This window comes from Filibacter tadaridae (genome assembly GCF_900609045.1).
Lineage (GTDB): Bacteria > Bacillota > Bacilli > Bacillales_A > Planococcaceae > Sporosarcina > Sporosarcina tadaridae.
Genome location: NZ_UXAV01000036.1, coordinates 115,343 through 156,734, shown reverse-complemented (window position 1 = coordinate 156,734; position 41,392 = coordinate 115,343). Strand labels below are relative to the sequence as shown.

39 protein-coding genes (1 of these 39 only partly in view) are annotated in these 41,392 nt (G+C 38.9%); 5 read left to right on the top strand and 34 right to left on the bottom strand.

Annotated elements, in window-relative coordinates:
- Positions 1-273: 273 nt before the first annotated feature.
- The 19 genes from FILTAD_RS07310 to FILTAD_RS07225 form a co-directional block, all read right to left on the bottom strand.
- Complete coding sequence (locus FILTAD_RS07310; RefSeq protein ID WP_124069819.1) at positions 274-849, bottom strand: GNAT family N-acetyltransferase; 576 nt, start codon at positions 847-849, stop codon at positions 274-276.
- A 468-nt stretch (positions 850-1,317) separates the two neighbouring features.
- Positions 1,318-2,040, bottom strand: a complete 723-nt coding sequence (locus FILTAD_RS07305) for a DUF2812 domain-containing protein (RefSeq protein WP_124069818.1) — start codon at positions 2,038-2,040, stop codon at positions 1,318-1,320.
- The gene (locus tag FILTAD_RS07300) at positions 2,037-2,354 is read right to left on the bottom strand and encodes a PadR family transcriptional regulator (RefSeq protein WP_124069817.1); all 318 of its coding nucleotides are present in this window, start codon (positions 2,352-2,354) and stop codon (positions 2,037-2,039) included. Before FILTAD_RS07300 ends, FILTAD_RS07305 begins: the two co-directional genes overlap by 4 nt.
- Positions 2,355-2,749: 395 nt before the next feature.
- Positions 2,750-3,082, bottom strand: coding sequence for a hypothetical protein (locus FILTAD_RS07295; protein ID WP_124069816.1), 333 nt, complete (start codon positions 3,080-3,082; stop codon positions 2,750-2,752).
- Positions 3,083-3,178: 96 nt separating this feature from the next.
- The gene (locus tag FILTAD_RS07290) at positions 3,179-3,451 is read right to left on the bottom strand and encodes a YesK-like family protein (RefSeq protein WP_124069815.1); all 273 of its coding nucleotides are present in this window, start codon (positions 3,449-3,451) and stop codon (positions 3,179-3,181) included.
- A 409-nt stretch (positions 3,452-3,860) separates the two neighbouring features.
- Positions 3,861-4,322 carry a hypothetical protein gene (locus FILTAD_RS07285; protein ID WP_124069814.1) on the bottom strand — a complete coding sequence of 154 codons (462 nt, stop codon included), beginning with the start codon at positions 4,320-4,322 and terminating at the stop codon, positions 3,861-3,863.
- Between the two features lie 111 nt (positions 4,323-4,433).
- On the bottom strand, positions 4,434-5,690 hold the full coding sequence (locus FILTAD_RS07280) for a replicative DNA helicase (protein WP_124069813.1): 1,257 nt from the start codon (positions 5,688-5,690) through the stop codon (positions 4,434-4,436).
- A gap of 3 nt (positions 5,691-5,693) precedes the next feature.
- Positions 5,694-6,515 carry a conserved phage C-terminal domain-containing protein gene (locus tag FILTAD_RS07275; RefSeq protein ID WP_160117582.1) on the bottom strand — a complete coding sequence of 274 codons (822 nt, stop codon included), beginning with the start codon at positions 6,513-6,515 and terminating at the stop codon, positions 5,694-5,696.
- 352 nt (positions 6,516-6,867) lie between these two features.
- The gene (locus FILTAD_RS07270) at positions 6,868-7,320 is read right to left on the bottom strand and encodes an SRPBCC family protein (protein WP_124069828.1); all 453 of its coding nucleotides are present in this window, start codon (positions 7,318-7,320) and stop codon (positions 6,868-6,870) included.
- A gap of 407 nt (positions 7,321-7,727) precedes the next feature.
- The gene (locus FILTAD_RS07265) at positions 7,728-8,603 is read right to left on the bottom strand and encodes a glycine betaine ABC transporter substrate-binding protein (protein ID WP_124069811.1); all 876 of its coding nucleotides are present in this window, start codon (positions 8,601-8,603) and stop codon (positions 7,728-7,730) included.
- 21 nt (positions 8,604-8,624) lie between these two features.
- Entirely contained in the window at positions 8,625-9,455 is an 831-nt protein-coding gene (locus tag FILTAD_RS07260; protein WP_124069810.1) for an ABC transporter permease, read from the bottom strand.
- Positions 9,452-10,669, bottom strand: coding sequence for a quaternary amine ABC transporter ATP-binding protein (locus FILTAD_RS07255; RefSeq protein WP_124069809.1), 1,218 nt, complete (start codon positions 10,667-10,669; stop codon positions 9,452-9,454). Before FILTAD_RS07255 ends, FILTAD_RS07260 begins: the two co-directional genes overlap by 4 nt.
- Before the next feature lie 68 nt (positions 10,670-10,737).
- Positions 10,738-11,208: a thioesterase family protein gene (locus FILTAD_RS07250; protein ID WP_238988179.1), complete on the bottom strand. Its 471-nt coding sequence runs from the start codon at positions 11,206-11,208 to the stop codon at positions 10,738-10,740.
- Between the two features lie 24 nt (positions 11,209-11,232).
- Positions 11,233-12,198: a 3-hydroxyacyl-CoA dehydrogenase NAD-binding domain-containing protein gene (locus tag FILTAD_RS07245; protein ID WP_124069808.1), complete on the bottom strand. Its 966-nt coding sequence runs from the start codon at positions 12,196-12,198 to the stop codon at positions 11,233-11,235.
- Entirely contained in the window at positions 12,195-13,091 is an 897-nt protein-coding gene (locus tag FILTAD_RS07240; RefSeq protein ID WP_124069807.1) for a beta-keto acid cleavage family enzyme, read from the bottom strand. The genes FILTAD_RS07245 and FILTAD_RS07240 overlap by 4 nt, the downstream gene beginning before the upstream one ends.
- A gap of 166 nt (positions 13,092-13,257) precedes the next feature.
- On the bottom strand, positions 13,258-13,794 hold the full coding sequence (locus tag FILTAD_RS07235; protein WP_124069806.1) for a TetR/AcrR family transcriptional regulator: 537 nt from the start codon (positions 13,792-13,794) through the stop codon (positions 13,258-13,260).
- 167 nt (positions 13,795-13,961) lie between these two features.
- Positions 13,962-15,005, bottom strand: a complete 1,044-nt coding sequence (locus tag FILTAD_RS07230) for a serine hydrolase domain-containing protein (protein ID WP_124069805.1) — start codon at positions 15,003-15,005, stop codon at positions 13,962-13,964.
- A 116-nt stretch (positions 15,006-15,121) separates the two neighbouring features.
- The gene (locus FILTAD_RS15885; RefSeq protein WP_162497510.1) at positions 15,122-15,265 is read right to left on the bottom strand and encodes a hypothetical protein; all 144 of its coding nucleotides are present in this window, start codon (positions 15,263-15,265) and stop codon (positions 15,122-15,124) included.
- Positions 15,266-15,499: 234 nt separating this feature from the next.
- Positions 15,500-15,685, bottom strand: coding sequence for an antitoxin VbhA family protein (locus FILTAD_RS07225; protein WP_124069804.1), 186 nt, complete (start codon positions 15,683-15,685; stop codon positions 15,500-15,502).
- Between the two features lie 337 nt (positions 15,686-16,022).
- On the opposite strand from FILTAD_RS07225, the gene FILTAD_RS07220 reads away from it, so the two are divergent.
- Positions 16,023-17,495, top strand: a complete 1,473-nt coding sequence (locus tag FILTAD_RS07220) for a BCCT family transporter (protein ID WP_124069803.1) — start codon at positions 16,023-16,025, stop codon at positions 17,493-17,495.
- Between the two features lie 44 nt (positions 17,496-17,539).
- Positions 17,540-18,205 (top strand): hypothetical protein, encoded by a 666-nt coding sequence (locus FILTAD_RS07215; protein ID WP_124069802.1) that lies wholly within the window; start codon positions 17,540-17,542, stop codon positions 18,203-18,205.
- Positions 18,206-18,535: 330 nt separating this feature from the next.
- Here FILTAD_RS07215 and FILTAD_RS07210 read toward each other — a convergent pair whose 3' ends face one another.
- On the bottom strand, positions 18,536-18,934 hold the full coding sequence (locus tag FILTAD_RS07210; protein WP_124069801.1) for a hypothetical protein: 399 nt from the start codon (positions 18,932-18,934) through the stop codon (positions 18,536-18,538).
- Positions 18,935-19,466: 532 nt separating this feature from the next.
- Here FILTAD_RS07210 and FILTAD_RS16180 point away from each other — a divergent pair.
- Positions 19,467-19,601 (top strand): hypothetical protein, encoded by a 135-nt coding sequence (locus tag FILTAD_RS16180; protein ID WP_282432574.1) that lies wholly within the window; start codon positions 19,467-19,469, stop codon positions 19,599-19,601.
- A gap of 151 nt (positions 19,602-19,752) precedes the next feature.
- Here the strand turns inward: FILTAD_RS16180 and FILTAD_RS07205 are convergent, their stop codons facing one another.
- The 6 genes from FILTAD_RS07205 to FILTAD_RS07180 form a co-directional block, all read right to left on the bottom strand.
- Positions 19,753-20,382: an Rpn family recombination-promoting nuclease/putative transposase gene (locus FILTAD_RS07205; RefSeq protein WP_282432572.1), complete on the bottom strand. Its 630-nt coding sequence runs from the start codon at positions 20,380-20,382 to the stop codon at positions 19,753-19,755.
- Positions 20,383-20,574: 192 nt separating this feature from the next.
- Complete coding sequence (locus FILTAD_RS07200) at positions 20,575-20,952, bottom strand: aspartyl protease family protein (RefSeq protein WP_124069799.1); 378 nt, start codon at positions 20,950-20,952, stop codon at positions 20,575-20,577.
- Positions 20,949-21,197, bottom strand: coding sequence for a hypothetical protein (locus FILTAD_RS07195; protein WP_124069798.1), 249 nt, complete (start codon positions 21,195-21,197; stop codon positions 20,949-20,951). The genes FILTAD_RS07200 and FILTAD_RS07195 overlap by 4 nt, the downstream gene beginning before the upstream one ends.
- Positions 21,198-21,245: 48 nt before the next feature.
- Positions 21,246-24,404, bottom strand: coding sequence for a type I restriction endonuclease subunit R (locus FILTAD_RS07190; protein WP_124069797.1), 3,159 nt, complete (start codon positions 24,402-24,404; stop codon positions 21,246-21,248).
- A gap of 23 nt (positions 24,405-24,427) precedes the next feature.
- Positions 24,428-25,663: a restriction endonuclease subunit S gene (locus FILTAD_RS07185; protein ID WP_124069796.1), complete on the bottom strand. Its 1,236-nt coding sequence runs from the start codon at positions 25,661-25,663 to the stop codon at positions 24,428-24,430.
- Positions 25,653-27,245, bottom strand: coding sequence for a type I restriction-modification system subunit M (locus FILTAD_RS07180; protein WP_124069795.1), 1,593 nt, complete (start codon positions 27,243-27,245; stop codon positions 25,653-25,655). Before FILTAD_RS07180 ends, FILTAD_RS07185 begins: the two co-directional genes overlap by 11 nt.
- A gap of 456 nt (positions 27,246-27,701) precedes the next feature.
- On the opposite strand from FILTAD_RS07180, the gene FILTAD_RS07175 reads away from it, so the two are divergent.
- Positions 27,702-28,169, top strand: a complete 468-nt coding sequence (locus tag FILTAD_RS07175; RefSeq protein ID WP_124069794.1) for a hypothetical protein — start codon at positions 27,702-27,704, stop codon at positions 28,167-28,169.
- Between the two features lie 299 nt (positions 28,170-28,468).
- Here FILTAD_RS07175 and FILTAD_RS07170 read toward each other — a convergent pair whose 3' ends face one another.
- Both FILTAD_RS07170 and FILTAD_RS15965 read right to left on the bottom strand, forming a co-directional pair.
- Positions 28,469-29,269 carry a GGDEF domain-containing protein gene (locus tag FILTAD_RS07170; protein WP_124069793.1) on the bottom strand — a complete coding sequence of 267 codons (801 nt, stop codon included), beginning with the start codon at positions 29,267-29,269 and terminating at the stop codon, positions 28,469-28,471.
- 433 nt (positions 29,270-29,702) lie between these two features.
- Entirely contained in the window at positions 29,703-29,852 is a 150-nt protein-coding gene (locus tag FILTAD_RS15965; protein WP_203229672.1) for a hypothetical protein, read from the bottom strand.
- Between the two features lie 914 nt (positions 29,853-30,766).
- Between FILTAD_RS15965 and FILTAD_RS07165 the strand changes: the two genes are divergently transcribed.
- Positions 30,767-31,087: a hypothetical protein gene (locus tag FILTAD_RS07165; protein ID WP_124069792.1), complete on the top strand. Its 321-nt coding sequence runs from the start codon at positions 30,767-30,769 to the stop codon at positions 31,085-31,087.
- Positions 31,088-31,395: 308 nt separating this feature from the next.
- Here FILTAD_RS07165 and FILTAD_RS07160 read toward each other — a convergent pair whose 3' ends face one another.
- The 6 genes from FILTAD_RS07160 to FILTAD_RS07140 form a co-directional block, all read right to left on the bottom strand.
- Positions 31,396-32,550, bottom strand: a complete 1,155-nt coding sequence (locus FILTAD_RS07160; RefSeq protein WP_124069791.1) for a GIY-YIG nuclease family protein — start codon at positions 32,548-32,550, stop codon at positions 31,396-31,398.
- Positions 32,537-34,468: a DEAD/DEAH box helicase gene (locus tag FILTAD_RS07155; protein ID WP_124069790.1), complete on the bottom strand. Its 1,932-nt coding sequence runs from the start codon at positions 34,466-34,468 to the stop codon at positions 32,537-32,539. Before FILTAD_RS07155 ends, FILTAD_RS07160 begins: the two co-directional genes overlap by 14 nt.
- Positions 34,465-37,227, bottom strand: coding sequence for a DNA methyltransferase (locus tag FILTAD_RS07150; RefSeq protein WP_124069789.1), 2,763 nt, complete (start codon positions 37,225-37,227; stop codon positions 34,465-34,467). Before FILTAD_RS07150 ends, FILTAD_RS07155 begins: the two co-directional genes overlap by 4 nt.
- 670 nt (positions 37,228-37,897) lie before the next feature.
- Complete coding sequence (locus FILTAD_RS15800) at positions 37,898-38,044, bottom strand: hypothetical protein (protein WP_160117581.1); 147 nt, start codon at positions 38,042-38,044, stop codon at positions 37,898-37,900.
- 552 nt (positions 38,045-38,596) lie between these two features.
- Positions 38,597-39,013, bottom strand: a complete 417-nt coding sequence (locus tag FILTAD_RS07145; RefSeq protein WP_124069788.1) for a hypothetical protein — start codon at positions 39,011-39,013, stop codon at positions 38,597-38,599.
- A gap of 438 nt (positions 39,014-39,451) precedes the next feature.
- Positions 39,452-41,392, bottom strand: partial view of a hypothetical protein gene (locus tag FILTAD_RS07140; protein ID WP_124069787.1) — the 3' portion only. 999 nt of this gene lie beyond the right edge of the window; 1,941 of the gene's 2,940 nt are visible here — the last part of the coding sequence; the start codon falls outside the window, past its right edge; the stop codon is at positions 39,452-39,454.

The window sequence follows — 41,392 nt, the reverse complement described above, 5'->3', positions numbered from 1 at the left end:
AATGTTTATAGTGGCGAATACCGCAAATAGACTTTTTGATTTTCCTATTCGATTATAGAACTCTTCTCCTAACAAGCGATTTCCTCCAATGTCTTCAGGTTTTCATAGTGAACAAACCGATTACAGCCTCTTTAACAAACGTTTAAGTGCTATTCCGTTAAGGGCCAGTTTGATGAATGGGTGCAAATCTTTGTGCTAGAAATGCGCCCGATTGTCGCAAGATTATTAAAAGAGAGCAAACCAACTTACTGATTTGCTCTCTCCTTTATTAGTTTAAACTAATGTCTCTTCCCAGTCTTTTCTTAGCAAACCCATAACAAGAATATCATGGTATTTGCCAAATCTAAAGAGCTCTTCTCTAAAAGTGCCTTCCAACTGAAATCCACATTTTTCATATGAGCCAATAGCTCTTTGATTATAACCAAACACTTGAAGTTTTACCTTATTTACATTCATATAATTAAAAATAAAATCAAGTAAAACCTTCATTGCATCTGTTCCATAACCTTTTTCTTGAAAATCAGGACCAATAGAAACTCCGACATGACAGGTGCCATTTTTCCAATTAACTAAGTAAACAGCTATCGTTCCGATGAATACTTTTTCATCTTTAAGTTCAATAGCAAACATGTAGTCATCTTTCTCAGAGCTAATTTCTCCAAGAAACTTTTCATGGTCTGCTTCAGTTGGTGGAAATGGAATACCATCATTCATTAACAGACGACTTTCCATTACGTCCTCAACATTAGAAAAGCTCTCGTAATCCTCTTTTGTAATTTTACGTAGAATTACTTTTTCTCCTGTTAAAAAACTCTTTACATACTTCTTGATCAATTTAGATTCCCCCATTTTTTCAGGGGTCGCAGTAAAGGGGTTATTTTTACTGTACCCCTGTGACGTTTTGTTCAATTATATCTGTGAAAACGTCTACTACAATGCTCGATAACATAGGCTAATCTCCCTTTTTGTGATAATTCAAATATACATCAAATTAGCACTATTAATCAACTTCTATCAGTTTCTTTACACTACAATATGGCCCGATTGAAGCACAAACCTTATACCGTTAAAGCGCCCGTTAGGCGAAGATATCTCTACAACATCAATGATATAGCAATATTTCGAATACACCGGCCAAAATACCATAAGCAATTTACTAACACATTAACTAGATGATGCTAGGTAACCGAACGAACCATACTTTAAGCGTACCTTTGTATAAATGCAAAATGCAATCATTTCTTAAATCACCAGACGGATCGATAAAGTTATTTATAAATTTTGCTTCCAAGCCCAATCCAGTAACCAATTTCTATTCTACTCTCGCTTTCCCCCGACTTTATGATAAAGGGACATGATGACCCAAATAGCAGTTGGAAATGCGACCGCCCCAATCATCATGGCTGTAAGGATGTTAACTGTAATACCTGTACCATCAACAAAGAACAAAATGATAATCGCAATTAGTAATAGAATAAATGGTATAATCTTCACTAACATAACTAATCCTTTTCTTCCTTCTACCTTCCACTTGTTATTATATATTGCGATTACAGTCCAAGCTGTTGGGATGGCAATTACACTGAGAATAGCAGCTACTACAATAAGTAATGATTTTAAGATACCAGAACTTATCATAGCTCCAAACCATACGAGTACTGTTATTAAAACAAATGGAATTGCCATGCTTTTCATTGAGGACCTTGAGTTTTCATACTTTTCAACCGTTGTGTCACGGTCTGTATAAATCGGTTTTGTACCAGGATGTGCCCGAAATAAATGAATATCTGCTTCTGAGGAAACATGCGACCAACCGGAAGATGAAAAAAGATCAAAATATTCCTCTTCATCATCCGATTTTAGTGAATGATAATCTACATTATAGATATAATCTGATCCTTCTCCTTTTTCAAGCGTATACCCCATAAACTTAAAATCACTGACATGCCAACCTTTCAAAGAAAATCGGCGTAATTTTTCCATATCCTTCTCCTCAGAAAAGGCTAACCCACCTGACATAATATACTTTGTTTGTCTCATTCTTGGACCTCCTTCAATCCAGTATCAGCTAATTGAATCATCAGTTTCCTCACCTTTAAATCTTCTTCAAATACTTCTCTGCCCTTTTCAGTAAGCAGATATGTCTTACGTCTTGAATCCGATCCATCATACAAATAAATCCACTCTTGTTTTAACAACTTTTTAATAATCGTGTACATTGAGGCTGGACCTATAGTAATTATTCCATTTGTTGTTTCTTCAATTAAGTTCATAATAGCGTAACCATGCCTCGGTTTGGTTAGAGCAGCCATAATATAAAATGTTGAATCTGTTAATTGATCCGTTTTCTTCAACCAATCACCAACTTTCTATATTTTTTTAGGATATATCGTAAAATGATACATGTATCTAATAACAATATATCATGATGTGATACATATGTCTACAGCTATATCATAACTTGATACATTAATATGTGAAATCTTTCTTTTAGAATTAAAAAAGAGCCCATAGAATAGGCTTTTTGCTAAATCTACAGAATCTTCTTGTTCATTATCCTTCTACACTGCACTTTGATTCAAACCATAGGTGTAGCCAATTTTGGTACTTCTTTTTATAAACCAAAAATTGAGTAGTTGCTTCTTAAATATGTGATTACTTTCCTCAGCAATATGGCCCGATAATGAAATTTGGACGCTTTTCAATTCTATTAAAGTACCTGATTTCCGTATATTATTAAACCCGTTTATTAACCAAAAGGAAGGCGAGGTTTTTCGTCTGTATATCTGTAGTATGTCCATTCACCATTTTCCATTGTCTCGCATCGCTTACTGCTACAAGAGAATATGAAGGTTTGTTTATCAGTACGGACACTGACACCGAAATAATAAGGAAACACTCCCCCTCTGCTCCTGTCCATACTCGCTTCAATGGCCACTATATTCTCATCTTCATCAATCTTTTTATAGTCCTCGCTCTCGACTGTTTTTGGAATCATTTCGCTTAATATAATCTTTTCCTCTGAGGAAGGTGTATACCATTGCTCAATTAGTAACCAATTCCCCAAAACAAACAAATTCACGGCTAATGCGCCCGTTTAAATAAGATCATTTTGAAGAAAACATTCGTCGGTTAAGTGAGGACTCTTACAAGGCATTAACGCCCGATAAGATGCATCCTAGTTGCTACTTCTTAAGAGAGCCCCAATAATAGTACCTATCCATATTCCTAGTAAAATAGTGATCGAAACAACTCCTAATCCCATACCTTCCCAACCCCCAACGCCAATCACGCTATAAATAATTACCGCGAGACAGATCAGGCTTAATACAGCAGAGGTTGAAAATAAAGCTTGTCTTGAAACTTTACGGGACATAATAAACATCCCAACTGCAAACACAATTCCGAAAAGCAGTATGGGAGTCCATCCTTCTAACATCAACGCATCCATTTTATTCCCCCCTTGCTATGTTATTATTCGAAGAAGGATCTGCCACAATCTTGGTCCTTATTGTTGAAGGCAGTTCCTATTCAAGACTAATCAAACTAGTACAACAAGTATATCATTTATAATTCCTCATACTTATAGCTTTTCACTTTATTCATCAGAATTCCCCTACTTCCATAAGTAGCGGGATGAATGCTGGATACGCCATTCAATTCAGTGGCAGGGCACCCCCCGGCTGAATTAAGTTAAATACCTTTTGCTTGATAAACAACTGTCTCATGCAACCCCTCCTCGTACTAGAAAACCCTTTTCAGTAAAACCCGTTATCTCTACTACGAATTGGATAACATAACGATTCACTTTCTTCAGAGTAAAAGAACAAAACATTCAGTCTCGTTACTCTCACTCAAGCCTACATCCGCGCCAACACCCGCTCCCCCGCGCTGGCATGTCCTAAATAATAAGGATACGCAACAACTTTGTTGCGGTGGAAGTATAATATATTCGAAGCATCCGTTTCATCGAAATGAAAAAGCTTCTGCATTAAATGAGAGCCATTCGTCAATCGTTTTGGCGTCTCTCGGAACATGTCCTGGTGGAGTGCATGCGCTTCTAAAACATTTCCACTATAATAAAATGCGAATCGACCTGGCTCTCTAGTTTCAACGACGTACAGCTTAATCTTGCCAATACTTAACTGATTTCGTGCAACCATTTTCGAAATCGCCTGATCGTCATAGTCGATGGCATCCAGTCGCTCGGAGTCTTCCTCCACTTTTACTTTCCCCTCGGCAATTGCCCAAAACATCCGATGTGCCAAGTGCACCATGTCCATTTCAATCGCCAACTGAAACACTTCTTGTACAGATACCATATTCACGCCATCCTTTCTCTTTGCCTAGGTAATTGTAAAATCTCGTACTGTGAGTAAGTTTGTACAAAGCGATTTTTCGTCTAGCCTCCAGGCGCCCCTCGCTTTTGTTGTTTACCATTCAATATTATGGAGAATGCCTGTTTCTTTCACATAACGGACAGTTGTTGTTCCTGTGGGGCCATTGCGATTTTTCGCGATATGAATTTCTAATAGAGCTGGCATGTCTGTTTCTTTGTTGTAGTAGTCGTCGCGGTATAAAAAACCGATCACATCCGCATCTTGTTCAATATTACCCGAGTCGCGCAAATCGCTCATGACGGGGCGTTTGTTATCACGGATTTCGACACCGCGATTTAGCTGGGATAGACAAACGACAGGACAGTCAAATTCTTTTGCCATTTGCTTCAAATCATTGCTAATTTGCCCGACGACTTCAGTGCGGTTATAGCTCTGGGAGTCGCCACGGATAATTTGCAAATAATCGACGAAAATAATCGGTTTTTGCTTCGGCTCCGTATGTATCATTTTTCTCGCTGCAGCACGCATTTGGGACACTGTAAGCCCGGCGCGGTCATCAATATGAATATTCGCTTCATCCAATCTAGCGAGAGTCGGGAGCCAGTTCGATTTTTGCTTGTCGGTGAAATGCGTGTATGGATTTCGCATACGCAGTCGGTTATAACCGCCCGTTATAGCGATGAACCGGTCAATCATCGACGTTCTGCTCATCTCTAGCGAAAAAATAATTGGCTTATACCCCGCTAATCCTGCATGGAGCGCGAAATGATTCAACGTATCAGTCTTTCCCATCGATGGTCTTGCAGCAATGACGATTAATTCGGCAGGTTGGAAACCGTCGAGCAATTTGTCCATATCATGCAATCCAGTCGGTACGCCAGGTACATGCTGTTTTTCTTCGTAAGGTCTTTCACCCATCCGCACCAAATCCATTTTAATGCCCGCATCGAGTCCTGCACTGCCTTCCTTTTCTAAATCCTCAAACGCTTGTTGGATTGACCCAATTTCCCAATCCCCCTCTTTCGCCTGTATGAGAATCTTGTTTTTTTCACGGTTTTTCCATGCCTCGCGCATCATGTCAACATACCGGTCAAACTTCGTCGGGCTTGCAAAATTCGCCAGTTCGGCCAAGTAATTTGCACCGCCAAGTAGCACGGGCTCCATCATCGTCAGTAGGGTTACATAGTCGACGGGACGTTTTTTTGCCAGTAACGCCTGCATGCACCCAAAAATGTTTTTGTGAATTTGACTGATGAAAAAGTCTTGAAACACATCACTATCGACAATTAAATAATTCTCCGAAAGCATCGTTCCTAACACACCTTTTTCAATCTGCTCATGACACGTCATCCGTTACGCCTCCCCTTTGCTAAAGTCTAATTCGAGTGGCTTTGGCGGACTGCTTGCCGGCAAGTCACTGACCCTCGATTCTTCCAAATAGTTTTCAAAATTCGTCGCATTGAATAACGTGGAAGGGCGTAAATACTTCTGCCAATGTGGATCATTCAGCCAGTTCCCAGCTTTTTTATCGATAACTTTCTTAAAATCCGTTAATTTGTACCCTTCACGTAAACGCCCTTTCACCAATCGCGCTGTTGATTTCGAAGACGCTTTGAATTGCGTACTTGCTTTGTCATTCAAATAATCAATGACAGACACAACGTCGAGATCGTTCTCGACAATATCTTTTTTAATACTCTTAACCTCTTTGGTTATTGCTAGGGGCATTTTGCCTTCTGTAGTGGGCGCAATTTGCACTTCCTCTTGGGCCGATTGTGCTCTCGTCGATGATGCATCTTGCACTTCCTCTTGAGCTGATTGTGCCGTCGTCGATGGCGCATCTTGCATCACCGGACAATGCAGTTTTTCATAATTGATGCGGTACCATTTTGTCTTGTCCATTTTCATCCGATTGTACGAAGAAGTCGCAATGATATACCCTTTGTCTTCCAGTCTACGAATCGCTCTTTTAATCGTATCGACAGACCAGAATGGGAATTCTTCGTTTTTCCACTCGTCATATGTTTTGTAAACCCACTTATGCCCATCCCGCACGTTCGTCGAGATGAGCGATCTAAAATGCAGTTGTTGAAGTAAAATAGCCTCATTCAATCCTACTTGCATAGCAAGCGAGGGAAGCACTTGAAGCGGCGACTCTTCGATTAATAAATTCATCATGAATCCTCCTCTGGTGAATGAAAAACAAAAGCGCTGGAGCCTGGTAGCTAGTGTTTTTTGACGACAGTACGACGTCTTTTGCCTAGACGAACGATGCCTTCACACTTTATATAGACAATCCATTCGAAAAAGGATACAACGTAGTGAAATTTATTTTTTCAATTTAATCATGAAGATCTTTTTTACGCCAATAAAAAAAGTAACCACTCTCCGCTTCCGACCAAGAAGCTGAGTGGTTACTTTCTATGACATCTTTTGACTAACAGCACTTCATGCAAATGTCAGCCAGATTATTTAAAAGTTATAAAATTGACAGGAATTCCAGTCACCTCAATAAGCAAAACCTTCGTTACAAAACCGGGAACTTTTCGCGTTTAACTTGGCGTGCAATTTTCTCTGTTAAGCGTGTTGTCACTTTCGGCAACACCATTTTAATAACAGGTGTCAACACAGCGCCAGTTAAGCCGCCTGCATTTACTTCAATTGTCCCCGTCATCATTGTTTGCCCTGCCGTTTCTTCAGCAGTAAACTTGCCACTACCTGTAAAGTTGTCCGTTAACCCTTTTAACTCGAACCGAATCATCGATGGCTCTTGAAATTCAGTAACGTTCAACTCCATTTTCACAGCCTTTTTAAATCCTTTTATATTCCCTTCGAATATCCACACTGACTTTTGTTCATCAATTTGTTCATGTTCCTTATAGGCAGGAACCATTACTGCCCAGTTTTCAATTTGACTAACGTATTCCCATACGTTCTCTACAGATGTTGGAATGATTACAGAATGCGATGCAATTGCCATACGTTTCACTACTTCCTTCTTGATGTATTTATAATGTGAATCTACCACTAACATAGTAGCATTTTAACTGTACAGATTCACATTTAATACCTTCCGAAAGAAGTTAAAAAAGTGATAGACACTCCAATATTTCCTTTTCTTCCTGATTCGTCCGGCCTTGCATCACAACAAAGTGTCGAGTATTAGCGTTCTAAACTAATTTTGAATCCAATGAGAACCTCGCACACGAACCGGAAGTTTCCGAAAGAGACTTATAAGCAACCAAAAAAGAACCGTCCTATGCCATATAGCAAGCGGAACGGTTCTTTTTTGGTTGGTCTGTCCTCTATCACTTATTCGGATTCACTTCAGCTTTTATAGATAAAAGCCCTGTGTGGAACTTTTGCACACCACACAGAACCTTATGATTATTTCCCTAGCATTGCATCCACTTTGTCCTGGTTGTTGTCAATCCATTCTTGAGCAACGACTTCAGGATCCGTTCCTTCTTCTTCGATTTGTACAATCATTTGTTCTACATCATCAATCGGAATGCTCCAGTTGCTCAGAAATTCGTAAACATCCGGTGAATTGTCTTTCAAGTCCTTGTTTGTAATGACTTTCACGGCTGCCTTTTCGAAGTAATTTTTGTCGTCTTCCAACACTTTCAGATCGAATTTGTTGAACATCGTGTGAGGACGCCATCCGAAAAATAGGACAGGCTCTTCACTTTTCGTGTAGCGCTTTACTTGTGCCAGCATCCCGCCTTCGGAAGAGTTCACTTGTTTTAAGTCAAGGCCATGACCTTCGATCATGTTGTTAAAAATCCCTGTAGCACTTGCCCCTTCTTCAATCCCATACATTTCGTTGTTGAACAAGTCTTCTTTTCCTTTAAGGTCGCTGACGTTGTTAATGTCTTTCATGTAACTGGGAACTACCATACCCATTTGGACGCCATCGTAACTGATTGCGGTTACGTCCAGGTCGTCTTCATATTTCTTAAGATGATTTTCATGCGCAGGCAGCCATGCATCCATGAATGCGTCAATATCTCCGCGTGACATGCCGATAAACACATTTCCTGCATCCGCCTTAATTTCTTTCACAGTATAGCCCATGTCTTCCACAATCAATTTCGCGATTTTTGTAGGAGGGACGGTGCTTGTCCAAGGCGTTACACCGAATGTTATCGTTTTGTCGTTACTATCCTCTGAGCCGGAATCATCTTTTCCACTTGCTGAAGAACAAGCGGCAAGTGCTAAGATCAGCACAGCTGCGAAACTTCCTAGTAAAAATTTTTTCAAGTTATTCTCTCCTTTTTAATGTTATGATTTGGTGCCAATACTTTGTGTGATTCGGTCCAAAATAATAGCGAGTACTACAATGGCCAATCCACCTGTCAGTCCAAGTCCTACGTTGACAGTGGAAATACCCGTCAGTACGGTATCTCCGAGTCCAGGCGCGCCAATCATAGAAGCGATGACAGCCATGGATAGTGCCAACATCATTGTCTGATTGACACCTGCCATAATCGTAGGAACTGCAAGCGGAAACTGCACTTTCGCAAGCAATTGCCACTTCGTGGATCCGAAAGCTCTTGAAGCTTCGATCACATCTTCAGGAGCCTGCTTGATACCCAAACTTGTCATGCGGACAACTGGAGGAGTTGCAAATACGAACGTTGCGATGACTGCGGGTACGCTGCCGAGACCGAATAATAAAATCGCCGGAATGAGATATACAAAACTCGGCAACGTCTGCATAAAGTCCAAAATAGGTCGGACAATACGTTCCGCTGTTTTATTGAGCGCTGTTAAAATACCAACTGGAATCCCGATTGCAACCGAAATCAGTGTAGAAACGATTACAATAGCAACTGTTTGCATAGATTCCGCCCATAATTCGACAGCTCCTAAGTAAAACCCACCGAGTAATGCAAATAAGGCAAGTCCTTTCCCGGAAGCCTTCCAAGAGACTAAAATGACCGCAATAACAATGACCTCAGGAGGGATAAAAAGTAAAAACGACGTGACCATATCTATGAACGAACGTAATATATCGCTAATTCGATCGAAAAAACCGGCTGTATTCGGCAAGAGCCAATTATCCACAAAGTCATTCGTGAAATCCTCTAGGGGCAAGTCGAAATAATTCATACTGGGATCACCTCGCTTGTTTCAATCTCGACATCCTTTTCTCTGCCGAGTACGAGACCGGATAGGATGGAAACACGCGATATAATCCCCAATAACTTGCTATTTTCCACCACTGTGATTGGATACTTGGAGTCTACGGCAATTTCAATGAGATCACTTAATGGTGTTGAAGGAGGCACAGAGATGACATCCTCGATCAAGATATCGTTCAATGGGATATCTTCTTTGAATGCTTTGATTGCGTCGTCAATTGTAAGAAGACCTTTTAATTCATTGTCCTTTCCGACTACAAAAATACTCGATGCGCCAACTTCCTCCATTTTCCGGATTGCCATACGATGACCATCTTTATGACTCATCACGACTTCCGGCCGTTTCATCACGTGGGAAGCTTCCAATATTTTCGAGCGGTCAACATCTTTGACGAACTCCGCAACATATTCATCAGCTGGATCTTCTAATATTTGTTCAGCTGTCCCTACTTGGACAATTTGACCGTCTTTCATAATGGCGATCCGGTCTCCAAGTTTTAGTGCTTCGTCCAGATCATGTGTGATGAATAGAATCGTTTTCCCGAGTTTACTTTGTAAATTCATCAATTCATTTTGCATTTCTTTACGTATGATTGGATCCAATGCACTAAAGGATTCGTCCATTAGCAGAATATCCGCATCATTCGTCAGCGCTCTTGCAATTCCCACACGCTGCTGCATACCACCACTCAGTTCTCCAGGATAACTTGCTTCATATCCTTTCAAACCGACGTCTTCGAGCGTTTTAATAGCTTTTGCTTCTCGTTCTTGCTTTTTCATCCCTTGAAGTTCCAGCCCATACGCGACATTGCTTAAGACTGTACGATGCGGCAGTAGTCCAAAGTTCTGAAACACCATAGCTAGTTTTTTTCTTCGCGTATTCAATAGCTCCGCTGTATCCATGGTTTTTAAACTTTCACCATCGATCAAAACTTCTCCGCTCGTCGGTTCTATCAAGCGATTCACTAAACGGATCAGCGTTGACTTTCCGCTTCCCGACAATCCCATGATGACAAAAACTTCACCTTCTTCAACGTGAAAGCTCGCTTTGTTTACACCGACTGTCATTCCCGTTTTCTTTAAAATTTCCGATTTCTTTTGACCGTCTTCTAATAATCTCATTCCTTGTGCTGGATTTGAACCAAATATTTTCGTTAAGTTTTTCACTTCGATTTTACTCATTTCGTTTCCCCTTTGTTAATAGCCAGTGGCAAGGTGAATGGCCATAGAACGCTAAGCGAAGCTGTTGCTTAGCGTCTAATGCCGATTCTACGACCCGCTTGTTTCGGGGTTTCCAACTGACTATCTGCTAGTGCGATTTTTTCTACAACTTCTGCTACATCGTTTGGAAAGGGAGCTGCCTTTCCCGAATTCGTATCTATGCCCATTAGCATTTGTTCACTCGTTGCAACAAGTTCACGATTCTCGTTCCACATAGTGAAAAAGATGTGTATTCGTTTTTCGTCTGTATCCAATAGCTGAGTGGTGATCGTTAACCTCTCACCTTCATGCGCTTCTAGTAAGTAACAAATATGTGTTTCCAGCGTGAACATCGTATAGCCATACGAACTTCGGGCTTCTTCATCTAATCCGATATGCTCCATAAATGAATCCACTGCTAAACTGAATACCTTCGAATAGGCGGAGTCATTCATATGGCCGTTGTAATCTACCCACTCATGCAGTACGTCGCTAGAATAGCTGAAAATTGTCTGTTCCACTTGAGAGACCCCCTTTGTTTGAAATCACTTTGCCGTTTCCATCGGTTCATGCCAATACTCTTCCACTAAATCGAGAAGCTTGACAAGGAATTCATTGCGCTTCACTTCCAGTTCATATACGGAACTTTCACCTGCATGCGTTTCGCAGCCTTCAATCACTTTTTCTTTCAATTCATCCGTCAATTCAGGTGCTTCCAGTTTCGTCCATGGCAGTTTCAACGCAGGGCCGAATTGCTCTAGCATATGACGCATCCCTTTTTCGCCACCCGCCAGATGGAATGTCAAGAAAGGTCCCATTTGTGCCCAACGCAATCCAGCTCCATAAATAATGGAAGCATCGATTTCTTCAGTCGTTGCAATTCCGTCATTGACTAAATGCAACGCTTCGCGCCAGAGGGCTTCCATCAATCGATCCGCTACATGGCCTTCAATTTCTTTTTGTACAATCAGCGGCTTCATGTTAATGGAGCTGTAAAAAGCATTTGCCCGCTCGATGGTTACCTGGTCCGTTTTTTGCCCGCCTACGAGTTCAACGAGAGGTAAAATGTAGACCGGATTGAATGGATGTGCGACGATCATGCGTCCAGGATTTTGCAGGTCCTCTTGTAACTGACTCGGCATAATGCCCGAAGTGCTCGAAGCAATGATTGCTTCCGGCTTTGCGAACCGGTCTATTTCAGCCAGCACGCTTTTTTTCAAGTCTTCTCTTTCCGGTACATTCTCTTGAATCACATCTGCATCTTTGACTGCTTCTTCAATCGTTTCAACAAATGTGATGTGGTCTGCTGATGCATTTTCAGCGAGCCCTATATGTACGAGTGATGGCCATGCTTGTTGAATCGCAGCATGTGTACGCTGTTCTGCACCTTCACCTGGGTCAAATGCAATCACTTCAAGACCTTGCGCCAGAAAGCGTGAAATCCACCCATTCCCAATCACGCCTGTTCCGATAACAGCAACTTTTCTTACTTCGAAAGCATTTTCATTCATCTTACTGCACCTCCCTGTGGAACTCTCAATTTGTAATATGCTCTTGCCTCTTGGGGCGTCATCGTCTCAATCCCATTGCTTTGCAGCATTTTAACTGCCTTGTCGACGAGTTGCTCATTAGTTGCCGGTACCCCTTTAGATAGGTACAAGTTATCTTCCAATCCGACACGTACATTTCCGCCTAGCATGGCAGTTTGCATTGCGATCGGCAACTGCATACGTCCAATTCCAAATGCGGACCAGTGTGCATTTTCAGGAAGTCGATTTTTGAAGTACATGATTGTTTCAGCGTCCGCTTCGGCTCCCCATGGAATCCCTAAACAAAATTGAAACATCGGATCCCCGTCAATCAGCCCTTCGTCAATCAGCTGTTTCGCAAATCGCAAATGTCCCGTGTCGAAACATTCCAGTTCAGGCTTCACACCACTTTGTTGAATGAGTTTGGCCTGCTTTCTCAACCACTCCGTCGGGCTCATGTAGATCATGTCTCCGAAGTTGACACTGCCACAATCCAATGTACACATTTCAGGAAGCAGTTCCCCGATTGGGCGATGTCTTTCTTCCGGAGTTTGGATGAACGTACCCGTTCCGCCAGCTGCAGGAGTGTCTAGATTCGGGATGAAATCGCCGCCTCCACCTGCAGTAATATTAACGATTACATCGACTTCTGAATCACGGATGCGATCCATTATTTCCCGGTAATGCTCGATATCATGACTGATTCCGCCAGTTTTCGGGTCCCGCGCATGGATATGTGCAACTGTTGCACCTGCTTTTGCAGACTCAATCGCAGATTCTGCAATCTCCTTTGGCGTCACAGGTACATATTGGCTGATGCCTGTTGTCTCTCCAGCTCCTGTTACAGCAGCGGTAAGTAAAACTTTGTTTTTCATGTTGTAGTCTCCAATCTATTCTGCAGATAAAAACTATACCGTCTGGACGGTTACTTTCTCTGGTACTACTATACATATAAGAATGAGAGCTTTCAACCCGTCCGAGCGGGTTGGCGTTTCTGCACACGATGGAAAAACGTCCATAAATGCGACTGTCATGGGATTTTTAACTATCGGTCCATTCTCTCAATTTAGCATAAACTAGTTCTTTGTGCTCATCGCTTATTGGGTTGATATCGAAAAGATCTACGAGCCAAATCCCATCGGAAGCTAATCGGATGATTGTAGCCATCACAGGATCGATTCCATCCGTCTCAATATCAGCTTGCCATTCAGAATAGGCCTCTCGGATTGGGCTAATTAATGCAGGGTTAATGGCTTTTGCTGCTAGTAAACCAGAATGCATGTCTTTGTTTGGATATCCTCTTTTAAAGGTTACATCCAAATATGCGCGGGTCCACTTCCCTTTTTCCTGCTGATCTTCTTCCGCTTGAGATGCAATCTTGCTTTTATAATTAGCGGCTAAATGTTCTACCATTTTCTCGACTAACACTTCTTTTGATCGATAATGATAGAGCAAGCCCCCTTTACTTATGCCCGCTTCTGCCGCTACAGCTTCTATTGTTAAATGGAAAATCCCCTTATTTGCAACAATTCTAGAAGCCGCATCTAGAATATCTATCTTGCGTGTTGTCCCAGTCATTTCATATCTACCTCGTTTCTGCATCCTACCTTTACTGTACCATCCAGACGGTTTACTTTCAATTGTCAAAGAAGTCAATTACCTTAATCCAAAAAGAGCTGTTGCAGAAATCAGTGACCACTGATTTCTGCAACAGCTCTTTTTTTTTACTAATTGTGTGTGTACCTCTATGAGCCTGTAGACATAGCAAGTCGCATCGCCAATCGTACAGGGAGTGCAGGATTTGCTATTTGATTGACATCTCCTACAAAAAACAGGTCAGATACAGGATGATAAAATGCAAATGAACCAGTTGAGCCTGAATGACCCAATAATTCACCTTTTCCCATAAATAGTGTCGCAAGTCCACCCAACGGAATTCTCATATATCCAGCACCGTAATGAATGGGGGACATGGTGGCTTGCAATTTGTTATTGATGTCCAATCCTCGAAAAACAGCTTTATTAAACAATCTCCCGCCAAAAAAAGCCTTGATAAATATCATTAAATCACGAGCTGTAGAAATACAACCACCACTGGCGCGAATACTTCTAACCATTTTCGGGCGATATAAGGAGGTGTCCTTATAATAAACAAACGGAACAAAGTCATTTTCATCTATCGGAAGGTATGTATTTTTGAGTCCCAATGGGTCGTAGATATACTGCTTATAAACATCTTCTAATGTCGAATCAGTAACTATTTCAATTACTTTTCCTAGTATGTCAAAGTTTATATTTGCATAATGGGCCTTTTTCCCATTATCTGGAGCGAAATGTGGTTTCAATTGCTTCGTTTTTATGATGATTTCATCAATACCAATTTTCCTGTCTTTATCAATAACACGTTTTTTTGCCTTACTACTCCCTTCTTCTATCACATCCGGCAATCCACTTGTATGAAATAATAAATTGGAGAGTGTGAGATCCATGGAATACTCTTGCCCCTTGTATACATGAAGGTCACGCAACGTATCTTCTTGAAAGTATTTTGCTATTTTATCGTCTAGTGACAGTTTTCCTTGCTCCCTTAAAATAAGAATACAAGTACTTGTGAATAGCTTTGTAATGCTTGCTAGTAGGAAAGGGGTATCTGTCTTCTTACCTCCGTACCCGTTATGGTATGAAAAGTCCCCGTTAGAGTTTTCTATAAGTAGCACAGATTCATGTATTAAGTTGTTTTTCGTGGTTTTTTCGAATATCTTTTTGAGTTTTTGTTTTTGAATCTTCATATATAGCCCCCTATTATTTTTATTATGGAAAAGTATTTGACTTTAGAACAATTCCATTAAATGGCCCGATTCTGGAACAATGTTGTACTGCGAATTTGCCCGATAATTAAATGTGATTACTGAAATAAACCAAATATCCAAGTTATCAAATACATTGGAACTGCAACAATTATTGCCCCTGCAAGTAAGTAGCTAATTGACCTTATAATAAATTTTAAAATATCATATATAGCACCTGCCAAGTCATCAACAAATCCCAACACTAGACCACCTCTTACCAGCGACATTAAGCTTGATGATTTTACTTTAACAGTATTCCCCTCTAGAAAAACAATATATATAGTCCATTCAGCGATGCTATATTAAATTGCGTGTCCCCTCCGATATCTAGGTGTAATATCTTTATTTGTCGGGTAAATTAATTCTTGTTCATCTCGAATGTTTAATTTGTTATTTAAGGTGTTTGTATCAGGACAAATACATGGATCCATAAATTACTGTGAAGCCCTTGTATATTTTTCAACAATCGCTTGTTTCAATTCGCTGGATGAAACTTGACCATTTGCATATTGGTTTAAGAGGTTTTGTGTAAATGCACTTGGTTTTCCACCGTCAATTGCAGCTATTCCAACTGCAAATTCTACTAGCTTTTGGCGTACTAGGCGTAAATTTTCATTCATAAATACCACCCCTTGTTTGCTGGTACGTCTATTATATCAATTTTCACGTAACAGAAGATAGTTCGTTCACTTTACGACTTCCTTTAAATTTCCTATGTAGAATCTTAAAAACGTACCTGCACACCAAACAATAGCGTTAGTTTAAACGTTCACGATTATCCCAACAAACATGAATGTTTAAATTGTCATGACTGTTTCTTGCGCAGGCACTACACACAATTGACTAATACGTGGAAGATTAATGTTTGTGAAAAGTGGATAAGCCCATTTAAATCTAAATGAATGGCATTCGAAAAAATTGCCCATCCTATTAACGGTAAGGAATGGGGGAATCTCGTTGCGTATTACAAAAGTATTCTGGTATGCTGTCATCATATGTATTGCAATAGTACTTTGGGGATCTTTTGCCCCTGACCATTTAAATGAATTAACCGAATCCGTGACTAATTTTATTTACAATCAATTTGGTTGGTTTTATATGGTTGTCATCATGGCAATGATTAGTTTTTGTATTTATATGATGTTCTCACGCTTTGGTAAAATCAAGCTAGGAAAAGATGATGATGAACCAGATTTCAGTTTGCCTGCTTGGTTTGCGATGTTATTTAGTGCCGGTATGGGAATTGGGCTCATGTTCTTTACGACAGCAGAAACCATTTCACACGCTTTCATTAAATCACCAAATGCTGTGCCAGGTTCAGAGCAGGCAATTTTGGAATCCCTTCAATACACTTCCTTACATTGGGGATTCCACGGTTGGGGATTATACGCTGTTGTCGGACTTATCTTCGCCTATTTTAAATTTCGTGTCGGTGCCCCTGGGTTAATAAGCGCAACACTTGAACCGTTATTCGGCAAAAAAATAATGCGTGGTCCAATCGGACAATTAGTCGATACACTTGCTATCTTTGCAACAGTAGTTGGCGTTGCATCCACACTTGGATTTGGCTCGGCCCAAATCAATAGCGGGTTAACATTTTTATTTAACGCTCCAAAAGCTTTTTGGTTTCAACTCATTATTTTAGTAATAGCCACCGTCATTTTCATAATATCCGCATGGTCAGGTATTGGAAACGGCATTAAATACTTAAGTTCGATTAACATGTGGCTCGCAGTCTTACTACTGTGCACACTGTTTATCGTTGGACCATCGATGTATATTATAAATATGTTTACAACGACAATCGGTAATTATATAAGCAACTTTATTCAAATGAGTTTCGAATTAAAACCAGTAAACAGAGATCAGCGGGAATGGATTAACGACTGGACAATATTTTATTGGGCATGGTGGATATCTTGGGCACCATTTGTTGGAATGTTTATCGCGCGTGTATCAAAAGGGCGTACAATCAAACAATTTATTGTTGGTGTATTAATCGCCCCTACACTCGTGACATTTATCTTTTTCGCTGTTTTTGGTGGATCAGCATTGAATCTAGAACAACACGGCATTGCCAAGCTATCTAAATTAGCTACAGAAACAGTGACATTTGGCATGTATGAATATTATCCAATAGGTATGATACTATCTTTCTTGACGGTAATTGTGATTGCGATATTTTTCATTACATCCGCCGATTCAGCCACATTTGTACTAGGCATGTTTAGTACAGGTGGACAACTAAATCCATCAAACGTAGTGAAAATTGTTTGGGGATTGATACTTTCAGCGATGGCTGCAATTGTCATGTACTCCGGTGGGCTTGAGGGCTTTCAAAACATGCTCATTATTGCAGCACTTCCCTTTTCCATTATTCTTATTTTAATGGCAATATCGTTTTACAAAACAATCAAGCAGACCGAGTGATTAAGAATAGGTAAAAAAATACTTTTAGCGAGGTTGGATTATAAATGAAGCTAATAAACGTTCGTAAAGGTCAATTTGTTTACTTTCAAAATAAATTGCATAAAGTATATTCTATAAAAACATTTTTCAAACAGTCTATTCACCTCATTCGCCTGGAGGATTTTGAACAACAACTCGCTACAGCGAAGGATATTGATTTTTATAAACCTAAGCATTTAGATAGTTTTATTTACATTCAAAAACGTTATACACTGAATAAGGACGTTAAGGCTAAAGTTGGTGATTACATTTTAGTAATCAATCCAAAGCCTGACTCGCTTGACCATCACCATCTCCATGCAATAGAAATGGTATCATCGATTGAAAAAAACGGTGTGATTAGTAATAAGTCAAACGGCATCAAACATAATGAATACTGGGTGATGGTGCCTGGGCTTGAGGATGGTGCAACGATTATTGACTTACAACATCCAGATGAAAAAACGGCTGAGAACCAAGAATCACTACGGGGAGAAACCGATTTACCAAACACATATATACCTAAAATTGGCGATGTGTATCAAAGAAATGATAGTGATCCTATCATGCAAGCAATGGTCGTTGCCATACAAGGACAGAATGTTTATCTAGGTGGCGATTTGGAAGTGAAAATGAACATATTAGCCGACAAAGAAAAGTGGAGTTATGTGCAAAATGTGTTGGACTATTAATGCTAGGCGAACAGCGTAACTGTTGCTCTAAAGAACAGAAAAAACCTCTAAACAAGTTTAGAGGTTTTTTCCCTATCCAATCGGGTACCTGTGCACGAAGCTATTCCGACAATACACTACAATTACATATTTATGAGATAAAAGTCTTGATGTCCAATATTTATCGAGCATTTATACAATTGGTTGAATTGTTTGTTATTTTTTGTTGCACAGGTACCGACACAATTCAGCGATTGAATCGATTGTTTATGGGTGGTAAACATTACACAAATCTAAAAAATTACTTTTATTAACATAATCAGGTAGCTTTTCGTCTTATTGCATTTTATTTTAATTTACTTTTTCTCTATCCGTATTTAATACAATAATATCAAACGTTTCTTTTTTCTGAATCAATGATTTAGCCTTTTCTGATTGGAGTACCTCACGAACTGATTTCTCAATATCATTTATCTCATTTGTTCTGTTGGGTATCAAATTTACATAGATTACACGATTCGGAGAATTTTCTAAATCAACTTTAATGTTGTTTAATGAAAAATTCTCACTCTGCTTCAATAGTTTTGCTAATTTAAGAGTCCTTTCCGATAAGTCATTGATATATGCTTGTTCAACTTGCTTATTATCAACACTAACTTTGTGACTTGTTTGGTCAATAAAGAGGAATGCCACTACAACTACCATTATAATTAAACTAGCAAAGATTGTACCCTTTTTCCATTCATTCAACAATTCTCCCCCTTTTTTATAATCTACAAAGAAACGTCTTTTATTAACTAAATAAAGGTATATCTCCTTCGTTACAGACCCGCAGTCCCTCTCTGTTAGGATAGAAGTCGTACGAGGCTAACGTCTCTGCCAAAAAAAGTGTGATTATGAGATGGAATAGAACTTTGAAAGTTTAATACAGTTTCCAACCCGTGAATGTGTCTTTAATACCTATGTCTATTTTTATATAATATTCTTATGGCACCCTAGTTTATTCATCAAAATAATTCAAATTCACTCGAATCTATCTAATGATCAGGTACCTGCGCGTAATATTACTCTGACGATTCACTACAACTGTATATTTAGGAGTTGGAAATCAGATAAATGCGTACGTGTCTAAGCTCTGTTGTTTTTTTATACAATTGAATGAATTTCATAACTCCAAGCCCTTGTCCCCCAATGGTTTCAAGGCATAAAAAAAGAAGTACCTCCCCAAGTCTTGTATACTGGTAGTCGACGAAAACATCCCAAAAGACTGGAGGTACTCCATTTGACTAGTATACGACAACAGAGCCTATTTGGCATCCAAGAATTATATGACATGGAACCTACCCAAAAATATGAAGAGATCATGGCTGCCATTGATCTAGATGCCATTTTCTTTGAGATCAATAAAATAAGGTGACAGGTTCTAATACAATTCCCAATTGTTTTAGAACCTGTCACCTATCATTTATTTCTTTCCAGCAAAATGGCCCGTAGCAAAAATACCAGGTCATAAAACAATTTAGAGTTGTTTTATAACCTGGTATACAAAATGAACGTAATTTACTTACTTATTGAATATATTTCCGAACATCCTCAACGCTTTCATATCGAAAAATATTAAACAACACAAGTTTCAAGGTGGCTGTGTCGGAATTCATGATGCCATCTTTCATATCTTGAGGGACTTTGCCGAACTTTTCAATCAGCAGTTGAATCGCGGTTTCAGATAACGCAGCCGCTTTACCTTTTGCCATGCCTTTTGCCATGCCTATTTTCATACCTTCTTCTCTGCCTTCTTCCATCCACATTTCCGCTAACGTCATGGTCATTTCACTCCCTTCCGGATAAGTTGTTTCAATTTGACGAATCATTTTATTTATATTGCGCTTAGTTAAGGATTTGCCGGCACTGAATACATAACGCATAATGGTTTCCAAATACTCCGTTCCCGTTTGCCTATCTTCTAATTCGTTCAAATAATGAATTGAACGAAGAATAGACTCCTCTAATTTGTCGCCGTCTTTTGTGAATATATCGCGGAGAAGCGTCAAAAATATTCGCGTCTGTGCCTTGCCCTTAATGTCTTCATCCGTGTAAGTAGATACATCATAAAGGACATGGTCAAAGTTTGGCACGTAGATTTTCAAGTCTTCAGGAAGTTCATCGTATCCAAGGAGCATCTCTCCCAAGCTGGACACCGCACGCCAGTTGAGATGGGTACCTGTGCAAGGCCGAATTCAGTTAACTCACTACAATTACATATTTATAAGCAGAAGATTAGATAAACGTTATATATCCTGCATTATTATGTAATTGTGTGAATTGTTCATTGTTTTTTCTTGCACAGGTACTCACACAATTCGCTGTTGTTTGTTACACAGGCACCGATTTCAATTCCGAGCCAATTCTAACTTTCCTAGGTCGATGATAAACATTCCATCCATCAGGATATCTAGCCCTATGAGACCATTGATATCCCAGCCATCTAAATTTCCAAAGTCTAGCTTCATTCCTTGTATTTCATGCGTCCCTAGAGTAATAAAATCAACTGATTTTCGAAAAGAATATTCCTCACCACCAATTCCGTAAGAACTTACTAAAGGGTCCCCATTTTCGAAGTAAATGCTTATCTCATCAACAATATCCGATGAGATAAGAGTATGGGCTGCACCTGTGTCAATAACAAGCTTATCTACTATCTTTGTTTTACCTTTATAAGAAATCACCATTTCTACTTCAAGCAAATGATTAATTAACTTTAGTTTCATAATCTGATACCTCTTAAGCCTGTAGGATTTCTCATTTCAATCACAATTTTTTCAGAGCCTGTATGGTAAACAATAGTATCACCTTTTGATTTTAGTAACTCTTTTGTAGCCATTTTAGAATCATCAATGATGTTAACTAAAGCAACGTCAGTTACTATTTTTTTATCGTCTTCTAGGTGAAAATCAAGAATACTAAGCTTCACAAATTGATCAGGATATAATTGACGAACCTCTTCCCATTTCATTGTTTATCACTCCTCGTTTGGTTACCTATCATTCCCGTGCAAAAAGTTTCATCTCAATTCATCCCCATAAGGTACAATAACCTCATTCAATACAGTTAACCACTGGCGTTTCATTTCCGGTCCGTATTTCAATGGTTTTGCATCTGGATTTGCAGCTTTGTACTTATCAAATTGCTTGCTGTCGAGAATTCCTCCGATATTCGGAATGGTTTCTGATCCAGCCATGTATTGAATTGCGGACAAATGCAATTGGTCCTCATTCACAAACCAAGTATTCGATAGCTTTTCAATCGTGTTTTCATAGGCATCCGTAAAGAAGCGCCGCTTAACGGCAAGAATGTCTTCCTCTGCGCCTACTTTCTTAGCATCAATGTCGTTTAGAATTGCACTATAGACATCTTTTACGACTGCCGGTTTATTCAATTTTTGGAGGGCCTTTTCAATCTCGTCTCGGATATCTGGATTATTGGCCGCGTATGTTTCCAAAAGTCGGTCGATGTAGGTGGCGTCGATATCATAGAGCTTAATCGTATTTTCTCCAAAGAATTCAATTTCTGAGAAGTCTCGACCCGGTTCTACTGGTTCACCTTCGTCTAGTAGCGAACCTTTAACGGTGTTGTATACGCCCATATATTCTTCTAACGTCTTTATCTGTTCTTGAAGAGCGTTCGATTTCTCCATGTCATCGTTATAATCATCGTAGGTAACCAACGCTTCATAGGCATTATTCAGCTCTTGGAAGGCCTTTACAAATTCAACCCGGTCTTCAAGGGGGGAATGCTCATTCATGTCAGTCAGGTTTGGCACTGAAGTTGTAAGTGTCTTATGGGCGTTCTTGAAGTGCTTCTTCGATTTATCATAAGTCGGGTAAACGAGAGCGGTTTCTTCTTGTGCTTGAGAATATAACTTCGTCGCCGCTTCCACATTTCGTTCCATTGTCGAAGGTTTTCGGAAGGTGACAATCAATCCTTTAGTCTTTCCTGGATACGTACGATTGGTTCGAGAAAAGGCTTGAATCAGATTCGCATAACTTAAATTACGATCCACAAATAGCGTCTGGACAGTTGGCGCATCGAATCCTGTTAATAGGCGGTCGACGACAATGACTAGGTCCACTTGTTTCCCAAGCTTTTTGAACTCCGCTCGCTTACGGGCTAGGCGATTATTGATATCGCCATTATAGCGGTCAATATATTCTATCGACCAGGCAGTGTCGTAGTACTCGTTGTAGTCCTTGATGATTTCTTTCATCTCATCTTGGGTTTGCTTGGAATCTTCTTCGTTTTCTCCCATCGAATAGGTGATAGCAATCCGTGGAAAATCAGGGTCGTCAATGGTACGCCCTTTTCGAATTGGGTGTCCGATAAATTCACTTGTTAGCCAATCGGAATCTGCAGTCATCTCCTTGATGGCTTGATAGTAGCGCTTCGCCATATCAATAGAACTTGTTGTTAAAATTGCAGACTTTTGCGGGCGCCCATTTTGGAAATCAAATTTCGTATACGCATTATCCGGCCGAAAAACCTTATGGAGCACTTTTTGAATATGGTCATCGCTTTCGAAGGATGACGGATTAATATAGTCTTCCTTTTCGATTCCATCCATTTGATCGATCGTATCATTCAATTCGTTATCACTGAGGTCCGCGTATTTTTCTTTTTGACGCATTTGGTCAAAGATATAGTTATTTAATGATGTGGGTTCTATCGTATCTTCATGCTCCACCTGAAACCCTAAAACCGCGCCATCTTCCAACGCATTCTTAATGGTATAAGTGTGCAAGACGTCCCCGTATTGGTCACGTGTCGTACGAGCTAGACGACCCTTCGCTTGTTTTTTATTGACATCAAATATCGGGGTGCCTGTAAATCCGAACCATGTAGAGTTCGGAAAGAAATGCTTAATGGCTTCCATTCCTTCTGCGCTTAACGCTCGGTGGCATTCGTCAACGACAAAGACAATATGCTGGCTCATGAGCTTCTTAAAGCGTTGCGTACCTTTTTGTTCTTCTTGTTTCTCCGCAAAACGGAGAGCTGCCTCCAATTTTTGACGCGTGGTAATAATCACGGTATTGGAATTGGCACTGGATAATAGCGTATCACTCAATTCTTTGGAACTTCCTGTGCCGACAATCAAACTGTTCGACTTCGCGTTGCCAGAAGAAATACCGGTATTGAACTCGGAAGCAAACTTCGTGAATTCACTCGTCGTTTGGTTATCCAAATCTTTGCGGTCAATGAGCATAACCGTGCGATCTACACCCGGTTTACGAGCGAGTAGCTTTGTGGATACAAAGCTCGTCAACGTTTTTCCTGAACCGGTGGCATGCCACACAACCCCTGATTGGTGTTTCATAGCAGAGGTAAACAAGGCTTCAATCGCATGGATTTGATATGGATGTAGCACCATTAAGGCTTTATTGTCCTGATCCTCACTTACAATCGTATAATTGGCAATCAATCGATGCGCATCAGGAATATTCAAGACTTGTTTTACAAATTCATAGAGGTTGTCTACTTTTCGATTGTCTGTTGTACGCCAACCAAAAACGAATTTCTTATGCATATCCTTTGGCATCGCATTGGCAAAATAGCGCGTTGTCTGCTCGTTGGAAATGACAAACAACTGAAGAGTGGAAAAGATGTTATTTCTGAACATCCCTTCTTCCGCATATTTCTTGATTTGATTGTACGCCTGGAATACGCCATCTTTTGCGCTGACTTGTTTCAATTCAATTTGAACAATCGGCAACCCATTGATTAAAAGCGTTACGTCAAATCGGCGATCACGACCATCAGCGTCCACTTTTTGTTTCGCAATCTGATGAACCACTTCGTATGTAGAGATGCCACCACCAATATCTTGGTTGGAGTACAAAACTAAAGAGATAGAACCCAAAGAGACATCTTCACGTTCAATCGTAATACGCGCAATGCCGTTCTCCCCTTTGAGCCACTTAGCAGCATCAAAAGGGGTCTTTGTTTTCAACAGCAATCCGGTTTTAATCGTGTCGAATTCTTTATCGGTCAAAGGGCGCTCCCCGATTTCCGATAAGTTTTTTTGCGTAATTAGTTGTCGCAGATTGTTCCACAAGTCATCTTCGGACTTCAGATCAGGGCGGTAATTCCACTGGTTATGCCCTTCCCCTAAGACCTCAATCAGGCGACGTTCCACTTCAGCTTCATCGTTATGCTGTATCTTTGTCATGGGTTGTCCTCCTTTCTATCAGTTTAGACAAACATCTTTTGTAGGAATGCTTTTTTTATTTCTTGCAAGGCATCTAATTCTTGTTGGTGGAGAGCGATAGTCTCATCAAGTTGTTTGAGGAAATAACCGATTTTTATCTGTTCATCATAAGAAGGAGCTCGAAATTTAAGGCTTGAAAAGTCACTGAAGCTAATACTTCTTCCATCCCGAATGCCATAAGTAACTGCTTCTAACCTTTTTATAAAAACTTCACTAGCTAAAACATATCTCCAAAATATAGGATAGTGCTTTTCTCTATTTTGAAAATCTAAGACTGTATATGCGGGAGAAGTTATACCTTCAATATTCGAAAATGCAAAACCACCTTGAAAAGATCGGAGATGTATAACAAATTGTCCAGGGAGTACCCGTTTGTAATTTTTTGTAGATTCTGTATTATATTTAATATCAATCCCCAAGTCACTTCTATAAATCATACCTTTTTGTTGAGAAGCCGATAGAACTGGAAGATTCGGATGATTTTTATCAGATACAGATTTAAATATTTCAATAGCTTTACTTTCTCCCCAACCCCCAGTAAACCCAGAAAAACGAACCTCTGGCACAGACTCCCCCTCTTTTGGAAACATTTTTTGCAAGAATCCTTGTTTTGTTTGTTGGAGAGTGGTTAGTTCTTGCTGATGAAGAGCGATCGTTTCGTTAAGCTGTTTAAAAAACCCGCCTATTTTATTTTGTTCTTCGTTGCTTGGAGCCTCTAGTTTAATTCCCAAATACTCTGAATTACGTATGTGAACCTGAGTAGAACCAATTTTCTCCTGTGTAATAATTCTCCGGAACTTTTCTGAATTTGAAAAAGCAATTAAAAAGTTCTCATCAACTCCGTCTTCAATTAGCAAACGATAAACTCCTTGAGGCATTAAATATTCTTTACTATCTCCAATTAATTTAACAATTCTCCCCATGTTTGGAGCTGTCGGTACTAAGTCTCTGAGAGAAGTTACTAGGTCTCCAGAATAAACACTTGCTTTCATATTTTTTTGAAAGTAATCTTTCGATACAAATTTACTTCCAGATATATCAGCAATTCCAGAAGAATTTACAGCTCCTTTAGGAACAGTTGGTACCCCCTCTTCTTGATAATCATTTGGAGTGATTGATGCGCCTCCATGCATAGTGTTTATTAAATCTTCCAACTTACGCTGTTTCCAATATCCAACAAATCCCGGAAATCTAAATTCTGGTACATGTTTATTTATCACGTTTAAACACCTCTAATGCACCTTTGATCCATTCCATGTTTTCTTCTTCAAACTGTAGCGAAGAAATCATGTCATATAGACTAGATTCCAGTTCTGCTTTTTCTTTCCGAATGTCTTTGATAGTAGAACCAATTGCAGCCATATCAATAGACTCTTCTTCTTCAAATGTATCTACATACCGCGGGATATTCAAATTAAAATCGTTCTCTTTAATTTCCTCAAATGTTGCAACGTGAGCATATTTCTCAATATTTTCTCGCTTGATATACGTTTCGACAACCTTGTCGATATTTTCATTGGACAGTTTATTTTGGTTCTTCCCTTTTATAAACTCGTTACTTGCATCAATGAATAACACATCACGAGTCGTGCGATTTTTCTTCAAGATGATTACGGTAGTTGGAATGGATGTCCCGAAGAATAGATTCGCTGGCATACCAATAACAGCATCGATACTGCCATCTTCTAACAACTTCTTACGGATGATCCCTTCTGCAGCCCCGCGGAATAAGACGCCATGAGGCAAGACGATTGCCATTGTTCCCGAATCTTTCAAGTGATACAATCCATGCAATAGAAAAGAAAAGTCCGCCTTTGATTTCGGTGCTAATCTGCCATAGCGATTGAAACGAGAATCATCTAAGAATGTATCGTCTGAAGACCATTTTGCTGAATACGGTGGATTCATTAGAACCGAATCGAACGTGTAAGGCTCATCTGTCGGCCAATCTTTATTCAACGTATCCCCGTTGCTTAACCGCATATCTTCTTTATCCACCCCATGCAGGATCAAGTTCATCTTCGCCAGATTAAAGGTCGTGGTATTTAATTCTTGTCCGTGGTATTTCACACTCTCCGGATGGTTGATATAGTTTCGGATATTCAACATCAACGAGCCTGAGCCCATTGTCGGGTCATATACGCTAAACAGCTTTTTGTCCTCTTGACCGATTGCAGCAATACGAGCCATCATGACAGATACTTCATGGGGGGTATAGAATTCCCCGGCTTTTTTACCCGCTTCTGAAGCGAATTGGCTGATTAAGAACTCATAAGCATCCCCAATGACATCGCCACCGTGTCCCAATAGATTGATGGGATTTAGCTTCTTGATCACTTCTGTAATCGTGATGTTTCGTTGTTGGGCGTCTGACCCAAGTTTCTTTGATGTCAAATCTACATCATCAAAAAGACCGTTGAATTGATCGTATTTCGTGGATAAGTCGATGAATGCCTTATTCAGATCGTTCAACTGAAACGTATTTTGTTTCGCTTGATCCGTTAATACGTTGAACAGATAATCCGGTTCGATATCGTAGCCCAATGTATCTACCAACGTTTCAATCAGGTCATTCTTCACATCTTCATCTGCTAATAAATTTACATACAGTTGCGTTTGTTTTTCTGCTGTATCGTATTCTTCTGGAGACTCATCCGCAATTTCCACTACTTTTACCAGTAATCTGTCGGATAGGTACTTGTAGAAAATCAAACCTAATAAGTAGTTTTTATATTCTGATGCATCCATTTTACTTCGCAAGTTGTCTGCAGCACTAAATAAGATTGAGTTCAATTCAGCCATGTTGTGTTCCTCACTTTTCTTTATTTTACTATCGTTACTGACCTTTTAGTAAATTTAATAGTACTTTTGACTACAATTCCCTTTCAGTTCAAGCATCTGTTTATTTATTTTCATATCCAGAAGAAAGGACACTCTTGCTCCAATCATACCATATCTATACGTTGTTCCTATATCAGTAAAAGAAAAACGCCCCTGCAAAGAGGAGCTTGCAAAAGCAGTTGTACTTCAGGAAAGTCTATCCTATGCGCAGTGCAACACGAAAGCATTTTAGAATCGTGTCTGCATTGTGTAGAGCACAGATGGCTAAACATTCATCTGTATCTGGATAGGAGATAACGTGTCCATGTGGTATTATTAAGAGACTATTAATCGGAAATATTCGGGTCGTATCAGAATGGAACGAGCAGCTAAGGGAGCTGCTTATTATCACTCATACAAGAGAGGGGGAAAAGAACAATGGACAAGGAATTAACGGAAGCATTGAAATCCATTTTGGATGTTGCGTTGCAGCCGATCCATCAGGAATTGAAATCCATAGATCAACGGCTTGACGGGATGGATCGGCGGTTTGATGGGGTGGATCAACGGTTTGATGGAATGGACCAGCGGTTTGATGGGATGGATCAACGGTTTGATGGAATGGACCAGCGGTTTGATGGGATGGATGGACGGATTGATGGGATGGATGGACGGATTGATAGTTTAGAAAGCGAGTTAAAGGAATTCCGTGCTGAAACGAAGACGGCTCTTCAAGTTATTCAAAGCGGCCAGCAAGGTACGCGAACAGAAATGACCCAACGCTTCAATGAAACGAAAAAAGGGCTGGAACGACTCGAATCCGATATTGAATTCACATATCAAAAAACGGCGATGCATGATTTAAAACTCAACCGGATTGAAAATAATCCTACCGAAAACCAGTAATAATTCTACCACTGAAAATTATGGGCTTATAGAAAAAAGGTGCCGATCCCAACTGACGAAAGCCAGTAGGAATCGGCACCTTTTAGTGGTGGGTACCTGTGCAAGATCGTATTCAATCAATTCACTACAATTACATGTTTATAAGTCGGAGATCAGACAAACGTTATATCACCTGCATTACTATACAATTGTGTGAGTTGTTTATCGTTTTTTCTTACACAGGTACTCACACAACCTTTATCCAATAAAAAAAGCACCGATTCCGACTGTCTCTAGCCAGTTGGAATCGGTACTTTTCATTAAACATCCGCTATCGTATTCGTCATCCCATATGTATTATCTTTTCCATCGTGTTGCTTATATTTCTCTTTATAGACATACATATTAGAATCCGCTACGGCAATCAGTTCCTTCAGTGATTCTTCATCCGTCGGGTAAGTCGACCTACCGATGGAAACCGTAACCGGTCGATGATGCCATTCGTAACTCTCCACTCCCTTCATGAAAGTTGTTATTTTCCGTTCTGCATCGGATTCATCGGTATACGTAGAAAAAATCAGAAATTCATCTCCACCCCATCTTGCGATTATATCCTTTTTACTAAAAGAACCTGTTAAGATAGCCGATAGTTGCTCCAACACAAAGTCTCCGAAATTATGGCCGAAACTATCATTGATCTCTTTGAAATCGTTTACATCTATTACAAATATAGCACACTTTTCATCATCTTTATGAGCATTCTGAAGCAGTTTGGAGGCCTTTTCCCATACATACCGTCTATTGTATAGACCGGTAAGGGCGTCGTGTGAAGATAGAAAAACATGGGTATCATAACGTCTTCCAAAAAACCATGCCACCCCTAAAGGGATCAGTGCGGGAAGCGGAAGGATATGCACGACATCCCCGAAACGCATTTTCACCATTTCTCTGATAAACAGGAGAATTCCACCAACAAAAACAACTCCTGTGATTCTACCTTTATAACTCACGTGGATGCCTTCTTTCTTCACTGATACGCTAGGAATAATGGAAGTGTACTCTGAATCCTCACCGACTCCAACAGGTAATTCCTGTTGAAAGGTAACTTCACACCAGTTCATCCTAAACGCCGTAAAAAAAACACTTCAAATTTGGATAATACAGTACTTTACGGCAAATGTCCATATGTTTTGATTATAGAAAAGAGCTGCACTGTTTGGGCTTGGGCGTGACACCAGTCCAACAATTCACTTCAATTGTATACCAATGGAAGATGCGATTTCCGGGATTCACTTCTTTCATCCGACTCCAGAAATGCGGGACATTCCCGGCACTGTCTTCCTGAAGCGACCAAATCAGTGACGGGTACCTGTGCAAGTTCGTATTCAGTCAATTCACTACAATTACATGTTTATAAGTCGGAGATCAGATAAACGTTATATTACCTGCATTATTATACAATCGTGTGAGTTGTTTATCGTTTTTTCTTACACAGGTACTCACACAATAAGAAAAACATAGGAAGATTTTAGTCCTCCTATGTTCTCATTCGTATTATTTATCTGTTTGTTTTTGCTTTTTTTCCAAATACGCCGTACGTATTTTTTCAAGTTGTTCCTTTTTATCAAATTGGGCTGGCTTGTTTTTTTCATAATACTTTGTCACAGCCGCCTGCCCTTTGTAATCCAATTGATATTTTCCCACTTTGTTCACCTACTTTTCTTGTCTTTAAAGAGAATCTATTCAACAAATATAATATACCTTATTTCACTGAAATAAACTTGTTTACTTTATTAGTGTACTCCCTAACCTTATTTCAATACAGGATTTTTTTATATTCTTTTTTTTATTTTTCTTCAAAACTGTCCTTCAATTACTAGTGATGGGTACCTGTGCAAGGCCGTATTTAGTCAATTCACTACAATTACATGTTTATAAGTCAGAAATCAGACAAACGCTATATCACCTGCATTATTATACAATTGTGTGAGTTGTTTACCGTTTTTTCTTGCACAGGTACTCACACAATTAAGACTGACAGTGGGCTTCTGTCTGGCTTATTGCGGGAGGCATCCTCGAGCGCCGAGCGTTGTTGAGTGTATTCATTATGTCAACATATATAGTAAAATACCTTAGTTCAACATGAATAAATTTAAATGGAGAATATCGACTACGCTTTTGACCACGTTCGATTGATATTCAATGACATCATATGAAACAAGGCAAAATAAAAAACCCTTGATAGTCAAGGGTTTTGATACCATATGAAATCCTATGAATTTCTAATATGGAGACGGCGGGAGTCGAACCAACTGTTGCTAGAAAGGCTATAATGCCAGTGTTTATAAGGGTTTATAGCTACTGTTGAAAGTGTTTGACTACGCTTTTGACTACGTTCGACAGATATTACGTTGCGGGGGCAGTATGATTACTTTAATAAACTTAGCATTTAGGCATCCCAAGCTATTCCAAAGGCCTTAATTGTAAACTCACACATTACACGTATAAGAAAGACTATGTGAACAGATTTACGGTGTATGCCCTGATGCTATTCCAACAGATCCTCACAAGCAAAATTCATTATTAAATTTTCATCAATTGAAGGGAGTCATAAAAAGATGTCTTACAATACACAAACCACTTCTTCAGAATTACTAATAAAATTGATTAAGGACGAACAACACCAAATAGAACTCGATACAAGAGAGGTAGCGGAGTTAGCTCGAATTGTAACTGACTATGTAAAAAGAATTGAAACTGTCAATGAAGTTTCAGATGTAGAGGTAATAAGCAGCCCTCCATATCGTGAAATAAAAAAGAAACTTGGTGACCTTGAAATTGCAAATGAAAAGATGAATTTCAGGAAAGGGCTTATTCGTGATTATATCCATCGATTGTATTTAATAAATGGCTACTATACTAGTGAGTGGATAGAATAGGAGCAACCATTCCACATATACTATATTAAAGATACAGTATGATGACTTTTATTAGGATCACCACAGAAAACCGCTTATTGTTAAGGTTTGCAAAGCAGAAAGGTGGTTATCAACGAAAATAAGTTTTGTTTGATAACCACCACCCTGACCATAATAGCTGTTAGAGAGAGGAGCTCCCAGCTCTTCTCTCTTTTAATATTTACATTCATTCTTACGCTTTAAGAGGAGAAATGATAGCGTGAAATGACCAAGCAGTAAATTATTCCGAATTCAATGTTGCACAGGCACCCAAAGTTAATAAATTTGAATTAACTATTCAATTTCACAATAATCTCATTTATGCTTGTTTCAATTTCAGCCAAAGGAACCAAATACCATTCTTTGGGGTTTTCAATTTTTCCATTTGCTGTTGGAACAGAAATTTGTAATTGCTTATCTTCAAATCTATGATGAATTACTGTTTCTAGTTTCTGAGCACTAAAGTTTTGAACTTCCCATGTCGCAATAACTTTTACAGGTGCATATAGGTAGGTGGCTTCATTTTCAGCATTAGCAATGCGTTTTTCAACACTTCCACCAGCAAAACCAATCTTATAAAGGTTTTGATATTTTGATACTTCAGGATTTGAGCTAAGAGATCTGACTACATAAATATATCCGGTAGTCAGATATTCGGTAGCTCTTTCTTCAACGGTTGTTTCTCCCATAACATCACTCATTACTTCGGTTACCATTCGACCGTGACGGGCTTTATCAAAGAGATTTGATGCAAATGATCTCAATAAAATCCCTTTGTTTTCAGTTCCATTTTCATAAATAAGATGAAGCTTTGCGTTACGATAACCATTTTTATCTATATAATAATCACCTACAGATAAAACGTAAAGGAGAATTCCATTATCAACATAAAATTTACCTGGTATAATGTTTTTTTCTGTATCGACAGGTATTATCTTTCGAGTACCATTTGCAATCTCTTTTTGAACAAGTTTAAACAGAGGCTCATATTGTTCGAAATGGCTAGCCCGTTTCCGAACGCTATATTTATCAGCCGCACTAATTGTTCTCTTGTATCTCGACACATCAAGTAGTGAATCAACTTTATCTTTTTTCTCAAAAAATGTATCATCATTAAGAATATCATCGAGGGATTCGAGATTTTTTTTCGGATTTTCTAAAACTGTATTTTGACTATCAAATAAGTTTAGTTCATCAATCTCAGCGAGTTTCTTTATCATTTCTGGCTTGTCACGATAGCCTTTAAGTCTGGAAAATAATTTTCTTTCGGTCATATTCCGAGATTTCTCTGGTTCTTTTCCATCATGACTTTTTATCCATTCGATAATCTCTTGAAATTTTTCAAACTCCGGGTCAATTCGCTTAACTTGTTTATTAGGCGTTTCGGCTATTAGCTCATCAAATATTGGGTCTGAAAAAATATCTTCAAGATTAAACTTGTCCATCCTGTCTCTCTCTCCTTAATTGCTCCAAACGTAATAAAGCATAGGCTAATCTTTGCTCGTATTGGTCTGAACTAGACTTAACTGGAATTCTACCATTTTCATTTTTAAATTGAACAATTTGAGGATACAACATAACTAATTCATCCTCAGAAAAAGTAAATTTTATACCATCCATATAATCTTGGATAAAGCGTAAAGTTGGTGCATCAATTTCCTTTGAAATAACCTCATAAGCACGCTGGAAAGGATTCACTTCATCAATCAAATCGATGGCAATTTCATCAATATTTATAAACTTATTCGCCATTCTAAGAAATTGGTTTCCGCCTGTTCCTTCTTCACGGTCCGCAGACTGAATGACAGCTTGTGCAACTAAGTGCTGACGAACTTCCTCAGTTTCATCATTTGACAAATCAGGATAGGTATTCATTATCACACGCGGTATAAGTTGTTTATTAATCACTTTTGCATCGACACCAGCAGCTATAGCTTGCTGAATTTGACTGTCTTGTAAAATAGTCGCTTTCAAATCATTCAAATCACTTTGAATAATATTTTTTGAACGATCAGTACTTGGCTCTTTTAAACCTTTAATGAAAATATCTGTTCCTTTTGATTTTTGATCATCATTATCTTTACGCTTAAAGTTAAAGTTTGGAGCTAATACAGATTCCATCAAAAGACTTGCAGTGATTGCCTTCATGACATTATTAACCGCAAACATGACCTCATCATCTTGAGCATCTGGTTGGGCAATTAAATTGGTGAATTGTGCATGAGTTTTATTTGAACTATCACGAGTCACACGCCCAATAATTTGCACAACTTCAGTTAATGAATTACGATAACCAATTGTTAAAGCATATTCCGCGAAAGGCCAGTCAAATCCCTCTTTTGCCATACCAAGAGCAATGATAATATCCAAGTCATCAATTTCAGACATATTTCGGATGTATTCTTGAACCTTTTCACGGCCTTCTTCATTAACCAAATCAGCAATTTTTAATACTCGACCAGATTCTTCAGTTACTAGCCAAAGTCCTGTATTTTCATCAAATTTCGCATCACCTAATTCTTCCAGAATACGGTCAACTTCATCATATTTATCTTTTGTAGATTCCCCGGAATTTACATTTGGAATATGAATAATTGTTTTCTTTGAAGTATCTAGAACTTCCGAAAGCGCATCAGTATAGCGACCTCGATAAAAGCTATAGCCCATCGCAAAACTCTTTAGATATTTATAACCTTCAAGTTGTTCATAATAAGTATAGGTTACCTTATCAAACTTTTGCTCGTCGGTAGGATCCAGAATCGGGACTGAATCGCCACGAAAGTAGGAGCCAGTCATCGCAACGATATGTGCAGAAGAATTCCCCATAATATTACGCATCGCATTACCAAGTACAGAATTTTCACCTTGTGATACATGATGAAACTCATCAATGGCAAGTAAAATATTATCGAAATCGGAGTCATTCAATTTCTCAAAGGCAAAACGTAAAGTCGCATGAGTACAAACCATAATATTATCTTCTGGGTTTGTAGAACGAATAAAATCAACAAACTGCGACACTTTACTTTCACTTGTTCCACGGTCCGTAAGATTGTTTTTTGGACTAATAACCCAATCAGAGAAAAAGCCAAATTTGCCGAGTTCTGTGGTTTGAAAAGATTTACCTATCGAACGTTCTGGAACTGCAATAATTGCTTTTTTTATGCCTTGATTTGTGAGCTTATCCAAGGCTACAAACATCAACGCTCGTGATTTCCCTGATGCAGGGGGCGCTTTAACTAATAGATATTGTGACGCACGTTTCTCATAGACACGTGCCTGCATCTCACGCATCCCTAATGCATTTGTGTTTTGGCTTTGTCCAGTACCATTATAATTAATTTCAAAAATATTCGATGTCATTTTTTCTCCTCACTAACCATTTCTTGATAAAGTTTCAACAATACACTCAATCGTTCCTCGTCGGATTTAAAAGGTTCTTGCTTATAGGCACGCTCCACAATGCCATCAATCTTTTCATGTGCTTCGCGTAATCGTGCGTTCATTGCTTTATTCGCACCGCCGTAAAGCTCAGCAAGTGTACCACCTTCTTCCTCACGGACATCCAGCATCTCTAAAACGGCTTCTTCTAGGATATTTTTACGGTTTGTTGAAAGCTTTGGAATAGGGAAAGTATTGTAAACCATGCCTGCGGAATAGCGATAATCCGTTTTCAATCTGCCACCAACCGCTCGAAGCCAGGTCATATGCATGCGAGATTCTAGGATGCCAAGGAGCCAGATTGGGGCGTTGTATACCGCCATTGCAGAGTCTGCGACTACTGATTGATCTGTGAAATATCCCATTGGCACATATTCACGGGACTCTGATGATGTTCGTGGAATTAGTATATAATCTTTGTCTTCATATCTGCATTCTCCAAAGCGATAAGGATATTTTGATAACTCTTGAGTGGAAGTCCTTTTACTATTTTGCCGATATTTCTTTACAGCAGTTGTTCTTTTTAATATCAATTGATTATCTGCATGCTTTTCAAAGTCTTTTTGGGTCATCCATAAAGCATATCTATAACTACCATCTATAAAATCTTTTCCACCAATGAATTTTTTTATAACTTTTCTCAAATCAGGGTATTTATCAATAACTTCAAAATACTCATCAGTACTAAAAATCAAATTTCCATTATCATTCGCCATACTTCCAAAAACAACTTTGGGTATATCAGATATTGGACTACTTTTTTCTGAAACTAGAATGTTTTCACCATCTACCAAGTAAGCATTTATTCTTTTTACGGTTCTAGCAACCTCAGTTTCATCAAATAAGTATTTAAACTCACTTTTCCCAATTGAGCAAATTCCAATGATCGCAACTATAACACCTGCATTGTTGCTTGCACTGTTAGTCCATTTAAATGAAGTATAAGCGAAATTTATTTCAACGTTGTATTTAAATATTTCATTCCAAAGTACGGCAACCTGCTGTCCTTGGTTTATAGAGTTAGTGGTGACGAATGCAAGTTTTGCATTCACATGGTGAATAAATTTTGCTCCTTTGATAAACCAACCAGAAATATAATCCAACTGTCGGTGATTAGGAACATTTAAAAATAAATTATCTAGTTCTTTTTTTTGATCCTCAGTTTGCCGTTTGCTACCGATATATGGTGGATTCCCCATGATATAGACTTCATCATTTTCCTCATGTTTGACAATTTCATTCCAATCTATGCGTAAGGCATTATCGTGTACGATATTCCCTGATTCCTGGAGCGGAAGGATTCTAGGTTGATAGTCCGCTAGGGATTCAATCATCTCTACATTCATTTGATGTTCAGCAATATAAAGAGAAAGTCTAGCTACCTCATGTGCAAAATCATCAAGTTCAATACCTGAGAATCGGTTAAGTCTTATCTTAGATCGCTTGAGCAAATCTCCTTGATAAACATTCTTTTCATTTAAGGCTTCCTGAATTTCGCGAATTTTAACAAGGATTTTGATTTCGAGTCTGCGAAGCTCTTTGTAAGTAATAATCAAAAAGTTACCAGAACCACAGGCAGGGTCTAAGAACTTAATTTTACTCATTCGTTCAAGTAAGCTATTTAGTTGTTTTATAATATCTCGTTGTTGTTCACGTTTTTGTTTTTCGGTAATTTCGCGTTCTTTGTAATCATCTGAACGGTCAGAAAGCCTTTGGTACTCTGCTTGAAGATTGTCTAAAAATAGTGGTTTAATCACTTTCATGATATTTGGCATACTCGTGTAGTGCATGCCTGAAACTTGACGTTCTTCTTTGTTAGCAACAGTTTGAATCATTGCTCCCAAAATATCAGGATTGATTTCATTCCATTTGAGCAATTCACCTGCTTCGATGAGTAGTTTTCGAGTAAGAGTGCTAAAATTCAAGTCGTGATGTGATTCTTTGAACAATTCCCCGTTTACATATGGAAATTCTTTCAACCGTTCAGGGATGTCATGTCTTTGGTTTTCAGGAACATCTAAAATTGAAAATAAATCTTTGATGACTGAGTTTAAATTACTACCATCGATTTCGGTCCTTTTTTTAAGGATATTAGTAAAAGAACCTTTTTTGATAATTCCTGTATCCTCAGAGAAGTACAAGAAAAGAGAACGAATCAAAAAAAGATTAAATGATTTGCCATCAGCTTCCTCTCTCGCAAGCTCAGGATTGATTTTAACCAATTCATCATAGAGTTTTGTGAAACGCTTAGCAGCTTTAATATCTGCCGGGCTTTCGTTTTGGTAATCTGCTTTCTCAATACCATTCCACGCGAGAAAAAAATCGGCGGAAGTGGGCAAGTCTTCGAAATTAATAGCGAGCGAATCATTTGATTCTGTATCTTTTGCATAAAGCATTTCAAAATCAGTTGTGATGAGATAGCGAGGCTTTTGATTTTGAGTTACAATTTCTTGCCCGATTTCATCAATAGCGTGTAGTGGATTATTTTCAACCTCTCGATAACGAACTTTATTTCGTATCAAAAAATCGCCTTCACTTGATTTTGCACGTGTGATGCTTGTTTTAGGTATATCAAAAAGTCCCAAAAACTCTTCAATAAAAGTTTCTTTGTTTAACTTTTCAATTATTTTTTTTGTTTTATCTTCAATTTCTGTGATAGAAAATAAATTTTTCTTTGTCATTTGATTTACAGTCCTTTACTCAGTTGGTATTGATACTATTATAACAAATTTTATCGCCCCACAATTTGAACCGCCTATTTTTTGGAATACTAACAAGATACTGCGCCAAATTCAACCACATACAAATTCCTAACACTATTATTAGTTTATGTGCACTTTATCTTAATATAAAAAACTAAATTTGTTGTTTCTTAAATTGTAGCATTAAGTAGACGTCTTTTGTTATGTATGTAGTATTCTTTAACCACCTCATGATAGATCCATAGAAAACAGAAAAATAGGCGCCAATGCGGGAAACATACATGAAAGTTTAAGCAATCATGTTTGTTTTTTGCATTGGCACCTATTTAAATGTACTAGCCTATCTTCAATCATAAGGAAGTGACAGTCTTCCTACAACGACTTATTTCTTCCAATATTCCTTTTTACTTTTTATAAAAATGCACAGTCACTCACACAAAATCATTGCCTAACAATTAAGGGCACTAATTTATTTCAGCCACCCCAACTTATTTGCGTCTATATCTCATCCTTCATTATCACTAAGCTTCCTAACCCGTTACCTTAAGACACCTTGCCAGATCACCCATATGACTTCGGGGACAATATCAACCATCTGTATCCCCCTCCATTTTAGAGCTGTTACCGCTTCGCTGAGTATCTTTCTGCATTAATTCTTGCTAAGCTTCTCTAGAGTCTCGCCATGCGTTCTTACAGCTTTTTCGTAGATTTCCCGGATTTTGATTTTTCTATCCGCTTCAGTTTGTTTTTGCGTTGCTTGCATATCTTCATTATCCTTTTTCTTCTCATTTGACAATGGATCTCCCTCCTACAATGGCTTATTTCTTCTACTATACCCTTTTTCCTATCATTTGTTATCTTCCAGCTTTCGCTTCTTCATAAACGATCCTAACGGCCTTAAACGTTTTATAAAACGCTAGCAATTCACCTCATGGTTAGAATTCAATACATTCGTTCGAACAGAGGCGGCGTCCTATACAATTCGCATCATAACTCGTAACTAGTATGTTCCCAAGTTCATTCGAACCAATAAAAAAAGCTTCCTTAAGGAACAGGGGGAGAAAAACGCAACGATTGAGAGCCTATTAAAAATTACTAATGCACTGGGGATTACATTAGAAGAGTTATTTAGCAATACCCAAACTGGTCCGAAAACAAATAGCTTGGAAATGAGTCAAATTATCACGTTACTAGAAAACAGATCCCTAAAGGACCAACGCACGATTCTTGGGTTACTCAATCTACTTATCGATTGGAAAGGCAATGATTGATTAATCATTATCTAGTTATACGTAAAAAGCTGTGTAAACTCACATTTAGAGAGTAAACACAGCTTTTATCACTATTCTCACGCTATACTTTCAACAATAGTTGATACTTTGGAATATGGTTCCTGAGTAGTGTATCTTGCTTCCTTAAACTCCCGCTCCGCCACTTCATAAAACTCTCGTAACAGTCTTCGATCCTCCATAATCCGTTTACGCCGCTGTAGCAATTCATTTCGTTGCTCATTAAAATACCTATCTGAACAACCTTTAGAACAGAAGCGGCGTCCCATTCCATTCGAATCATAACTTGTAACTGGGATGCTCCAAAATACATCTGCTTCATCACTAGCCACTTTCTTTTCACAGTGATAGCACATGAAGCTCCAGGGCTTCGTTCTATCTTTCCTAAAATATTTCTTACGATACCCCTCTTCTAACTCTTTCAGGGTTAAATCAACCTCTGCTAGCTCCAGCATAAGGCTAAAATCTAGATCCATCTAATCACACTCCCCACATAGTTTCCTGGCTTTCTGTATGCTCCCCCATTACCAAAAGGCATAATTAGTATATGGTTAAAACCCAGTTCTCTACCAACTCTAAAAGGCGGGACAATTTAAGCCAGAAGTAGTTAGATTTGAATTTGTACAAGTGGATCATCTATTGAAAGGACACACAAAAAGGTTTCGGCAAGCTACTTGAGGGTTATACTATACGGCATGGAAGATTGCTGCAAGACGGGGAGGCTCATTTGTTGCGTGTTGGTGCGTTGTCAAACAACTAGAACGCACCACACCTCTAGGGTTTGCGCCGCTGAGAGAATGACACTCGGTTATTCACATGAAATATTTAAAGTATTTGACATATGATATTTATCGCGTATATATACGATAAAAAAGCATGTCCCCTATGCAATTCAGGTGTACATGCTCCCTTGACTATAAGACAGCTTGATCAAGCTCTACTTCCAATCTGTCTACCTTCTTATATTTTCGGTTATTTACTTCAGCTATACTGTGTTCACTTAACAGCTTGGTATATAACTTCTTCTTGGCAAGACGTCGTAGCTGCCTTCCCCCCGCCTCCCCTTCTAGTCCTAGCATATCCCGTAACTTGACTTTTGTAATAACTTCACCTAGTTTTAGAGCCTTGAAACATTTACTCAATTTCTCATACCATTCAGGGTAAGTGCCGGACATATTCCAATCCTCTACTTTGCACCCGGTAAAATAGTGCCGTAGGATGTTTACAAACGCTACATCTTTTGTCATCATATATACTTTCGCCTGCGCTGTAGCTCCATTATTCCGAATGCAAATACGCAATATGTCTTGTATCATATCAACTACTTGATCATTCAACTTGATTGTCTCTATATCAAGGTCATTAAAACGACGTACATCTTTTCTCTTTTGCACTTTGGTATCTTCTACCTCCCCACAAATCGCTTCATGCTTATTAATATAAGTTGGATCTCCTTTGTGTGTTATCCCCACTAATACTAATGCCGTACAGCGTGAATAATCGTTAGATCCCTTTACATTTCCGAAATGATTAACGAGCACACGACCTTCCTTTATTTCACGGCTTAACTGGTTTTCCAAGCTACTTTTATGCGGTTTAAAGCACAACACTAATACTGTTTCTTTGGTAGAAATGATACTAATATTACGAGCAAAGTCTACTAAAATCTTAGCGTCCTTAATCAACTTCGCCTTACCAGATGACATACTACAATCTACAAAGAAAGTTAAATGTTCATAGGACTTAACAGGCGGCACATCTAACATTTGATGGCTTTGCAGTGCTCTGTATTCCATATCAACTTTGGCAGTACCATCTAGTATCGTTACATGATAACCTGAAAAGTCATACTGTACAGTTCTATTCGTCTCTTTACTCATGATATTATGTAGCGGATTATAGTTTACCCGCCCACCATTTTGAATGACATATTCGATGTCCTTTAATAGGTTTACATTGTCACCTGAATATTTCTTGTACCATGTTTTACTGTAGGGAAAAACAAAGTCAGGGTTAATAGGCAACAGTTTTTCACCACTAGAAGCCCCCATCAATTGCTCCCGTAGTTGGTTAATTAGCGCCTTTGTTTCAACCAACTCCTCCACTGGGATATCCAATGACAGTGCATGTAGATCATATAAAAATTGGTCAAAGTACGGACGATGCACTGAAATAACCTCCACAATAGGCGGCTTCTCATCAATTATAATGCGTTTGCGCTCATATTCATTACCATCTATACATCTCCACTTTCTGTACCTATCTAACCCACCCGCCTCCATTTTCAATCTAGCGTGCGTCATAATTACAATAGGATAGCCTTTCTGTTCTTGATGTTTTCTAGGTACCTTACAGCCTTCCTTAAAAGGGCAACTCCTGCATTCACCGTAATGATACTTTTTCGGCTTCTTTTTACAGCCCTTATATGTATAAGCACTTTCCATTACGAACGCTGCTGATTGGGTTCTACATTCTGGAACATCTCTCGCTTTTCCATCCGCCTCTATAAATACGCTATACTGACCTAATTGTTCAAGTAGCCATTTAGCTGTCTCTATCCGCTCCACAACAAGAATTGTGCCCGACTCTACTAAATTCTGATCCAACATATATTTTAAATGCGCCACCATGATTGTACTTTTCCCCCCGCCTGGCTCCAATGGGCACACAGTAACCCCGTCCGTTTGCAAGTTTAATTCATGGATGATATTCGCAAATATATCGGTAGTAGTTTTATTAACAACAATGCCCCTACCTTTCATCGTACTTACGACTTTATCTAAAACAGCTTTTACATGGCCTGTTGTAAGAACCTTCGCTGGCTGTAGTGGTACTAATTCAGTAGACTGCATATC

Coding starts and splice junctions, on each gene's coding strand:
- FILTAD_RS07310 (WP_124069819.1), bottom strand. CDS start 849: ATGGGGGAATCTAAATTGATCAAGAAGTATGTAAAGAGTTTTTTAACA.
- FILTAD_RS07305 (WP_124069818.1), bottom strand. CDS start 2,040: ATGAGACAAACAAAGTATATTATGTCAGGTGGGTTAGCCTTTTCTGAG.
- FILTAD_RS07290 (WP_124069815.1), bottom strand. CDS start 3,451: ATGGATGCGTTGATGTTAGAAGGATGGACTCCCATACTGCTTTTCGGA.
- FILTAD_RS07285 (WP_124069814.1), bottom strand. CDS start 4,322: ATGGTATCTGTACAAGAAGTGTTTCAGTTGGCGATTGAAATGGACATG.
- FILTAD_RS07280 (WP_124069813.1), bottom strand. CDS start 5,690: ATGACGTGTCATGAGCAGATTGAAAAAGGTGTGTTAGGAACGATGCTT.
- FILTAD_RS07275 (WP_160117582.1), bottom strand. CDS start 6,515: ATGAATTTATTAATCGAAGAGTCGCCGCTTCAAGTGCTTCCCTCGCTT.
- FILTAD_RS07270 (WP_124069828.1), bottom strand. CDS start 7,320: ATGGCAATTGCATCGCATTCTGTAATCATTCCAACATCTGTAGAGAAC.
- FILTAD_RS07260 (WP_124069810.1), bottom strand. CDS start 9,455: ATGAATTATTTCGACTTGCCCCTAGAGGATTTCACGAATGACTTTGTG.
- FILTAD_RS07255 (WP_124069809.1), bottom strand. CDS start 10,669: ATGAGTAAAATCGAAGTGAAAAACTTAACGAAAATATTTGGTTCAAAT.
- FILTAD_RS07245 (WP_124069808.1), bottom strand. CDS start 12,198: ATGAATGAAAATGCTTTCGAAGTAAGAAAAGTTGCTGTTATCGGAACA.
- FILTAD_RS07240 (WP_124069807.1), bottom strand. CDS start 13,091: ATGAAAAACAAAGTTTTACTTACCGCTGCTGTAACAGGAGCTGGAGAG.
- FILTAD_RS07235 (WP_124069806.1), bottom strand. CDS start 13,794: ATGACTGGGACAACACGCAAGATAGATATTCTAGATGCGGCTTCTAGA.
- FILTAD_RS07230 (WP_124069805.1), bottom strand. CDS start 15,005: ATGAAGATTCAAAAACAAAAACTCAAAAAGATATTCGAAAAAACCACG.
- FILTAD_RS07225 (WP_124069804.1), bottom strand. CDS start 15,685: ATGAATGAAAATTTACGCCTAGTACGCCAAAAGCTAGTAGAATTTGCA.
- FILTAD_RS07215 (WP_124069802.1), top strand. CDS start 17,540: ATGAAGCTAATAAACGTTCGTAAAGGTCAATTTGTTTACTTTCAAAAT.
- FILTAD_RS07200 (WP_124069799.1), bottom strand. CDS start 20,952: ATGAAACTAAAGTTAATTAATCATTTGCTTGAAGTAGAAATGGTGATT.
- FILTAD_RS07195 (WP_124069798.1), bottom strand. CDS start 21,197: ATGAAATGGGAAGAGGTTCGTCAATTATATCCTGATCAATTTGTGAAG.
- FILTAD_RS07190 (WP_124069797.1), bottom strand. CDS start 24,404: ATGACAAAGATACAGCATAACGATGAAGCTGAAGTGGAACGTCGCCTG.
- FILTAD_RS07180 (WP_124069795.1), bottom strand. CDS start 27,245: ATGGCTGAATTGAACTCAATCTTATTTAGTGCTGCAGACAACTTGCGA.
- FILTAD_RS07175 (WP_124069794.1), top strand. CDS start 27,702: ATGGACAAGGAATTAACGGAAGCATTGAAATCCATTTTGGATGTTGCG.
- FILTAD_RS07170 (WP_124069793.1), bottom strand. CDS start 29,269: ATGAACTGGTGTGAAGTTACCTTTCAACAGGAATTACCTGTTGGAGTC.
- FILTAD_RS07165 (WP_124069792.1), top strand. CDS start 30,767: ATGTCTTACAATACACAAACCACTTCTTCAGAATTACTAATAAAATTG.
- FILTAD_RS07160 (WP_124069791.1), bottom strand. CDS start 32,550: ATGGACAAGTTTAATCTTGAAGATATTTTTTCAGACCCAATATTTGAT.
- FILTAD_RS07155 (WP_124069790.1), bottom strand. CDS start 34,468: ATGACATCGAATATTTTTGAAATTAATTATAATGGTACTGGACAAAGC.
- FILTAD_RS07150 (WP_124069789.1), bottom strand. CDS start 37,227: ATGACAAAGAAAAATTTATTTTCTATCACAGAAATTGAAGATAAAACA.
- FILTAD_RS07145 (WP_124069788.1), bottom strand. CDS start 39,013: ATGGATCTAGATTTTAGCCTTATGCTGGAGCTAGCAGAGGTTGATTTA.